Below are 57,671 nucleotides of genomic sequence, written 5' to 3' on the forward strand. Positions count from 1 at the left end.
CGCCATGCTCGGCGCACAATGAAAGAAGCTGGCAAACTGCCAGCTTCTTTTTTGTCTTCATCTAGATGATTTAGGCTTATAGAGATTAAGCAGACTCAGTCGATAACACTTTACCATCCACTTTAGTTGGCCATCCTAGCGCTTTATACTCAGCTGCTAGTAAATGGGCACAGCCGCTAGAAATTCTGGTCAGAACCAGCTTTAGCTAAGTAACCTTGAACAAGCTCTCGATATTGCTGCTTCAATGGCGCTTCAATAAAGCTCGCGTCTATCGCATTCAAACTAAACTGCGCTAACTCCTGATGCGTCATCTCATGAGCTTGGCTCACCGCATTAAAGTTATCCGATATGTAACCACCAAAATAAGCAGGGTCATCCGAGTTAATCGTTACAGCCACACCCTTTCTGAGCAGTTCGACAATGTTGTGGTCTTCCATCACATCGAATACACGCAATTTAATATTCGACAGTGGGCACACCGTCAGTGGCATTTTGGTTTCAATCAGCTCTTCGATTAGAGCTTCGTCTGTCATGCACTGGACACCATGATCCACTCGACTCACGCTGAGCATTTCAATCGCATCGACAATGTTTTGAGCCGGCCCTTCTTCTCCTGCATGCGCCACCGTCAAGAAGCCCGCTTGTTTTGCTTGTTGGAATACACGCTTGAACTTCTCTGGTGGGTGTCCTAATTCAGAAGAGTCCAGTCCAACCCCGACGATCTTATCTTGATGCTTCAATACCTCTGCGAACGTTTGAATGGCGCTCTCTTCAGATAAATGGCGCAGAAAACATGCGATGATTTGAGAGGTAATGCCCAACTCTTTATGACCCTGTTCAAGCGCACGATGAATGCCGTTAATAGCGGTGTCGAATGCAATGCCACGATCGGTATGTGTCTGAGGATCAAAGAAAATCTCAGTATGGATAACATTGTCGGCTTTACAGCGTTCTAGATAAGCCCATGTTAAGTCGTAGAAATCCTGTTCTGTGCGCAGTGCATCAGCACCTTGATAATAGATATCCAGAAATGACTGTAAATCATCAAATTCGTATGCGCGTCTTAGTTGCTCTGGGGATGAATAAGGCAGCTCAATGCCATTGCGTTGAGCAAGCTGGAAAAGTAACTCAGGTTCGAGCGAACCTTCAATGTGTAAATGCAACTCTACTTTTGGGAGCCCTTGAATAAATGCGTTCATATTTCACCTACTATGGATTTTAGGTGTGCACTTACTCTGAATAATAGACAGGAGGTTTTCTTGAACGCCATTACAAAGAGTAAGAACACAATTGTGATCTAAACCCTTCGTAATCAGCACTTTGCGGGAGCTGGTAGAGACCCCCAAACCATATCATTGGGGTTATACGAAGCAAACGGTTGCTACTATACAGAGTTTAATGGGAATTTCACTAATCAATTGCTCATTAACCGATTTCTAAAGCAGGAACCTGTTTGGTTCGATCTCAACGGTAATCTGGTCGTATTCTCGACATCAGCAACATATCGATGTACTTACCCGCTTTGAACGTACTGAGTCTTTTTGTGCCTTCTAACTGAAAGCCTACACGTTCATACAAAGCAATAGCGGCGTGGTTATCGGCATGAACCTCTAACTCAAGACGCACGAGATTAAGCCAGTTATCCGCCTGATTGATCGCTTCTTGCATTAACGCCTTACCGACCCCTTTACCATGCATATCTGGGTGAATAGCAATACCAAGACCAGCGCAGTGCCTGTCTCTTACCTTGGTGGTCATGAATAAAGTAATGTGACCCACTACTTTGCCGGAGACTTCCGCAACCAGAGTGAAATGGTCTGAATGACCAAACAGTCGCTCCACTTGTTCAGAACTAAGATAAGGCTTTTGTGAGGTGTTTTCTGAAACTGAAGGGCGGCGATAAATATCGAAAATATCTTGGCTATCCGTTGCTTCTAAATGTCTAATTTGTATTTCCAAAGCGCTTCCTTATCCTATTATTTCTATCCATAAGCTAATTTTCATATTACGGATAGCAACGGGAACCTACAACCTTTAAAGGTGTAAGTGCCCGAAATAATTAAACAAATAGTAAGACTGAACTTAAACTTCTGCTTTGATGAGTATTTTTAAAATAGTGTGAATATCAGAATTTATAATCCACACCCACACTCGCTAATACTTGCTCGGAGTTATAGAAATCGATATTAGAATCTATGCTTCTTAAACCCAGTAAAGTAATGAACGCCCAATCTTTATAGCCCACCAAACTCATAAGCTAAGAATGCACCGAATTCATTCTCTTCACGTACTTGCCCGTAAATTGGATTCGACTCATCATATTCACGATCACTTGCATCTAGGGTGACAACAAAACCATGACGACCGATTCTCTTCGCGTAGTTTAATTCAATACCATAACTATCGAAGCTGAGTGCTCCTCCTTCTGCGTCTGAGTGGAAATACACCATTGAAGGAACAAATAGACCTGCGTGGTTTGGTAAGATAAAGCGGTATCCTGCTTTGGCGTACACATAGGTTCTTTCCCTATCCAGCAGCACAGTATCTTCCGGAGATAAGCCTTGGCTACCAGATAGCTCTTCATCAACATCTGATTGCCCAAATGCGAGATCCGTTCGAAAACCAGTTCCACCGATATTAGTGAGCTGCAGTCGTCCTACATTACCTTTCACATCCGTTTCATTTCGATTAACGCCAACAGCATACGGATCCGTCCAAGCCTTACCCGAGATAAGCGTAGGAATAACAGAAAAATCCAATATGGTGCCACCAGAAAGTTGATATCGATAACCGATCTCAAACGCAATGGTACCTGTTGCAATATCCTCTCGTGTCGTACCCGCATACACTTGGTGAGTCAGCGATTCGCCAAAAGTATATTGAACAGTACCCAAAAAGCCGAGTAGCCCTTGGTTTTCACTCTCCCCTTCCTGGGTGTTGGTGGCTTGATTCGAATCTTGTTCAGTACTCAAATTACTATTGTCAGAGTAGAAACCGGCCAATACACTGAAGTTACCGCTGAAGCCTTCACTTGGAGCAAGGCCACTGTATGCAGGCATTGAAGCCAATGCAGAAAAGACTACTGGTAAAACAAACCTCATATTCACATCCATTACTTGAATAATCACCAAATAACTATAAGCATCAAATAACTATAAGCATCAAAATGAAATCATAACAATCATTTAACAATATAAATTTATTCGCTTGGCGCAGTCGATATCGTTAACCATTCACTCAAAGACACAACAAATTGATCTATCACGATTGGGCTTTCGTAATACCTCTCGAAAATAACGGACAAAACTCAAAGGAAGACAATATGTTTAATAAATTAATCAAAACCATGTCAGTGCTAGTTGCGACGCTTCTTTTTACGGCTTTTGCTCACGCTGATCACCACGGAATGAAGAAAGACATCGTTGACGTGGCGGCTGGAAACGGCTCTTTCAACACCTTGGTAGCAGCAGTAAAAGCGGCAGGCTTAGTTGAAACATTGAAAGGTGATGGCCCGTTCACTGTGTTTGCGCCAACGGATGAAGCGTTCGCTGCACTACCAGAAGGAACGGTTGATATGCTGTTGAAGCCAGAAAACAAAGACAAGCTAATCGCAGTACTGACCTATCATGTGGTGCCAGGAAAAATAATGGCGTCCGAAGTGATGAAACTTGATAGTGCCGTAACAGTGCAAGGTGAAGCGGTAATGGTAGGAATTGATCACGGCAATGTGATGATCAACAAAGCGCAGGTCGTGATGGCAGATGTTGAAGCAAGCAATGGTGTTATCCATGTGATTGATGCTGTATTACTGCCTAAATAGTAAAGATGAACACAAATCAAAGGTTCTTAGAGGGTGTGATAGGTTCACACCCTTTTCATGTTTAAGTACCATGTAAAGATAGGTATCAAACTAGCCGAACCTGCCTTTATATAAGCAAGAACCCGGATTACATAAACAAGCGCCCGAATATCAGAAAGACCGCCATCGACACCACCTTCGTGAAGACCACCACCCAGATGCAATCACCAATACTAGAGTGCGTTGCTTTCCCGAGAAGGAACACAAACAGAATCAACCCCAGCACCCAACCCACTGTCGGAATCAATGACACCAAAGCAACGATTACAGCAATAGTAAGAAGGGATTTAAAGTCTGCGACCACGAAAGACATTTTGGAGGCGATATACATACAACATGCGGTGATTAATGCGTCCATCACAAACGCTAAAGCTTCAATACCCACTTTACTTCCTTCACTGATATTAGTTGAAGTGAATATTATCTCTAAAGAGATGATTTTTCTTGAATAAGAGAACAAAAAGCAGGTGAAAACTGTGTCAAAAATGAGATTACCGTTCGTCTGAAGGAATAGGTTTATTTGTTCGAGTCTTCTAAGCCTTTGACCAGTGCTCGCGACCGAGTCTGATTTGCTTTTTGATAGGCATCAAAGCCATCTTCGCGTTTACCTCCGAACAAACAAAGAAACGAGTTGATGACAAATGAAAAGAATGAGATGACGACAACAAAGAGAGGAAATAGCCCCGACACCCCAGCATCTAAGGCAAGAACGCCAACAGCGAAGGACAACATCGACACCAATGTATATAGTTTAGATCTACTCACATGACTCATGAACAACACTCCTTGTATTCATTCAATGTTTAGGTTAGACAAATTATCTTGCACACAATTTGAACTCATCGACAATATCAATAGATCAGGAAAAGTTATCCTTAAAAAGGTTTTTTAATATTTCAAACTCGGTTTCTGTATCCCTAAGAACACGAGTCCGCCTATTCAGCTGCCTTGTCCATCTTCAACTATCTTTTCCATCACGTAATTGGTCAGCTTTACGCCACGCATTTCGACTTCCTGTTCATTTACTACCTTAAAGCCAAGGTGCTCATAAAAAGGCCTTGCGGTAATACTTACTTCAGAGAAATATCTCGATACGCCACGAACTCGACCCACAGTGAAAACATGTTCCATCAACGCTTTCCCGACACCCTTCCCTTGATATTCGTGGTGACAGAAAAAGTGATCAATCAAGCCGTTGGGTTGCAGGTCAGTATAGCCAACAACGCAGCCATCGAGCTCAGCCACAAAGGGTTGTAACCCATTCATACGCTTTTGCCATAACGCAAAGTCAAAGCTACTGGGTGCCCAAGCTTCGACTTGCTGTTGAGAATAATCTCGAACATTCACGTTACGTACGGTATGAAAGAAGATCTCCCACAGTGCTTTGTCATCATTCGCTTGATAGTTTCGAATTCTAATCACAACATACTCCTTTTTGTCTTAAGTCCTTTCTGAGGTGAAAATAAACAGCTGAATCAGCAAGCTTTATAACCTAACAGCCTCAGCTTTAGAGCAAGATATCAACGATAAAACACAGCGAGCCAGATCGTCACCGCATCTTTATCCGCCCTCAGCACCTTGTGTTTTTCACCTGCGGAAATATTGAGATAATCTCCTTTAGACAAGGTAACAATGCGACCATCTTCAAACTCAATCACCCCTTGCCCATCGATCACCATCACCCATTCATTCTCATCTTGATCATACTAACCCTCGTCTGGTGAACTGTGTCCATGCGACAATATTCTTTCGATTCGAACACTGTCGTTGGCAATCAGGTCATTGAATATCTCATTAGGTAGTGATGAAGGAACATCATTGTAAATGTTTGGCATCAAGCTCTCCTAGCTAGTATTGAATTGAATTGAATTGATTAATAATTTGGGCCTTAACTTCAGTTGTAAACCTAAGCAGCGGCACTCTTTCTGAAATAAAAACGGTAATAACCCACCAAGTTACTGCAGATAAACAGCGCCTCCATAACAACCGCTGTTGGCGAGCCAACTAAGTAATTGTGAACCAACCAAAAGCTGGTTCCGATGATCATCAATTCTCTTAATCGACGGTCATCTTTATTGAAGGCAGCAAAGGTTTGAAATACGGAGGCAAAGCAACTCAATATGCTAGTCAGCCCTGAGTAAGTCACTGCGGTTGCGACCACCGACATCGAACAGAACAAATATTTGAATTTGGATGCGGTAGAAAATACGCTCGTCAAATAGCGAATCGTAGCAATCGTCATTAAGCTCGCCGCTGTCCATTGTTCAAGCAGGATAAAGTGACTCGAAATAAGAACGCCAGCAAAGAACAGACAAGTGACGATTTTCTTCCTTTCCTTGAATTGGAATGACAGAAGATCAAAACAAATGGCTATCGCGACTAATACTTGAGAAAGGTAAAAGGCAGACACGGTGATTCCTTCAATAATACATTACGCCCTAGCCGCCTCTTTTAACTGTGAACAGTCGAATAAAACGTACTAGGCGGTTCCAACGATACAGGTCAAACAGCGCTCTAAAGCTTCTATAGAGATCTAAAGCTTCAACACGCCACTAATCACAGTGGTCGCAGAACCGATTAACTTTGTTCGCCCATTAGCTAAGAGCTCTGTCGACATATAACCACCACGACGAGACGCCTGATAAGCACTGAAACTGCTTTTGTTGAGCTTTTCTGCCCAGTGCTGCGTCAATGCGCAATGCGCCGAACCAGTCACAGGATCTTCATTAACCCCAACCCAGGGTGCAAAGTAACGAGAAACAAAATCAAGTTCCGTATTTGCTGCCAATGCTGTGACCACAACACCGCGACCTTGAATGCCTTTTAACGCATCAAAGTTTGGTGAAAGCTCCAATAACACTTGTTCGTTGGAAACTTCGATTAACTGCTTAGAGTCAAATTCTCTGAATGAAACTACTTGATGCGGATCTATACCTAGGTGTTCAAGCAGCGTGAGGTTGGGTTCAGAACGCAATGATAGCTGTGTACTAGGAAAATCAAGCTCGATAGACGATTCACAAACGGCGGCAGATAATTCCCCAGATAAGGTGTTAAACACGACCTTATCACCTGTCTCAAGCAGTCCTTGTTCTTTCATCACATGAACCGTTGCCAGTGTGCCATGTCCACACAGCTTCACTTCGACTTCGGGAGTGAACCATTTAAGCGTCATAGTGTTAAGCGCGAGAAAAGCCGTTTCAGATACCGCCATCTCTTCAGCGATTGAAAACATTAACGACTCATCCAACGACTCTTTGGAGATACAGACCCCGGCAGGGTTCCCTTTAAACGCTTGAGTTGTAAACGAATCTACTTGATATATCTCTAAATCCACAATGGCTCCTAAATGCACAACATTTCCCAAACCGGCAATCATGGCTCGTTGGGACATAACCTAGATATTGCTGCCCACAATAAGCACAATCACCTTGTGCTACAAGTCTTTAGCAACAACTTTATCGATACTTATTGAGAAACGAAACAAATGATAAACAAAACGTTATAGAAGTGTTTTTAGGGATAAAAGAACATTGAACATAAGAGTAAATCGCGATGGCAAAACAAAGGAATAACGACGATTAATGCGAGCGAAAACCCGAAAAAGGTAATCACCGCATCATTATTTAATGCTTAATATTTGCATAATAACTTGTAAGAATGGATATTATGATGAATATTAATTTAAATAATCCATTCACGGACAATAAACTGGAATACGTACTTGTGTTGAATACGATACGACGGAGTCATCCTTGCCTCACACGATAAAGGTTCGGTATCAAGTAGGAGTAGCAAGTTGCTATTTGCATGAAATGCATGAAGTTGAAGTTAAATTAAGTGCCTAAATTTGAATCATGTCGCAAATTTTGGGCTACGATTTAGTTATCACGTACGAAAGGGAATCCGTCAGTGAAAGCGTTTTGCGTATCAATACTTGCGTCAACATCCTTTTTGGCTAGCCCTGTATTTGGCCAGCAGCATGATATTTATCTCTACAATTGGGATGAATTTTTATCTGACAGCGTCGTTACCCAGTTGAGTGATACCTACGGCATCTCACTAAAGCAGCAATATTTTTCTGACGAGTCCATTCGTGATGAAGTGCTATTGAGTGAACGACGAGGTGCGTTTGAATTGGTTGTCATTGAAAGTATGAAACTGAAAGCGCTGGCTAAACAGAACTTATTCCACAACCTGAGCGACTTGCAGCAATCCCTTTCAAGCAACTTTGACTCAAGATGGGTGGATGGGTGTGGCGAATATGGAATCCCCTACGCTTGGGGGACATCCGGCATCTTATACCGAAGCGGAAAAGTTGAGACTCCCAAGTCTTGGGGCGCTCTTCTAGACCCTGAAACCAAAACCAGCGGCCGAATCAGCATGTATTATGAGCCTACGGATTTGGTGAGTGCTGCGCTTCTGATGAATCAATTTGAGCCGTTTACCAACAACGAACAAGAACTTCGAGTCGCTTACAAAACGCTACAAGCACAGAAGCCTCACCTTGAAAGTAATGAATACGTTGTCGATTATATTCGTCATCCCGAACACTTAGCCAACATCGACCTCGCCTACGGATACTCAGGTGACAGCTATGTGCTTAATGATGCCGAACCTGAGGCATCTTGGGCCTACACAGTGCCTCTAGAAGGAACAACCTTATGGTTAGAGTGTATGGCTGCAATTAACAACGGAGAGCGATCTCCACAGGCAACCACGATTCTCTCCTTCTTATCGCAACCCGAAATCGCCGCTCAAAACGCAATGGATTCATGGTTTGCAACGCCAAGTTCAAAAGCAAAAGCACTCACTTCTCAGGAGTATCAAAACGATCCCGAGCTTTTCCCGAATAAAGAAGTATTAGATCGCAGCTACCTTTATCAGCCGTTAGAACCGAGTAGCATTCAAATTCGCAATCGTATTGTCGACAGTTTGAGATAACTCATGCCAGTATTGAAGAAGCTCTATTTTGTACTTTTACCAACGCTGACATTTGTGCTCCTGATAGCAGGAATCGTGATGTACAACTTCGCATCAAATCATGCTAAGCACATGTATTTGGACAAGGTGCAATCTGATGTGAACACCGCTTTAGTCGCGGCGGAATACGAGCAGCTCGGCTTGTCCTTACTAGTTAAAGATATCGGTTCTTCGTTGCAGTTCCTCCGCTACATTCAAAATCCTGGCGACTCCACGACTCTATCGCTATTGGAAAAACGAGTACTCCGAGTATTAAGCCAGAATCACGTCAATCAATTTGGGCAACGCAATGTTTATATCGTGGACCCTAAGTTCAAATTAACGCTTTCGACTCTCAGAGCCGATCCTTTCGAGGGGCTAAAGATCCCTGACAAGATTTACGAAAGAGTCTTCGATATATACACCTCGTTAATAAGCAAAAATGAACTCTCCTACGAAGGCTTCTCTTATGTCTCGATTAGTGGCGAGCTCAGATATTCGTATGTTGCGGCAATTGACCCTTACCTCCTTCCTCAAGATAAACGTGCAAGTAGCAGTTTAAATCGCTACATTTTGATTGCTGACGGACCTCTGATACAACTCTCTAGCTTATTAATCAAATACAATGACGATGACAATATTCAGTTCTTAATCGAGCCATCCTCAGACGCTGCCAACATTGAAAATACCCAATTCGTTATCAAATCAATTGAGCAAACCCAAGATAATATCAATGTGCAGATGACCAGCCGACATCTCATCGCGCAAGTAAATATTCGAGAACAAAAGTTCAACCATGAGAAAGCCATCATCGCTAAACAAACCTTGTTAGGTGGCTTTGGTACTCTCTTTACGATCATGTTGATCGTACATTTAGTGGTACGTTACCAACTCGTGCGACCGCTTAAAGACTTACTTCAAGAGATATCGATCGGCGGGCTCAAACTTAGATACTTCAAACGCTCATCAGGGCAAAGTGAAATTGATGGTTTAAAGAACGCGTACATAGACTCATTAACAGAGTTGAAGTTCGAAGCCGAATTCGACCAACTCACCAAGCTAGCTAACCGACGCTCTTTCATCAGACACCTTGATGTACGACTAAAAAGCTCGATGAGCCCACACTGCTATGTGGTTTGTTGGGACATCATCGATTTTCGTAAAATTAACGATCTCTACGGGGCAAAAGTTGGTGATAATGTACTGATAAGCTTAGCTAAAGCACTGAAAGAGACACTACAAAACCAACAAGCCTCTTTGGGCTTTAGTTGCAGTGATTACTCTTTAGCCAGACTGGGAGGGAATCAGTTTATCGCGATCTTGGAGATGGGTAAGAACCAAGTGATAAACGAAGAAATTGAGAACATCAACAATACGCTGACCGGCACCACCTTCCTTGACTACTATGGGTTTCGATTATCACTCGCAACAGGTGTTTTACCGCTCGACACGCCAAAGTTCGATGAGATTTGGCACCGATGCATCGATGAAATGTTAGCTAATGCGAAGTCTCATAGTGATGGCGAAAGTCGTATTGTTTATGGCGAAGAGTTGTTACATACCTTGGAACGCCATGACGTTGTAGAGAAAAGACTCTTAGAGTGCTGCGAAAGTGACAACTTTGAACTTCGCTTTATGCCTATTTTTAACGCCAAGACACTTCAGATAGATGGCGCGGAGTGCCTGATTCGTTGCCCAGCCTTATTCGATATCGATGCGGGACCAGAAGAATTTATCCCAGTTGCAGAAAAGAGTAACCTTATTGCCAGGCTCGACATGTGGGTCATTGGCACCGCGATCAAAAGCTATAAAGAGCTTTCAGAACTTCATAAATACAAGGGTACTCTGTCAATTAATATCTCGGCGATGGAGCTCTACAACCGTAATTTTGCCGACAACATCCGTAAAGTACTCGAACGTTATCAAGTGCCACCTGGCAACATTATTATAGAGATTACCGAGACCAGTTACGTGAAAAGTACCAAGCTTACGGTGCAGACTATCGAGAGCCTCAGAAGCTTAGGTTTAAAGGTCTCCCTTGACGATTTTGGTACGGGCTACACAGCGTTTAACCAACTTCTCCACTACCCTGTGGATGAGCTCAAAATTGATAAGAGCTTTATCGATAACATGGTAGACGACAAGGCCGACCGCAAGATGGTCGAATCTATGGTTAACTTAGGCCACTCTTGTGACACGCTAGTCGTCGGAGAAGGTGTTGAGTCGATAGAACAGTATCATTACCTCAGAAAAGCCAACTGTAACCTAATACAAGGCTACTTCTTCAGTCAGCCACTCACTTATCTGGAATTCATCGAGTTTGTTCGAAACCATAACCCGCAAGCAATTTTAAACCCGCAGTCTGTTAGCAGTTCGAGATCTAACGAGCGAATCGTTGCACTCACTCAAAAGCAGTAACCTTAAACCTAAACCTAAACCTCAAAGCCTCTCTTCCTATTCAAGCGCGGAAAGCCACTATAGCTATAACTAGTAGTAGAACTATCTTCATCAGAGCAGGAGCTCTCTATTGGCTGCACATTGAATGAGGAGGCAAATAAAGAATGGCAAAAGCCATGATAGTGAAGCGGGAGAATGGTGAGCGTACAGTCAACAAAACCTAATGATCTAACTTATCGCTGATGCGGGGATTAACTCTGCATTGTCGTTAGTAGCTCCATCATATCTTTAGAGCTGATGTTCTTCTTATGCCTGACTACAGCGTCAATCATCAATTCTAAATTCCCCGCAGAGATATAATCCTTAAGCACGTCATTGAATTTTTCCTGTATCTCATCACTTGTGTACAATTGCTCAGGAATGAAGAATAGAAACTGACTGCCACTACTACGAAACGAGATAGTACTTTCCGGTACCTTTGCCGTCAGGGACTTAGCAGCTGAACTCACCACCAAGTCTCCATATTCAAGTCCATACTTTTGGTTTATCTCACTAAGGTTTCTGATTCTTACAAAGTAAAGGTCGAAATCACCGTTTGTTGGATAGCTGTTCTTAACAAACTGCATGAGCGAGACTCGATTGCGAAAGCCAGTAATGAAGTCGGTAGAATGAAGTTTTCGTTTGATTGCAAAGTCGACGTAAAAAATCGCTCCTGTCACAAGCAGTAGCAACACCAGAAATACGCTGCTTATCTGATGCATCATCACCAACTTGTCGACCATTGTGGTGTTTTCTTCAATAACCGGGCTTTGAAGTCGAAACTTTTCGTTAATAAATTCGACCAGCGTGTTGTAACAAATATCAATTTTCTTCTGCAGTGATTCCTTAGGCAAAGCGCCTTGATTCACCAACTTAATTGAGGATTCTAGCGACTTAAATTTCTCAAACTCTCCGGTGAAATAAGGTTTGAAGTTGGCAGATTTAATGAAGTTAGAAGATTCGGTACTGTTGATCAGAATATCAAAGCGGCTCCACGTAATATCATAGGCTAACCACAAATCGTCGTAATTGAGATTATCCGAACGGCTCACCATCAAGAAATTCGCGTATTCCTTTACCAATTGGAAAACAAACCATGTTGCCTCATTTTGGCGATTAGAAAAGCTCTTGTTGATGTCATTAATTCGAGTAACGCTGTAGATATTGACGGATAGAACAACCACGGCCAAAGACAAAACAACGACTTTGATTGCGGCCATAGACAACAGCTTCTTCATAATTAGCCTCTACAGGTGAATATCACGAATCTGCCAAATCATCTTGGCATGGAAATCAGGGGTATTAGTCTCAGGATTCGCAGAGAGTGGGTAAATCAACCAAAACGGGCCTTTCTCTCTCACAGACATAAACTCCCCATTCTTTTTAATCGCAATGATGGGTTCATAGGTATCAAAATCTTCTTTGGGCACCGCAATTTTATAGTCATTCAATGCTACGAAAGTGACTTGTGATGATATCGGTAGATCCATATTTTCAAGCACCGTTTGTAACGTCACACCACTATAAACGGTCAGACCCTCGACCCAAGGCAAGGTGGTAGTAATTTCTGTCTGAGGAAGTGACAGGAGTTGCTCTCTACTAAAACCATGCTTTTGCCCAGAGTGGTCGAAAACCGTTAACTCTGAGGCTGCAAAAATCGAAAACGAGCAAAGCCAAAGCATCAACAAGAATACAGTTCTCATTCTAAACTCCATTTAAAAGGTCACTAAATTGAGTCTAGTATAAATTGACCATTTAACTTGTACCGATACCACTCAGATTGATTGGTATCACTTTATTCCGAATGCTCCTACACCTCGCTGTTTTTCAATAACTTCGCCGTTTCTCTGTCTCTTCCATCACCGCTCTCGTTCAGCACTCCCTACCCGCTTGACGTATTCCTTCTCAACCGTCTAGTAACAAAAACTCGTATTTTACTCTGCGTAAGTAAACCAATAAGCCCTATGAATACGTATGAAACAACAAAATTAACAATAAATATGAGTAAGTCAGTAGCGAGAATGCTGGTTGCTGCATAACCTTTAATCGAACGTAAGCAGCTTTAAGAGACTTAATAACGAGTTCCAGTCGTTTCTACTTCACCAGTTGATCTCGTGTATTGATCTTAGAAAGCTTACTCATTTCATAATCAAGGGAATCGAGAATGAGTTTGAATATAAAAAAATTTAACCCCATGGCGACACTTTCTACCCTAGTAATGACGCTGGTCATGTTTCCTGTTTCTGCTGAAGTTAATCAAGAACAATTCGAATTAGGTAAACAAAAAGCTAAAGTGTGTATGACCTGTCATGGCGCTGATGGCATCTCAACACAAGATCCCTACCCGAACCTTCGCGGTCAAAAAGTGGGTTATCTCATCTCTTCATTGAAAGATTACCAGACTCGAGAAAGAACCAGTGGCTTAGCGATTCTCATGCAACAACAAGCCGACACGCTCTCAGACCAAGACATCCGTGACATTTCCTATTTCTATTCTGTGCTCGGCAACGAAGCAGGCTCGCTCAGCGATTCAAATTAAGTCAGCGATTCAAAACCTCTAGGCAAGGAGCCTTGTTATGGAACAAGTGACAACGCAATACAGCATTAAGGTCGTGAAGTACTTCATCATTGCATCCTTAGTGTGGGCGATTGTAGGTATGATCATCGGCGTGATTCTCGCCGCGCAATTATATTGGCCAGTCTTAAACTTTGATTCTCAGTATTTCCAATTTGGTCGACTGCGTCCGCTACATACCTCTGGAGTAATTTACGGCTTCGTCGTGAATATCTTGATGGGGACGTCTTTGTACATTGCCCAGCGAACAGGCCATTGTGACTTGTTCAACAAAAGCCTTTCATGGATGGTATTTTGGGGCTGGCAATTCATCCTGTTACTTGCGGTCATTTCCTTACCCGCAGGCCACACTACCTCAAAAGAGTATGCGGAGCTTGAATGGCCAATCGACTTGATGATTGTGTTGGTTTGGGTGCTGTACGCGGTGTTGTTCTTTGGCACCCTTGCTAAACGAAAGGTCAGCCATATCTTTGTGGCTAACTGGTTCTTTGCTGCATTCATTATCGTCGTTGCAATGATTTTCATCGTGAACAACCTCGCGATGCCTGTGTTGGCGATGAAGTCCTACTCTGTGTTTGCAGGCGCTCAAGATGCGATTGTTCAATGGTGGTGGGGACATAATGCCGTCGGTTTCTTGCTGACCGCTGGTGTGATTGGTATGAACTACTATTTCATACCCAAAGCGGCGGATCGACCTATCTACTCTTACCGTTTGTCTGTGATCCATTTCTGGGGCTTGGTCGGCTTTTACACGTGGGCCGGAACGCACCATTTGGTTTATTCTTCTGTTCCCATCTGGATTCAGAACATCGGCATCGTTATGTCTTTGATCCTGTGGCTCCCTTCTTGGGCAGGCGCGTTCAATAGCGCAATGACCCTCCTACAAAATAAAGAAAAGCTGAAGTCCGACTACATTCTTTTATTCTTTTTCTCAGCGATTCTTTACTACTGCTTGGCAACATTCGAAGGTCCGCTACTCGCTATTCGCTGGTTCAACATGGTGGCACACAACACCGAATGGATCATCGGGCACGTACATTCCGCGGCTCTCGGATGGGTTGGGATGTCAGGGATAGCGGTTTTTTACTACTTCATTCCACGCTTATGGGGCCAAACCGATCTATGGTCACGACGACTGATTAAATGGCACTTTTGGCTTGCTCATGCTGGCGTCGCCATCTATGCAATAGCACTTTGGATCGCAGGCATCGGCGAGGGATATATGTGGCTCGCTCAAAATGAAAATGGCGAACTGATTTACAGTTTTGTAGAAGCTATGGACTTTAAAGCACCTTGGCTATTCATGCGTTTCTTTGGTGGCGCGCTGTTTGTACTTGGATTGTTCTTAATGGCTTTCAACTTGTACAAAACGGTTCGTATGCCCGTAACAAATGATGCTAAACACACTGTTAATGAAGGAGCTTAAATGATGAGTAAAGACTTTACACATTCAATCGTCATTTTAATTTTGACCACTGTTGTCGTGGCCTCCTTCTCTTTATTGGTCTGGGTAGTGCCAAGCATTGTCCGTGGCGATGATATTGCCAAAGGCAGCTTAGCGATGCCTCTCACACCGATTGAGTTAGCAGGCCGAGACATATACATCAGTGAAGGCTGCCATGTTTGTCACACACAAATGGTTCGCCCTCTAGAGCCAGAAGTGAAGCGTAATGGTCGCCCGAACCAAGAAGCAGACGATATCTATGAGTTTCCTAACTTGTGGGGCTCTAAACGTACTGGTCCTGACCTCACTAACTTAGGTAGAAAGTATTCTGACCAATGGCATGCTATTCACTTAATTGACCCTCGAAAAGTCGTACCGACCTCGATCATGCCCTCTTACCCGTGGCTATTTGAGCAGACTCTGACTGGCGATGATATTAGCGCCAAAATGGAAGTGTTACGTACCTTAGGTGTGCCTTATACCGATCAAGAAATTGGTGATGCCCGTTTGCAAGTAAGAGGCAAAACCAAAGGTGAAGCTCTGATTCGCTATTTACAAAGCCTGGGTAAAGATACGTCACAGGAGGTATCACAATGAGCACATTCTGGAATCTATGGGCGGTACTCTTAACCTTAATATTCTTTGTTCTGATGGTGTCTGTTGTCGTTAAATACTGGCGTAGCAATCACAAGGCCGATCACGACCACACCATTGGCATCTTTGATGGTATTGAAGAGAAAGATGCGCCTCCACCTAAGCTGTTATTTATCAGTTATGCAGTGGCATTTCTTTTGTCTGCGGGTTATTTGGTGCTCTACCCCGGGCTTGGAGAATGGGAAGGCTTAGTCGATTGGGAACAAAGCGACGATAAGCTCAGTTCACCATCCACCACTCTCAATGAGCAATTTGCACAAACCAGCGAAACCACGTTAGAGGGATTAGCTGCTGTCCCAGAGATCGTGAACAGCGGTAGGATTCTATTCCAAACTCACTGTGCCGCTTGTCACCGAGATAATGCACAAGGTCAGAAACACTTCCCTAATCTTATCGACCAAGAATGGTTATACGGCGGCAGTGATGAAGCTGTGATCCATTCGATTGCCAAAGGGCGAAATGGAGCGATGCCGGGTTGGAGTGAAATCATGCGCCCAGACGAGGTGGCAAAAGTCTCCTACTATCTAGCCTCCCTCAACCAACGTCATACCGATGTGCCGGAGATTAAAGTCGAGCTCGGTAAAACCTTGTTCGTCCAATACTGTTCGTCTTGTCATGCCGATGGTGCTGTCGCTAACCCAGCGATTGGCGTACCTGATTTTTCCGATGATATCTGGCTTCACGGAGGGAGTATTGAAGAGATTCAGCACACCATCAATTACGGTTTGAACAACCTAATGCCTGCGTTTGATGAGCAGCTCAGTGAGAACGAGATACTCGCGCTTGGGGCTTATATCCGACACGCTGGTGACCTAGAGCAACAACGGCTCGCGAGTTTGAAAGCATCATCTGTTGAGCGCGGAGAATATCTCGCTTATGCCGGTGACTGTGTGGCTTGTCATAGTGCAGAAGGTGGCGAACCCTTTGCTGGCGGCCTACCCTTTGTCACCCCCTTCGGCACCGTGTATTCAACCAACATAACGCCACACACTACCGAAGGTATTGGGACTTATGACTTCGATGATTTCCGAGCGGCGTTAGTCGCAGGTAAAGGCAAGAATGGTTACCTGTACCCTGCAATGCCTTACACCTCCTATCAATACCTCACCGACCAAGACATGGTGGATTTATGGGAATACATGCAGTCAATCACCGCCGTGCCGCGACGCAATGATGACAACAGCATGATGTTTCCATCCAATATTCGCTTAGGTTTGCTTGGCTGGAACATCGTATTCATGGATACCGACCCTATTGATTATGAAGTGCCAGAGGAACTCAAAGGAGAAATTGAGAATGTCGATAAGTGGCAACAAGGCAAATATTGGGTCGCAGGACTTGGTCACTGTTCGGAGTGCCATACACCTCGAAATATTGCCCAAGCACTGATACCAGAACGTATTTTCCAAGGTAACTTGATCGACGGTTGGAACGCGCCTGATATTACAGCCAATGAGCTCTATATCGATGGTTGGGATGAAGCAACACTCACAGACTTTTTACACACAGGACATTCAGACAAAGGCACCGCTTTTGCGGGTATGGCTGATGTAGTGAAAAACAGCCTAAGCTTGATGACGCGTGAAGATATTGAGTCGATGTCCTATTACCTACTCAGTGGGGACATCAACAACACCATTGCCAGTGATGCCGTTCAGTTACAGCCTAAAGGGTTTGATGAAGCTGCGTATGCCAGTGAAATCTACACCACGTATCGTCAAACCTGTGGGGCCTGTCATGGTGACGATGGTAAAGGTCGCGATCCAATTGCCCCTACTCTGTTGAACAACGGTATTATCATGCACAGCGACCCATTCAATACCATTGCGGTAACGGTGCGCGGCTTGCAACCCACCTATCTCGACAAAGACAGAAATTTCATGCCAATGGCAAGTTTTGAGGATGTACTGTCGGATCAACGCTTAGCTGAGTTAATCACGTTTGTGCGTTTAAACCTTGGCGACAGAAATGAACCGGTCACGGCTGAGCATGTTCGAGAGGTAAGAGAAACACTTGAAGCAGCAGGCTATGCAGGTGGATTACACACCACACCTGAAATGTACGAAAATCGAGATAAGAACATTAACATACGATAGGCGCTGTAGCTGTGCGTAGCCGATTGGCCCAACAAGCAGCGAACAGCACGTAACTTTTATGTTTGCCTAACAAGCCAAAAGGAGACCACTGTGTCTCCTTTTCTTTTGCCCAAACCCAAGTTTTCGATACTTTGCCGTACAACACAATTGTAACTAACTGATTACACAATTAAGCAGAGCTGAACATAATGCGATCAATCTCGCAGAACAAAGATGACACCAAGTGCATAATATGCAAAATTTTCTAAAGATGTACTAAGGACAGTTATGGATACAACTACACTCATCTACGATACGTTGGAAGGCCTGTCGAGCGCAAAGCCTCAGCAACACGCTCAAATCCGCCAAAATCTATATAACCAATTAGATTTATCATTTGAGAAGCAGTTGGCTTTGTATTCATCAGTTCTTGGTCCAGCAAGTGCTGGTAGATTGACCGATTTGGATAGTGCAGTGATGTCTGCACGCAAGATTGTTGGCTTAGAAAACAGCTAAGCAATCTTCAACCTATCTCAACTTTAACGCTGCATCCGTGCAGCGTTTTTTTATAGATGCCATTTACGATAAGTACCGTTGGTTACGATAAATGCAGTTAGGTACGATAAATACTGTTAGTTAAGATCAGTTCAATAAGGTCAGTTTTTCAAGTTACACGCATTCTCATTTGGTTAATCTTATGTTCCATTTTTAACAGGTGTGTAACCACAATAATGGCGCTAATGTTAGTAGCACGTTAACCACACATCGGATGGAAGAATCATGAGAGTACTTATTGAATATACACAAACAGGCAAATACCGTGATCATGCGTGGGAAGCATTAACGATTCGTTCAAAAGGCGAAATTCAAGCTGTAACTCCCTCTTATGCGGCTCAGCTTATCGAACAGAACCGCGCCAGCTTATCGACCACTGAAAATCAAGATATCGTCATCCAACCTTAATGGCTTCAAGGGCTACCCCTCCTAGTTCCTTAAATCGAATAGTTCGATGACATAAAAAAACGCTGCATGGGTGCAGCGTTTTCTTGTTTCTGGCGTATCGTATTTCTAACGTAGATAGTTTCTAAAGTAGAAAGCTTCTAACGCATCTTGTTTCTAGTGCAAATAGCTTGATTACTTTGGCAGATTTTCTAACGCTTCAACCATCGTCATCAATTTATCGACAATCCTTTCGCCGTCTACTCGCAAGCCATTGTGTTCATATTCATTGGTGATCCACGCTTTCGAGTTAGGAATGTTCGCCAATGTTTCACGGCTGTAATCCAACTCAACGTACATGTCATCGGCGTAAACGGCACACGCCATTGGCACTGTATTCTTGCTCAACTGCTCTGCGTTGTACAAAGTGCCCCAGTCCGACTTTTCAGCCAACATGTTCGCGGCTTCACGCAGTGGCTTCAGCGTTTCAAGTTGGTCGAACATCCATGGGTACACCATTTCACCAGTAAACCAGAACTCACTGCCCGATTGGTAGTTGAAGTGTGGGTACTGCTCACGAACACGATGTGCAGACCAGTTAGACGCTGTACCTTGACAGTAAATCGATTCATGCAAGATTGCGTAAATTGGGTTAGTTAAGTAACCCTGCTCTTGCTGCATTTGATTTAGGAAGCTGTAGCTCAGCTGTCTGTTACCGTTCACTTCAACAAACGCACTCTCCAGTGTGAAATACATTGGAAGGTTTGCTTCGCCGCCACCAAGATTAATACCTATTAGCTGGAACTGTTCAACTGTGAACACCTGACCGTTTGGCAGTCTCACATCGTTGTTGAGCAGGTAATCAGAGATCTCGCGACACATAGCTTGTGCTTGTGGGAACTGAGCAAAGAAAGCTCTGTTTTTGTCTTCTACACGCTTGTAAGTCGCACGATAAACATCGTCAGCTTCTCGTTCAATAGAAGGAATGCCGCCCGTCACATAACAACGCTGCAAGCTCTGTGGGAACAGTGACAAATAGCTCAGTGTACAGAAGCCACCAAAGCTTTGACCAATCGTCGACCATTGCTTAATACCAAACTGTTCACGAATCGCTTCAGCGTCACGAACGATGTTATCCGCTCTGAAATGCGTTAAGTATTCGACTTGTTGTTCTGGAGACAAATGCGCCAAAGTTTCATGGCTGATAACCGTGCTGTTGCCAGTACCACGTTGGTCTAGAAGCAGAACACGGTAGTTTTGTAATGCACGCTTTAGCCAACCCGATTGACCACTCACCCGTGGAGAAGGAAAACCTGGGCCGCCTTGAAAGTAGATCAACCACGGCAGCTCTTGCTCATCTTTAGCGAGATCAACCAGCTCACGTGCGAAGACTTGGATCTGTTGTCCATCTTTGGCTTGATAATCAAGTGGCAACTCGAAAGAGTGCTGACGGTACAGGGTGGTTCCATCAATAAAGTTAGCTTGCACGCTTCATTCCTTTTTATCTGATTCTAAAGTCATTGGTACGAATAAAAATGGCACCCTTTGGCACCGTAGTTAGCAAGATACGCATACTAGCTTGTAAATGAAACCGTTTGTTGAACCTGAATGTGAAGGTACTTCATTAAATCGCCAAATTAGCTTTATACGCGTAACAACTTGTGTCAAAACAGAGAGTTTAAGATGTGATCTATTGAGAAGAAGAACAAAAGTGGGACACAAATAAAAAGAGCTTAACGAGGTGAGGATACGTTAAGCTCTTTGGTTTTATCTGTTATAGCGTGTGTTATCAATAATGCTATCGATTCACTAAGCACCAAGCACCAAATTATGAAGTCGTTAGCTCCCCTGCACCTTGAATCGAACGCTGGCTACTTTCAACAAGAATGGCCGTCGCCGTTTCTTTCAACGCGCCCCACTCTCCATCGTCAACTTCAATGCCCTCGTTCCACGCCTTCTCTTGAGTTTTAAAAAGCGCTTCCGATTCAATGTGTGTTTGGTAGCCATCTGACAAACGTTCGATATCGAAATCCTGGACGGAAAGCTCGATGGTCATATTGTGGATATGATCGTCCGATGCCAGAGGCAAATCTGATAAAAACAGTTCTGGTGCAACGCAACCACGGTTAAGCACATACAAGGTGCTCTTAGGATTTGAGCCATTATCCCAACGTGCGGTACATGCGATGCCTTTCGCTGCCAGTTTTACAAGCTCACTGTACGCTAACCAACGGTTATGGCAGTTGTTTAGCTCGATTTTCAGCGTCTTTTTACCGACCATTTTTTCAATGGCGTAATCCATCACCACAGGAAGATGACACGCTAAGCTCGCCTTGTGCAGGTCCACTTCAACTGTGTTGTCGCTTGTCACTTGGATGTCTACAGGGCAATCGTCTTCTAGCCCCATAAAGTTGCTCGCATTGTTAAAATGACGAACACCATCCAAGCCAACCATTTGTAAATCTGCCACCATGTTCGCTATCACATCGGCTTCACCACATGTACGACGCATACCCAGAAAGGCTTTATTAACGGCCGCTACCAGTTCATTGTGAGAAACGATCATAACGATTTACCTCCATGTTGAGCGTTGATATGTGTAGGAACTTTATTTGAGTCAGCGATCTCCGCTTCACTTGGTAAGATTGGGAACACCCATTCGTCCTGATGAATTTCATCAAGCAACGGTGCACCTTGGAAAAACGTCACTCGTACCCAACGGTCTGAGCGAGGATCAAACTTAGTCGCTCCAAACATCGCTAGCTTACAACGCAGCAAATGCATTGGTGGCGAGTGTTGGTGCAGCACGTTCATTTGAATGTCGCCCATCGCCTTGTTACCTAACGTCCACACACGGCGCGCAATGGCACGATGCTGCGGTTGTTTAACAAGGAATTCAGCCAATGAAAGCTCTGGCGCGAATTGCAATAAAGCATGGTACAGACGGTAAGCTTGACGGCCGATATCCAACGGCAGTTCGCGCTCTTCGCCGAGTTCCTCGCCTCGAACACCGAGCCTTGGCTCTTCTTTGTCCTGAGAGCGATACCAGAACCAGTAGTTATTTTCTGCTTTCGTAAAGTCAGTCGTGATCGCCCAACGGTACTTTTCTTCTAACACAACCAATAGGTCTTGGATCTTTTTGCCACTAGGAAGCGAGAGTGTTTCGCTACAATTCATTTGCTCTTGATGGGCGTCCACTAATTCTGGGTACAATTCCATCAAGCATGAGATAAGGATTTCTTGGGCTTCCATACTCATGTGCTTAGATTGTTCAACTAACTGCGCCCATGTATCGCAATGGTTTACAGAAGCTTCTAGTGACTGTTCTGCGTGTTTTAACTCATCAACAGCGGTTTTGTTCAACTCTTGCTGGTTTTCATTGATGGTAACAACTTGTTCTAAATGACAAATCGCTTTTTTAACGTATCTACGTAGTGGCTCGATCAACGCCGTATCGGTCTGACTAGCCAACACGTCCGCCAATGCATGTTCACGTGTTGTCATCCATTGATCGACAATACTTGGGTGGTTAATAAGGTATGGCGCCATGCCTAAACCAGTCGCATTACCAACACCAAGGTAACGCTGTAATCCTCTATGCAAGGTAATCGCTTGTTCACCGCCCTGTTGCTCAGCTAGGTAATGAACCCAATCTAGGCTGAACTCACGCAGCATATAAACCGCACACATTTGAGCACTGAACGATTGATTAAAATCTGGATTCTTTTCCAAGATTTTAAAGTCAGCAATACCAAACTTACCATTACCATAAACCGCTGTGGTTCGTAGGATGTAGCCAACTTCCGCTAGCTCTTTTGGCGTTGGTTGAACACCTTTAGCCAAGTGACTAACAATATGTTCAAACACTCGTACACTTTTGTTGGCACGCGCTAAAACAAGCACATTGTTGGGGTTACGGCCTGCTTCTTGTAGCGGTACATTCGCACGAAGTCTCTCAAGTAGGGTGACATCAACATCACCAAGAACCAGAGCAAACGTTACGTCCCACTTTTCAGCAATTACACGGTCATTTCGTTCGTCGTCTGCAATCTCATCGCAGAAAACAACCAAATGATAAACATGATTTGGCGTCTCTAGCTTATAGATAACATGACCAAAACCTCGAGCGTCTAGTTGCCATTCATGTTTGGTCACTTTCCATTCTTGCTGCGCCATTTTACGAATCAGAGTTCTAACGAAGCTGATACGTGTTTGGTGCATTGCACCTAGCCTTTCCGGTGCCATGACGACAGTCGCGTCACGTAGTGCTGATTCAGTGTAGGTAGAACGATGTGCATCCATTTTGCTCACCACCTTATAGTTATAGGATTTTGCTAGCCATTCAGAACCGATCGTTGCTGTCTTTTGAAGCATATATAGCGACAGTATGTTGGTTAGCTTTCACGTTTTTAATCGTTATTGATATTATCGAGGCAAGCGAGCTCACCCCTTATTATTTGTCCTGACTAGATCGATTGACCTAGATACGTGCCGCCCGATGTATCTTCACCAGTACGGTTTTTCTGTTCCTTTCGGAATCTTGTATCAGCCTTCTTTCAAAGGCTCACACCTTGTTTATCTTCAGTTTTTAGAGAGCTTTATCTCTACATTTTCTTCTTTATACCGGCATTGATGTTTTATAAGCCTTGATCTTTCGCCATCTTGATTGCGATTTGAGGCGCATTCCAAAGTGATGGCAACAAGATTAAGGACACCGGTACCGCGGTGATAACAATGAAGGATTGCAGCGCTGAAATACCGCCAGAGCCTAGGGAAATCAGAATCAATGCTGTTACCCCCATCATCACACCCCAGAAAGTACGAATAATTGCGTTAGGCTCTGTCTCACCGCTGACTACCACACTGATGGTGTAAGTCATTGAGTCACCTGTCGTTACGATGAAGATCGTCGTCAAGATCAAGAACAGAATAGAGATAAGCATTGGCATTGGTAGTTGCTGAGTTACTGCCAGTAGCGCGCCAGGTAAATTAAAGCCTTCGAACGCTTTACTTACGCTGCCTGGGTCTGCAATTTCAAACGCAAGGCCAGAACCGCCAACAATGGTGAACCAGAAACATGTTACGAACGGTGCAATAAGACTGATGGTTGATACCAATTGGCGAATACTACGACCGCGTGAAATACGTGCGATGAAGATTGCCATCATTGGGCCGTAACCTAAGAACCAACCCCAGAAGAATACTGTCCACCAGCTCAACCAACCTTCGTCACCACGGTATGTTGCCATTGGGATGAAGTTGTCTATCATGCTGCCTACACCTTGGATGTAGCCATTGAAAATGAAGTTTGTTGGGCCGAAGATCAGAATGTAGACCATCAATGACATTGCTAAAATTACGTTGTAACGGCTTAGCATTTGCATTCCGCGGTTAAGACCACTTAATGCCGACAATGTGTATAGAACGATAGCGAACAGGATGATGATAAGCTGCGTCGTGAAGCCATCAGGAATATCAAACAGTGCGTTCAGTGCGTAGCTCACTTGCAAGCCTAAGAAGCCGATAGGACCAATGGTGCCCGCCGCTACTGCGACAATACAACATGCATCAATCAATGCGCCGGTGTGACCTTTCAATGCTCGCTCGCCTAAAACTGGGTAAAGCAAAATACGAGGTTTAAGCGGTAAGCCTTTGTCGTAGTGAAGGTGCATCACCACAATAGACGTTAAGCTACCGACAATGGCCCATGCTAGAAAACCCCAGTGCATGAAGGATTGCGATAAAGCATTCACCGCGCCTTGCTGTGCGTTTTCTTGTGCGCCGTACAATGGTGGTGGGCTAACGTAGTGAGCGATAGGCTCTGCTGCTGCCCAAAATACACCGCCACCTGCCAGTAGCGTACAGAAGATGATCGCCATCCAACGGAAGCCGTCCATTTCAGGTTTAGCGATGCCGCCTAGGATAACCTTGCCTGTTCGCCCTGCCGCCAGGCCAAGACCAATAAGAAAAGTCAGAAGAAGAAGCATTTGCCAGTAAGGACCGAATACTTTTACAGACCATGCAAAGCCCGTATTTACTAGGCTTGATAACAGCTCGCCATCAAATAGAGCAAGTGCCACGAACAGAGCGATAAAACCGCCGCTGTACCAAAGTGCTGGGTTGGATAGGCCTAATTTGTCTGACGTAGACTCAGACTCGTTTGTGTTGCTTTTTGCATTAATTGTTGTGTGTGCTTGACCCGCATTTAAGCTTGAAGATTTCACGCTATTGGTTAAATCAGACATACTCTGACTCCAGAGGTTTCTTTGCAGCTGTCATTTGAATGATGACTACAAGGGTGTATTTAACACCTGCCCTATTGTTTTTTGTGTTGGGCAGGCTAATCCATGTTTGGGTTACCGCGTTGCGAAATAGACCGTTGTTCCTTTTGAATAGTGAAATTGGTTTAAGCAGCACTTGCTTATTGAACGTTTGTTAGAAGGCTGCTAATTCGATGATGGCTCGCGAGAAACCGTTAACCCTTGGTTTGAGGCTCTAGGCCATCTTTCAAGAAGTTAAACCAGTTTTCTCCCAAGACTTGCCCAGCTTCAGACTCGCTGAAACCATGACGCATCAATCCGTTATATATGTTTTCCATACCCGCACTACCACAGAACCAAGGCAACGCATCTGGCCAACCTGAGTTGTTCGCAGAGCCTTCGCCGTAGTCCATTGCTTTAGACCAACGACCATTTCTCATCCATTCAAGAACGGCTTGAGGTTGGTTTAAGCATAGGTCACTGCCAATACCGAGGTGCTCTACGCCGACCATGTCAGCCGTAGTCGCAACCATCTGGCAGAAATCTTCCAAGGTACATTGGCTGCCGTTTGGTAGGTGGAATGGGTACAAGCTGAATCCGATTAAGCCGCCGCGTGCGGTTAGAGCTTTAATTACATCGTTTGATTTATTTCGTAGTGCATCATGAGCAAACGTCGGGTTCGCATGGCTGATACAAATAGGACGAGAAGACAAGTCGATAGCTTCAAGTGTTGAGCGCTCTGCACTGTGAGACATATCTATGATCATGCCCACTCGGTTCATCTCTTCGATGGCTTGTTTACCAAAGCGAGTAATACCTGTGTCGTTCTTCTCGTAGCAACCCGTCGCCAATAAGCTCTGGTTGTTGTACGTCAGTTGCATGATCAAAAGACCTTGCTTACGCATCACTTCGATAAGACCGATCTCATCGTCGATTGGAGAACAGTTTTGAGCACCAAGGAAAATGCCGACTTTGCCAGTCGCTTTTGCAGTCTCGACATCAGCCATTGAGTGAATCGGCATGATAAGGTCTGCGTTCTGCTCGAATCTTAAATTCCATTCTGCAAAGCGAGATAAGGTTTCACGAGCCGTCTCGTGGTAAACCGCGGTAGCGTGAACTGCTGTAATGCCGCTCGCCTTTAGTGTTTGGAAATATTCTCTGTTCCAATTGCAGTATTGCAATCCATCTATAACAATCCGTTGCTGGTACATAACCACTCCTATTGAAAGCTCAGTGTTCTAGCTCGGTTTTGAAAACACGCTCAAATAACATGTTTTCAAAAATGGGTTAAATCACTTGTCTAAGTTCGTTTGCTGCTTTGGTTTGAATGTTGGCCTGACTCTGTGAATCAGGCCAATTCGATAGCTGGATAGCTAGGAAGTTAATTCAGCTATCCAATTCTTATTTAGAAAGTGGATTAGTAAGGACGTTGGTAAGCCGTCTTAACCACTGTGTAGAACTCTTTCGCGTATTGACCTTGCTCACGAGGACCGAAGCTAGACTCTTTACGACCACCAAACGGTACGTGGTAATCCGTGCCTGCTGTTGGTAGGTTGACCATCACACAACCGGTCTGCGCTTGTTGCTTGAACATTGCGCTAGTACGTAGGCTCTGAGTAATGATGCCGCCTGTTAGACCGAAGCGAGTGTCGTTGGTTGTCGCAATCGCTTCTTCTTGGTCAGCGACACGAATCACACTTGCCATTGGTGCGAACACTTCTTCTTGGTTCACTTCCCAATCGTTCTTAGTGTTCAAGAACAGCGTTGGAGACATATAGAAACCTTCGTGCTTCATACTCAAGCGTTCGCCACCAAATGCCAGCTCACCGCCGCTTTGACGTGCTTTCTCAACCCAACCTAGGTTTGCTTCAAGTTGGTTGCCATCAACGACAGGGCCCATGAACACCCCCTCTTCCAGTGCGTGACCCACTTTCAGCTCGCTCATACGTTTAATCAGTGCTTCAACGTATTGGTCGTGAATGCTATCCATAACCACAAGGCGAGAAGACGCGGTACATTTTTGGCCTGCGCCAGAGAAAGAACCTGCAATCGTTGCATCAACCGCAGTTTGGATATCAGCATCGTCAGCAATAACAAGTGCGTTCTTACTGCCCATTTCTAGTTGGCATCGAACGAAGTTTGGCGCTGTAGCCGCTGCCACTTTACGACCCGTATCAACAGAACCGGTAAAGCTCACACCGTTCACTTCTTTAGAGTTGATCAGTGCATCACCTACTGTTGAACCGCTACCCAGTACAAGGTTAAACGTACCTGCAGGGATACCTTGGCGGTGGATGATCTCTGTAAGCGCGACCGCACTTGCTGGTGTTAGGTTTGCTGGTTTCCAAATAACGCTGTTACCGAAAGCCAATGCTGGAGCAATTTTCCAAGCTGCTGTTGCTGTCGGGAAGTTCCAAGGAGAGATAATGCCGATAACGCCCACCGCTTCGCGAGTCACTTCAACAGAAACACCCGGGCGTACAGAATCTGCGTTGTCACCAATTTGGCGAAGCACTTCAGCCGCAAAGTATTGGAAGAACTGACCTGCACGGTAAATCTCACCGCGACCTTCAGCAAAAGGCTTACCTTCTTCACGAGATAGCAAAGTGCCCAGCTCATCACAACGGGCAATCAGCTCATCACCAATCGCTTGAAGCACCGTTTGCTTGCGTTCAATCGGCGTTTTTTCCCACTCTGGTTGAGCGTGTTTCGCCGCTGAAATCGCTTGTTGAACTTGTTCAGCACTTGCTTGTGCAAAGTTGCCAATATTTTCAGAAATATCTGATGGGTTAATGTTCGCTACGGTGCTTACACCCGCTTGCCATTCGCCGCCAATGTAAAGTGCGTTTTCTGCTTGAACATTCTGTAAGTGAGTCATCATTCTGTCCTTGTAACGTTAGGTTGCGGTTGAGTCTGGCAACCATCGGATTAATTAATAAATTGTTAATTCATATAGAGAATAAGTATTAATTTTGTATCTAGACGTAAAACTATTCGCTTGTATTAGTAAAGATCTGCGTAGACAAACAGCTTTGATTGGCAAATTGCCTCAGTTCACAGTCCATTTATTCAGGTTGAGACGCCGATGCATAAACCACGAACTCAACCAACATCTCTTCTCTAGCTAGCCCTGCAACAACGACTGCTGCACGATTTGGATAAGGTGCGTTGAAGTATTCTCCGTATACGCTGTTTACCGTTTTCAGGTATTCACGGTCAGTCACGTAAATCAGAACCTGCAGCACAGAATCCATCGATTCACCTGCACACTCTAAGGTATGAACAAGGTTGTTAAAAGTCTGACGCGTTTGCGCTTCAATACCGCCTTCTACTACTGCGCCCGTTTCATCGATTGGAATCTGCGCAGTGTATAGAGTGCCGTTATTAACGATTGCCCACTCTAGTGGTGCTTTTGAAGCGAAAAGAGCGGTTTTTACTGGGTGTTTTTTAGTTTGTGCGTTCACGATTCCATCCAACTTTGTAACAACTATGTTTCAAGATGGTTAAATACTGCACCTTGACGCCTGATAAATCTAACGGTAAATTTTGTGCATTTGATAAATAAAATCTATCACCTTTCAAAAAGTAAGGTATAGCAAGGGCTAGAGAAGGATCGGAGTCATGAGTATTAAGCTACAACAGTTAAAACATTTTGTTTTAGTGGTCGAAGAAGGTGGATTTCGTGCCGCCTCTCACCGAGCAAATCGATCTCAAGCGGCACTGTCTACTTCAATAAAAGAGCTTGAGAAAATACTTGGTCAGCCACTGTTTGAAACAGGCAACAAATCTACGCTTACACCTTTTGGTGAAATATGCCTACCGAAAATCATTCAATTCTTGAATGTTTACAAAGCATTAGACAACGACTTACGTGCAGCGGCGGCTGGGCAACAAGGAAGAGTTCGAATAGCGAGCGTGCCTTCGGTGGCAGCCAAATTGATCCCTAGCGTGTTAGGGGCGTTTTGTGAGCAATACCCGAATGTAGAAGTGAGTTTGATTGATGATAATGCGGCAGGTGTAGAAGCACGATTACTCTCTGGAGAAGTAGATGTCGCCCTAGGCAACACCTCCCATTTAGAAGAAGAGAGTATCGACTTCACCCCACTTCTTTCCGATCCTATCGGTGTGGTCTGCTTAAAGGACAACCCTATCGCCGCTCAACCTGAAGGGATCGAATGGCAAACTCTGTTAAAACAGCCCTTCATTCGTAACGGTACTTGCACCCTACTCGATCCAACACCTGCACGTATGCTCAGCGAACAAGCCCTATATTCCGTAGAAAACATTACTTCTCTGTTTTCTGTATTGGAATTAGGCATTGGGGTAACCACGCTGCCTAAGCTTGCTTTTCCAACCAATGAAACGCGTTTAGTGTGGATTCCTTTGATCGACCCGCCGTTACAGAGACAAATTGGAATATTCCGACTGTCTGACCGTACTATCTCACCCCAAGCGCAAGCTTTTCATGACTTGTGTATTCAATATCTGAGCTATGAAGCTTCATAAACAAGGTTTAGCAAATGGCAGTGCTGCACTGCCATTTGTTGCTTTAAAATACGCTTTATCTGGCCGCATCAACCACTATCAACAAGCTCTTAAGTGGAGTTTGAACTTCATAAAAACGGCTTTAACACTCTCAATTCTTCTTCTCACCTTCCAATATAACCGGCCATAAATACCTCGATGAGTAACAAAAATGCGGATAACCATTGATGTGACACAGTTTTTCCACGCTTCATGAGTAATAGATAAAAAATATATATTCCCGCGTTAATAAACGCACGCTGCTCGCTATAAATAACCAAATAGTGATGAATTAACACATCTAGAGTCCGACTCTAACTCTGATGAAAAGTTAATTTAAGTGCCTGAAAAATATAAATTGATTGCCGTCAAAACACTTGGCTTGACCCTGATTTATTCGAGCAGTTATCAATACTTCAAGTTATCAGTAAATCATCTGAAATATTCATGATTATAGTGACAGAATTATTACTTTCATAAATGGAAAACACCCATTTCAAAAATGGAATTATTGATGTCGATATTTGTCGTTTTGATCACATAATTTTAGGCGTAGTTTATATTTTGTCGAAACGAGAGCGAATTAGTTTATATCGTTCTATTTCGTCAGGAGATATAAAACCAGCAAGATTATCTCTTTGTTAACAAGCAAAGTTTTATTAACAAGTAAATGCGAGTAGCAAGACATATTCAAACTGTGTTTTATATGAGCTTACACTGTTAAATATAAGGTTTTATTATGAGGCTTAATGGGATAAGTGGTGACATTCTTGTTGCTGCTAAAAGAGTTGTTCTCTGCCAAGTAGTATTAGCCGTCGGTGTAGTTTTATATGAAGTGTTTTTTGGTAATAAAGTAGATATGGAATCGTCGGCTTTGGGTATCGTTATTGCGATGCTACCTCCGCTGTTTGGTTTTATATATGCAAGCCTAAAGGTGCACAAGAATCCTAATTATAGTTTACGTGACTTAATGCAAATGAGTCGTGTCGTGAAAATAACTTATACGTTCTTAATGTTTATCTTGGCGTTCCAGTTTTTCAAATTGGATAACCCAGTAATATTGTACGCATATATTCTCACTATGGTTGGGTACTTCTTAACACCATTTATTACTGCCTCTACAAGATCGGAGTACGTGTAGTATGGATCAAGTAACTACCGCTCACGAATACATAGAGCATCACTTAACCTTCTTAACTACAGGTGATGGTTTCTGGGCGTTCAACATCGACTCGATGTTGGTATCTTGGATTACGGGTTTACTGTTTATTGGAGCGTTTCGATACGTAGTGACCAAAGGCACCAGCGGTGTTCCAGGTCGATTTCAATGTTTTATCGAACTGATATTTGATTTTGTAAACAACCTAGTAAAAGAGATTTTTCAAGCGGAGGATAAATTAATAGGGCCACTGGCATTAACCACTTTTGTTTGGGTGTTGTTAATGAACGCGGTCGATTTATTACCAATAGATTTCATACCAGCATTAAGTCGTGCAATGGGTCTAGAACACTTTAGAGATCTACCAACGGCGGACGTAAATATACCAATGTCGATGGCACTCGGTGTATTTATCTTACTGTTGACTTATACATTTAAAAATAAAGGATTGAAAGGCTTTATCAAAGAGCTTACTACGCAGCCATTTGATAACCCTCTTTTATACCCTGTTAACTTAGTTCTTGAATTAATAACATTAATTTCAAAACCTATATCACTAGGCTTACGATTATTTGGAAACATGTATGCAGGTGAGATGATATTTATTCTGATCGCATTAATGCCATGGTGGATGCAATGGGCACTGAGTGTTCCTTGGGCACTATTCCACATATTAATCGTATTCTTGCAAGCATTTATATTTATGGTACTGACCGTTGTTTATTTAGGTATGGCAACAGAAGAACACCACTAATTAATAACTAAAAAATTTAACTAACAAATTATTTATCGGAGATACAAATGGATATCGTAAGCGCAGTTTTATATGTAGCAGGTGCATTACTGATCGGTTTAGGTGCAGCAGGTGCAGCATCTGGTATTGGTAACTTAGCAGGTAAATACCTTGAAGGTGTTGCGCGTCAACCAGACCTTACTCCAATGCTTCGTACTCAATTCTTCATCATGATGGGTCTTGTGGATGCAGTACCGATGATCGGTGTTGGTATCGGTCTATACATCATCTTCGCCGTGGCTTAATCAAACCGCTTTGAAAGATCGATTTGTAAATAATCAAGATTTAGTGAGGAAGGTATGAACTTAAATGCAAGCATGTTTGGACAAGCAATCTCATTCGTGATTTTTGTTTGGCTCTGCATGAAATATGTATGGCCCCCTCTCACCGCGATGTTAGACGAGCGCCAAAAAGAAATCGCTGATGGTTTACGCCACTCAGAGAACGCTGCGAAAGAGCTAGAACTAGCAAAATCAAATGGCGCGCAACTCATCGAAGATGCAAGAAAAGATGTGACTGAACTGGTTGAACAGGGCCGAAAACGCCGCAATGAAATCATCAGCTTAGCGCAACAAGAAGCCGAGCAAGAAAAGGCACGCATCTTAGAACAAGGTAGAGCTGAGCTAGAAGGCGAACGCCAAAAGATACGCCGTGAACTTCAGGCAGATATGGCAGACGCAGTAATTCAAAGTGCACAGAAACTGATTAGCAAAAACCTAGATTCCGCAACGAACCGAGCGCTAGTTGACCAAATGATTAGCGAACTCTAAGGAGAGGCAATATGTCAGATTACACCAATATTGCTCATCCCTACGCCAAAGCATCGTTTGAATTTGCTTTAGGTGAAAACCAGTTACAAGAGTGGCACTCAATGCTGTCCATTCTTGTGGCTGTCGCGGAAGAAGAAACGATCGCTAGTCAGATTTCTTCAGCAGAAGGTGCTTCTACACACCAAACAGAAGAGCTGGCAAACCTCATCATTCATATTTGCCAAGGACTCGTTGATGACCACGTCATTAATCTTATTCGAGTCTTGGCCGAGAACGGCCGCCTTTCTGTTGTAAGAGACCTGTTTGAATTGTACTGCGAGCTAAAGGACGAACATGAACGTGTAGTGCCTGTCACTGTCACCAGTTCAGAAATGCTGACACAAGATCAAGTTACGTCACTAACAGCTGCACTTGAGAAGAAATTAGAGCGTCAGGTTGAAATGAAGCAGGTTATTGATGACACGTTAGTAGGTGGAATGGTCATCAAGGCGGGTGAAACCGTTATCGATGGTTCTTTAAACACATCAATTGACCGATTGGCTCATCAACTTCACGCGAGATAGGTAACAATTATGCAATTAAATTCAAATGAAATCAGCGATCTAATCAAAGAACGCATCTCGAAATTTAATGTGAGCACCGAGGCTCGCAATGAAGGCACTATCGTATCGGTTCGTGATGGCATCATCACAATCAATGGCCTTGCTGATGTTATGCAAGGCGAGATGATTGAGCTACCAGGTGGCAAATACGCACTCGCACTTAACCTCGATACGCACTCAGTAGGTGCGGTGGTTATGGGCCCCTACACTGACCTATCTGAAGGTATGAAAGTGAAAGGTACAGGTCGTATCTTGGAAGTCCCCGTCGGTAACGGTCTTCTTGGCCGTGTTGTGAACACATTAGGCGAGCCAATCGATGGCAAAGGCCCAGTAAGTTGTGACCGACTCGACCCTGTAGAAGTGATTGCACCCGGTGTAATCGAACGTAAGTCTGTTGATCAGCCAATTCAAACTGGCTATAAAGCGGTTGATACCATGGTGCCAATCGGTCGTGGTCAACGTGAACTTATCATCGGTGACCGTCAGACGGGTAAAACAGCGTTAGCTATCGATGCGATCATCAATCAGAAAGATTCTGGCATCAAATGTGTGTATGTAGCGATTGGCCAAAAAGCCTCCACTATCGCTAACGTGGTTCGTAAACTCGAAGACCACGATGCGCTTAAAAACACCATCGTAGTCGTGGCATCAGCATCAGAGTCTGCAGCGCTTCAATACCTAGCCCCTTATGCGGGTTGCACCATGGGTGAATACTTCCGTGACCGCGGTGAAGATGCACTGATCATCTATGATGACCTATCAAAACAAGCCGTTGCTTACCGTCAAATCTCGTTGCTATTGAAACGCCCACCGGGTCGTGAAGCCTTCCCTGGCGACGTATTCTACCTTCACTCACGCCTTCTAGAACGTGCAGCACGAGTGAATGCAGAGTATGTAGAGAAGTTCACTAACGGTGAAGTGAAAGGTCAAACTGGCTCATTAACGGCGCTTCCGATCATTGAAACTCAAGCGGGTGACGTATCAGCGTTTGTACCAACCAACGTAATCTCAATCACCGATGGTCAGGTTTTCCTTCAAACCCAATTGTTTAACTCAGGCTTACGTCCTGCAGTAGACCCAGGTATCTCGGTATCTCGTGTGGGTGGTGCGGCGCAATGCAAGATCATCAAGAAACTGTCTGGTGGTATCCGTACTTCATTAGCTCAATATCGCGAGCTGGCGGCCTTTGCTCAGTTCTCTTCTGACTTAGATGAGATGACGCGCAAACAGCTAGACCATGGTGAGCGTGTTACCGAATTAATGAAGCAAAAACAATACTCTCCAATGTCAGTCGCTGAGCAAGCAACGGTTATCTACGCAGCAGAGAAAGGCTACTTGGTCGGTGTTGAGCTAAACAACATTGCCCGTTTTGAAGAAGAGCTGATTGCTTATGCCAAAGGTCAGAACCCTGCGTTGTTCGAAAAAATCAACGCGACAGGCGATTACAATGACGAAATCGACGGTGCTCTTAAAGAGATCCTAGAAGGTTTTGTTGGGATGAAAGCTTGGTAAGTGCTCCGGTTTGTTAGCTGGAAATCAAAACAAATAGGAGCAGATTATGGCAAGTACTAAAGAAATTCGCACCAAGATAGCCAGTGTTAGTAACACTCAGAAAATCACTAGCGCAATGGAAATGGTTGCAGCAAGTAAGATGCGCAAGGTTCAAGACAACATGACGCTAACTCGGCCCTACGCCGAGAACATGCGCAAAGTTATCTCTCATGTTGCATCGGGTTCCCTGGAGTACCAGCACCCTTACCTGCAACAGCGTGAACCTAAGCGTGTCGCTTACATCATTATCTCGTCCGATCGCGGCTTGTGTGGTGGCTTGAACTCAAACTTGTTCAAGAAAGTGTTAGAAGAAATGGAGCAATGGCGCACCAAGGGAGTCGAGGTAGAAACAACCTTAGTGGGATCTAAGGCTATCTCGTTCTTCCAACGCGGCGGCAACGTTATTGCACAAACGTCAGGTCTTGGCGATACACCTAAGTTAGAAGACATCTTAGGTACGGTGAATGCGATGCTCGGGCATTACGACGAAGGTAAAATCGATAGCTTGTATCTCGTTTACAACCAGTTCGTCAACACCATGGTTCAAGCGCCAACGACCTTGCAGTTGCTCCCCCACCCTTCGGATTCTGAGGAAGGTGGTGAGCCTAAAAAAGCGCGTCGTTGGGACTACATCTATGAGCAAGCACCCAAAGACATACTCTCAGAACTGTTACATCGATACATCGAATCGCAAGTGTATCAAGGCATTGTTGAGAGCATTGCCTGTGAGCAAGCAGCCCGAATGGTCGCTATGAAAGCGGCGACTGATAACGCAGGCCAACTCATTGATGACTTGCAGTTGGTCTACAACAAGGCGCGTCAGGCTGCCATTACCCAAGAGCTGAGTGAAATAGTCTCAGGTGCCCAAGCTGTCTAGGGCTAGAAAAGACTGGGTCAAGAACAGAATTTGAGGATTTAAGAATGAGTGTTGGAAAAATAGTTAAAGTAATCGGCGCGGTGGTTGACGTCGAGTTCAGCGGCGGCAACAGCCCACGCGTTTATGATGCATTGAAAGTGACTAGCGACGAAGCAAGCTCGTTAGTATTGGAAGTACAACAACAACTGGGTAGCAATATCGTTCGTTGTATTGCAATGGGTACGTCAGATGGCTTACGTCGTGGCCTAACGGTTGAAAACACAGGCTCTCCAATCACGGTTCCTGTCGGCGAAGAAACGCTAGGCCGTATCATGAACGTGCTTGGTCAACCTATCGATGAGTGTGGTGAAATCGGTCAGAAAGAAAACTACGAGATTCACCGTGAAGCCCCTTCTTATGAAGAACAAGCAAACAGCACTGAGCTTCTAGAAACAGGCGTTAAGGTTATCGACCTTATCTGTCCATTCGCTAAGGGTGGTAAAATTGGTCTGTTCGGTGGTGCTGGTGTAGGTAAAACCGTCAACATGATGGAGCTTATCAACAACATCGCCAAAGCCCACTCAGGTCTTTCTGTGTTTACCGGTGTAGGTGAGCGTACTCGTGAAGGTAACGACTTCTACTACGAGATGAAAGAAGCAGGTGTACTAGACAAAGTAGCCATGGTTTACGGTCAAATGAACGAGCCACCGGGAAACCGTCTACGTGTAGCACTTACAGGCCTAACTATGGCTGAGCGCTTCCGTGATGAAGGTCGTGACGTACTGTTGTTCATTGATAACATTTACCGTTACACGCTTGCGGGAACAGAAGTATCAGCTCTGCTAGGTCGTATGCCTTCAGCAGTAGGTTACCAACCAACACTGGCTGAAGAGATGGGCGTACTTCAAGAGCGTATCACGTCAACAAAACAAGGCTCTATCACCTCTATCCAAGCAGTATACGTACCTGCGGATGACTTGACTGACCCATCGCCAGCAACAACCTTTGCTCACTTAGATGCGACCGTTGTACTGTCTCGTAACATCGCGGCACTGGGTCTATACCCTGCGATTGACCCGTTAGATTCAACGTCACGTCAGTTAGATCCGCTGATCGTAGGCCAAGAGCACTACGACATTGCACAAAAAGTACAAACAACGCTGCAACGCTACAAAGAGCTAAAAGACATCATCGCGATTCTTGGTATGGATGAGCTGTCTACTGAAGACAAACAGACCGTATCTCGCGCTCGTAAGATTGAACGTTTCTTAACGCAGCCTTACCACGTAGCCGAAGTGTTTACCGGTCAGAAAGGTGTCTTTGTACCGCTAAGCGAAACACTAAGAGGCTTTAAAGGTCTATTGAGCGGTGAATATGACGATATCCCAGAGCAAGCGTTCTTGTACTGTGGCTCTATCGACGAAGTGCTTAACAAAGCAAAATCACTCTAAGAGGCAGGTGCACCATGGCTATCGGAATTACAGATAATACATTTCAACTTAATATTGTAAGTGCGGAAGGTACGCTGTTTTCAGGTCCAGCGTATGCCCTAGCCGTTTCTGGCGCTGACGGTGAACTGGGGATCCGCCCCGGTCACTCCCCGCTTCTCAGTAAGATCAAACCGGGCGTAACCGTGTTTGTTACAGACCCTAAATCAGAAGGCCAAGTGCTGTATGTCTCTGGTGGGATGCTGGAAGTTCAGCCGGATGTGGTTACGTTATTAGCCGACACGGCCTTGCATGGTAAAGACATTGACCGCGCTCGCGCAGAAGAAGCGAAATATGCCGCTCTAGAGAACATCAACAAGGGCAACATAGACATTAACTTTGCACAAGCTCAGCTAGAACTAGCGAAAGCCGTTGCTCAGTTACGTGCATCAGAGCTAACTTCTTCTCACACAAGACACTGAGAATAAGCGTTATTGGCCGTTAGCTGTGCTAGCAAACAAATACAAAAAAGGCTCACTAACTAGTGAGCCTTTTGATATCTGCGTAACGTAAAACCTAGGTCTAACGTTGCTTGATGTTCAAACGAATAGTTTTAAAAGATTCGTTTTAGAAAAGCAGTTTAGAGCAGTCGTTTAGAACTGTAGTTTAAAAGAACTCAATCGAATTACGGCCGCTTTTGTCATCACGTGTTGGCTTTGGCGTATCCGCTTTCTTTTTCGGTTTCTTCTCTTTTTTCTCTTTCTTTGGTTCAGCCTTTGCGCTTAGCATTTCTGCTTTGCTTTTCTTAGATTCCTTCTTCTTAGAATCCTTTTTAGACTGACCTTTCTTCGCCTTGTTCTCTTTTTTAGGCGTTTCTTTCTTTTTCGGCTTTTCTGATTCTTCTTGTACTGGCTGATCACACACCACTACATAGTATTCTTGGTTGAATTCAAAGAAGTCGCCATCGTACATTTTACGACGCTTACGGGTTTCTAGCTCACCATTTACCGCTACGTAGCCTTCAGAGATGATGTGTTTAGCTTCACCGCCACCACTCACTAGGTTAGCAATTTTAAACACTTTGTAGAGCTCGATTGGCTGTGATGAAACATCAATACCAATTGCTTCAATTTCAATCTCTTCGCCTTCTTCGCCCAGCTCTTGGCCTTCGTAATCAGCGTCTTCGTAATGTTCTTGGTCCATGGTGACCTCTACCTAAGTATGTACTTCTGAAATATTGGGCGCAGTGTAATCTTAAAACAACGAAATGACCATGTTGAATTCAACCAGAGCCCATTTGTTTTAAACAAACCCTCTGCGTTATAAAACACCACCAACATTCGAAAGACTCACCAACTGCTTAGTATATTCATGCTGCGGATTACCAAACAAAGTCTCAGTGTCGCCCTTCTCTATTACCTCGCCAGCTTTCATGACGATGGTGTAATGACACAAGGATTTCACGACATTCAGATCATGACTGATAAACAAATAGGTCAGGCCATACTTTTCTTGAAGTGACTTCAGCAAATCCAATACTTGAGCTTGAACGGTTCTGTCCAATGACGATGTTGGTTCATCGAGCAGGATAAACTCTGGCTTTAAAATCAAAGCACGAGCAATCGCAATACGCTGCCTTTGACCGCCAGAAAACTCATTTGGGTAACGGTGACGCGTTTCAGGATCGAGGTCAACCTCTTTCATTACGTCACAGATGCGTTGGTCGAGTTCGTGCTCATCCAATTGTTGATGCACTAACAAACCTTCGCCAATCACCTGAGCGACCGACATTCTCGGGTTTAGCGCAGAAAACGGGTCTTGAAAGACTACTTGCATACGGCTTCTAAACGGAAGCATCTGTTTTCGATCTAAACCTTGAAGCTGTTCACTCGAGTAGGTGATTGACCCTTCACTATCTACCAGCTTAAGTATCGCCATACCGGTCGTCGATTTACCAGAACCACTTTCGCCAACCAAACCGATTGAGTGCCCTTTCTTCAAAGTGAACTCCATGTCGGTCACAGCTTTAACATGAGAAATGGTGCGCTTGAATAAACCGCCCGTGATCGGGAACCAAACACGAAGTTGATTTACATCGAGTAGCGGTTTGCTTTCGGGTGACACAGGAACGGGCAAACCTTTCGGATCAGAGTTAATAAGTTTTTGAGTGTAAGGGTGAGCAGGCGCGTTAAACAGGGTATGACAGTCGTTACTTTCGACCAAGCGACCATCTTTCATTACTGCTACTCTGTCGGCAATCTTACGAACGATACTTAAGTCATGAGTGATAAAAAGCATCGCCATACCGAGCTCTTGTTGCAGGTCTTTTAGAAGGTCGAGGATCTGCGCTTGTACCGATACATCCAATGCGGTTGTCGGTTCATCAGCGATAAGCAGCTCAGGTTCGTTGATCAATGCCATTGCGATCATCACGCGTTGGCGTTCTCCACCAGATAGCTCGTGCGGATAGGCTGATATCTTTTGTTCTGGGTAACGAATCCCCACCTTGGATAGCCACTCTATCGCTAAGGCTTGCGCTTTGTTGGTTCTCATACCTCGGTGAATCGCGAGGGTTTCAACAAGCTGTTTTCCGACTCTATGAAGCGGATTCAGCGACACCATGGGCTCTTGAAAGATCATGCCGATGCGACCACCACGAATCCCACGTAGCTGTCTTTCAGAACAACTCAGAATATCGGTGCCAGAGAAATTGATCTTACCGTTTAAGTAATGAGACGAGCCTTTTGGTAACAGCTTTAAAATCGAGTTAGCCGTGACCGATTTTCCGGAACCACTCTCACCCACCAGCGCTAATGTCTCACCTTTGTATATTTCTAAAGAGACATCTTGTGTCACTTGCTCTATCGAGTTTTTTCGCCCGAAACCGACAGACAGTTTATCTATGGTCAAAACCGGAGAAGCAGGCGTTGTATTTGAAGTCATAACCTATCCTTACTTCTGTTGATGCGGGTCGAAAGCATCACGCACCGCTTCACCAACGAAGACCAGTAACGTAAGCATCAGTGAAAGCACGACGAAGGCAGAAATGCCAAGCCAAGGCGCTTGTAAGTTAGCTTTACCTTGCGCCAACAACTCGCCTAACGAAGGCGAACCCGCAGGAAGACCAAAGCCCAAGAAGTCTAACGAAGTCAGTGTGGTCACCGAGCCTGAAAGAATAAACGGCATCATGGTTAACGATGCAACCATCGCGTTAGGTAACATGTGACGAAGCATAATACGTTTGTCATCAACACCCATGGCTTGCGCGGCTCGCACATAATCGAAGTTTCGGCAGCGTAAAAATTCCGCTCGCACGATGCCGACTAAACTCATCCAACTAAACAGCACCATAATCCCGAGCAACCACCAGAAATTCGGCTCAATAAAACTCGACAAAATAATCAGCAAGAACAAGGTCGGCATTCCGGACCACACCTCGATGAAACGTTGCCCAAACAGGTCAACCCAACCGCCGTAATAACCTTGTGTAGCACCAACGACCACACCAATTACACTTGAAACAATCGTCAGAACAAAACCAAAGAGTACCGAGATACGAAAGCCGTAAATAATTCTCGCCAATACATCTCGCCCTTTATCATCGGTTCCTAGCCAGTTCACTGAATCAGGCTCCGACGGCACCGCGCCTGAAATATCAAAGTTTATCGTGTCGTAGCTAAACGGAATGATTGGCCACACGATGTAACCGCTGTCTTCAATGAGTTCGATAACATACGGGTCTTTGTAATCCGCTTCGGTTTCAAACTCGCCGCCAAATTCGGTCTCTGCATACTCATTAATGACGGGTACAAACCACTGATTATCATAAGAAACCAAGAGTGGCTTATCGTTAGCAATGATCTCAGCGAACAGGCTCAATCCAAACAGAATGGTAAATATCCACAGGGAGATAAAACCACGCTTGTTTGCTTTAAAACGTAACCAACGAGCTTCAGCTAAAGGGTTGTTAAACATTTATTATCAATACCTTTTTATTCATTCGCCATTAACGCGCTTCAAAATCAATTCGAGGATCAACCCAGGTATACGTCAGGTCGGAGATAATGCTCAGCACCAAGCCGAGCAAGGTCATGATATAGAGAGAGCTGAACACCACCGGGTAATCTCGCTGAATGGTCGACTCAAAGCCAAGCAGACCGATGCCTTCGAGTGAAAACATCACTTCAATCAACATAGAACCCGTGAAGAAAATACTAATAAATGCGCTCGGGAAACCGGCAATAATGATCAACATGGCATTACGGAAAACGTGCTTGTAAAGAATGCTGCTCTCGTCCAAGCCTTTCGCTCTCGCAGTCACTACATATTGCTTATTGATTTCATCAAGGAAGGAGTTTTTGGTCAGCATGCTGAGCGTGGCGAATCCACCGATAACCATGGCGAAAATGGGCAACGCCAAGTGCCAGAAGTAGTCGCCAATTTGCTGATACCAGTTGAGCTGGTCGAAGTTACTCGACACAAGCCCTCGCAATGGGAACCAACTGAAGTAGTTACCGCTTGCAAACAAGATAATCAGAATAATCGCAAACAAGAAGCCCGGCACCGCGTAGCCGACAATCACCACCGCGCTCGACCAAATATCAAAGCGAGAGCCGTGATGTATCGCCTTCATGATGCCTAAAGGTATCGAAATCACATAGATGATTAACGTACTCCACAACCCTAAGGAAATGGAGACAGGTAAACGCTCGATGATTAAATCAATCACGTTACCACCCTTAAACAGGCTTTCACCAAAGTTAAAGGTCGCGTAGTTTTTCAACATATCGAAGTAGCGAACGTGAATCGGTTTATCAAACCCAAACTGCTTTTTGATCTCTTCAACTACTTCAGGATCAAGCCCGCGTGAGCCTTTATAGCCACTCGCAGATGCTTGGTCACTTTCGCTCAAATCAACTTCTTGTCCACCACCAGAAAAACGCTCCATAATGCCAGAGTTATGCCCTTCTAATTGAGCAACAGCTTGCTCTACCGGGCCTCCAGGCGCTATCTGGATGATGAAAAAGTTGATGGTGATGATCGCCCACAGCGTGGGGATCACCAACAATAAACGTCGAAATATATACGCGGCCATGCTAACTAACTCCTAGCGACGTTTTTCAGGAAGCAAAGCCGCCTTCTCTTCTGAAATCCACCATGTATCGATACCTAAATCGTATTTAGGCAATACATCTGGACGCTCAAACTTGTCCCACATTGCTACGCGATACTCGCCAACGTGCCATTGCGGGATGTTGTAGAAATTCCACTGCAATACTCGGTCTAGTGAACGACCTAGTGTAAGAAGCTTTTCAGGGTGCTGTTGGTTACGCGCAATTTCTTCTGTTAACGCGTCAACCACTGGATCGATAACACCTGCAGTATTGTAAGTAGAATCAATGTAGTTAGAGTTCCAAACGATCATTAAGTTCGGGCTAGGATAAGGGTTTGCGGAAAATGACGACGAAACCATGTCGAAATCACGATCACGCAAGCGCTTGATGTATTGAGTGGTATCGATGGTACGGATCTTCATCTCAATACCCATGCGCTTAAGGTTCTTTTGAACCGGCGTTGCGATACGTTCCGTGGTTGGGCTGTAAATCAACAACTCAAATGACATCGGCTTGCCAGTCTTTTCGTTGGTCATGACTTTGTCTTTCAGCACCCAACCCGCTTCTTTCAACAATTTGAAAGCGGTACGCATTTGGCTACGAATACGACCGCTACCATCGGTGACGGGTGGTTGGAATTCTTCGGTGAAAACTCGCGGTGGAATCTGATCTTTGTATTGAGACAACAACTCGACTTCAGCTTCGCTTGGTAAGCCTTTCGCTTCGTAGTCGGTATTTTGGAAGTAGCTACGAGTACGCTTGTACTGACCATAGAACATGTTCTTGTTCATCCACTCAAAGTCCATCGCATAGGTTAACGCTTCACGCACTTTAGGATCCGAGAACACAGGTGATTGAATGTTGAAGACGAAACCTTGAGTCGTTTCAGGCTTCTCGTGGTTGATCTCTTCTTTAATGATGTAGCCTTTATCGAAGTTCGCGCCCGTATAAGAGTTAGCCCAGAACTTAGCCGAATTCTCGGTTCGAAGATCGAACTCCCCTGCTTTGAACGCTTCCAACATTACCGTGTCGTCACGGTAGTAATCGTATTGCACCTGCTTGAAGTTATTGCGGCCAACGTTAACTGGTAGGTCTGCTGCCCAGTAGTTTTCATCTAGACCATAGGTAACACTTTGGCCTGATTTGTAGCTGATGATCTTATAAGGACCACTACCGACTGGTGGCTCACTTAGAGGCTCAGACAGCTTTCTGTCTTTCCAGAAATGTTTCGGCAATACACGAGTGCTTTGCGCGAAGCTAAACAGTTTTTCGCGGTTTGGACTGTTCATTTCAATACGAACAACCAAATCAGAGACCGCTTTTACTGACTTAATCTCTTTGTAATACACACGATACTGAGGCACGCCCTCGGTTGAGAACTTGTCAAAAGTAAAGGCAACATCATGCGCAGTGATAGGCTCGCCATCTTGGAATTTAGCATTTGGGTTGATGTCGATTTCCATCCAAGTGAAATCACTGGAGTAGCGAACCTTTGAAGCGATCAATGGATAGTACGCATCAATCTCGTCACTCGGAGAAAACATCAAGGTATCGTAAATCTCTCCGGTATAACTTGCAGCAACGCCGCGGGAACCGAATCGATTAAAGCTATCGTACGTACCTATGCTGCCATAGGTCACTTTGCCCTGCTTTGGCGCATCAGGATTAACGTAATCGAAGTGAGTGAAATCGGCTGGATATTTTGCTTCACCAAAACCAACCAGTTGTGTGGTTTCAATAACGGTGACAGCAGGAGTTGATTGGGTTTCAGAAGCGTAAGTAACGGAGGGTTGTAAAGCAATAAGCGGCAACATGATTGCACATGACTTCAAATTAAACCTGAAAAACTGAGTGCGTTGCGAGGCTTTGCGTCGAAAAACTGTTCCCATTTGACTCTCCCTTCAAATGTCATGAATTCTATATTCAAGTTGATTTATCGGCTTTGAATGCATGCCGTTAAATCAAGTATAGGTTCAAATCTAACATCATGTAATAACTAATAAAACCATCAGCACTCTATCTCTGACGGTTTATTTACAAATTACTCGTCACCACTCGAAGTTATTGGATGCAGTGAGCTTTGATTGCTTAGCCTGAATGACACAAGCCTCCACAGCTTAGATTTCCTTTGATTCGCTTCTAAATTGAAGTTTAGGTTCTAAATAATCAACAAACTATACTTTTACTGGAGTATCCTTGCTGCCTAGGTCTAAATGGAATGACACTTTGAACAAACCAAACCAAATAACATTCGCAACGTTCAACCTTCTGAACTATCTCGAGCCACCGAATGCTTATTATGATTTTGAGAACATCTACAGCTTCGAAGAATGGCAGAAGAAGCAACATTGGATGGCTGAAGCGATTCGCTCATTAGATTGCGATGTGATTGGCTTCCAAGAGATATTTAGCCCGCAATCTTTAGAGCTATTGATGAACGAGCTAGGTTATCCATACTTTGCAGTGGTCGATAGCGCCAACGTTGAAGATGATTACCTATACACCTCACCAGTCGTTGGGATCGCTTCCCGTTACCCGATTGAAAACGTGCAGCCTGTTACGCCAGATTCGAAGTTACTGAAAGCATTCAACCTTGACGACAAATTCTCATTCAATAGAACGCCTGTTCACGCGACGATTACGTTACCCCATTTAGGTTCAACCGACTGTTATGTGGTGCACTTCAAATCACAACGTCCGACAGAGCCAAAAGCAGAATCTGTCGATGCGGACAACACTCAGCAAGGTGCAAAACCACAAAGTGACACGCTCACTCGTTTTCACCAAGAACAGCTTGGCTCTTGGCTATCAAGTGTCCAACGCGGTCTAGAAGCTCAGATGCTGCATCAATACATCACCAACCAACGCTACCAAACCGAGCAACCTGTTGTGCTGATGGGTGACTTTAATAAGCCACTGTTTAATGATGAGTTTAAAGGGCTGTTGAATTACTCAATCAACCGAGACGAAAACAGCAAGCATTGGCTATCCCACTTTCGCTTGAAAGACAGCTGGGATCTTTACCATCAACTGCATGAAGAAGACTTGCTTGAACAGCGAAAGCCAACCCATTACTACGGCGCTTCTGGATCTGTACTGGACTACATTTTGATGTCGAACGAGTTTGATTGTCAGAACTCTTCAAGCTTAATGGAGATCTCTAGCTACACAGTGTTAGACCATCACCTGATTAATCCTAGTTTTGAACACGACCAATTCAGTACCGACCATGCCATCGTGTCTGTCACCGCTCATATTCGTGAAGCCTAGAGTTAAACATAAAAAAGCCGCAGTCAAAAACTGCGGCCTTCCACTTTAGTTAAACGGGTTGAGCCAACCGACGCCCCATTTAGAAACCGATTTACCGTTTAGCAAAGTGTGAAACTTAGAATGTGTACATTGCGCCTAAGTAGAAAGAGTCCAGAACAACAGTATCTTCTGTCTTGTGTCCGTTTTCGTAATCTTCGATATCAAAAGCATCGGCTTCGTATGCTAAGCGAAAGCTCAACGAAGACATTGTAGGTGGCGTGTATTCAACACCAACACCCATACGGATGCCATCTCCCGAATCATCAAAACCATCTCCTGACGGGCGAGAGCCATCAGCAAGCTTCATGTCTAGATCAATAGTCGACAGACCGATAGTGCCAAATGGACGAATGCCATTATCAAACGTGTAACCGAGGTTCGCCGTTACCGAAAAGATTTGAGGTGTCCAAGTGAAAACCTTATTACCAGATTTCGTTTTCAGGGCTATATCACCAAAATCTGTGTATTGAGCTTCAACCGAAACAATGCGGTTAAATTTGTAACCAGCAATTAATCGGTAAGTATTGTCTTCGGCTTTAAAAGTAATAGGTTCTTTGATCGTGTCAGTTAACCCGCCCACTTCGACCATTAGCACACTTAAATAATTACCCGCTCCAACAGCAGGCCAATTTGCTCAATCTCCACAATTTAGAATAAGACGAACAGAAAACACGATGAACCACACAATAGACTTCAACGGCTTAATCATTGATATCGACGCTCGAACGATTACCAACCAGCAAGGAAACAAAATCACTTTGCGCCCTCGCCTATTAGCAGTGCTCTGCTTGTTATTGGAAAATGTGGGAAGACCGATTTCAAGAGAGCATATTGTTGATGTGTGTTGGGACGGACAACTCTCGTCACCACATGTTCTTGCAAACGTAGTCTATAACCTACGCAATGTGTTCGCGCGATTAAGAGCATCCAACGTCCAGATCATTACCATTAGTAAGTTCGGATATGCGCTATCGATTGAACCCACGTAAAAGGATTTATGCAATCAATGGCGGTGACTAAGATCACCAAAAAACGCCCCATCGAAACGTTTCGATGATCATTATCACACTCTAAAACAATCAAACGTGCAAATGATAAATCAGACACTATTATCACTATCGAAACGTTTCGATGGCTTTTCTTGAGTTGTTCTCAACCCATCAAGCGTTATTTTTCGATAGGTCGTGATATGAAAAAAAGTACTCTAATAAACTCTGAACTCTCTTACCTAGTGGCGACTCTTGGCCACACAGATGAAATCACGATTTGTGACGCGGGCTTACCAATTCCAGACCACGTAACTCGTATTGATCTTGCTTTGACTCACGGTGTCCCAAGCTTTCAGCAAACGGTAAAAACCATGCTGGATGAATCTCAAATCGAAGGCGTTGTGATTGCAGAAGAGTTTGCGAAAGTAAGCCCAGAGCACCACGCAGCGCTGATTGATTTAATCAAGACAGAAGAAGCACGTTGTGGCAAATCGCTTTCTATTACTTACATCACTCATGAAGAATTCAAACAGCGAACGCATGAAAGCCGTGCAGTGATTCGCACCGGTGAATGCACACCATACGCAAATGTTATTTTCCAAGCTGGCGTAACCTTTTAGCTCAAGCAAAACGCAACGACAGCTCAGTGACATCACTGAACCAAAACAATACATAGACAGAATAATCAAATACAACTGGCCCCGAGTAAAGGAACCGACATGACTCAAGCCATTTTAGAACTTAACTCAATTGAGAAAGCCTTCCCTGGTGTTAAAGCACTGGATAAGGCAAGCCTCAACGTTTATCCAGGACGCGTAATGGCGTTAATGGGTGAAAACGGTGCAGGTAAATCAACGCTCATGAAAGTGCTGACAGGTATTTATCACTTGGACGGCGGCACTATCGCCTACCAAGGAAAACCTGCTGCATTTAAAGGGCCACGTGATTCTCAACAAGCAGGCATTAGCATAATTCACCAAGAACTGAATCTAATTCCTGAGTTGACCATCGCCGAGAACATCTTCTTAGGTCGTGAAATCACTGGCACCATGGGTCGTATCTTGTGGAACGAGATGTACCAAGAAGCAGACAAGCTACTTAAACGCCTTAACGTGAAACACAGCTCGAAAACGCCTCTAGGTCAGTTGAGCCTTGGTGAGCAGCAAATGGTAGAGATTGCGAAAGCCCTATCGTTTGAATCTAAAGTCATCATCATGGATGAACCAACCGATGCGCTAACCGATACCGAAACTGAATCTCTGTTTAAGGTGATTAACGAATTGCGCGATGAAGGCTGTGGCATTGTTTACATCTCTCACCGTTTGAAAGAGATCTTCGAGATTTGTGATGACATCACCGTGCTGCGTGACGGTAAGTTCATTGGTCAGTGTGAAGTAAAAGACACCGACGAAGATGGCCTAATCGAAATGATGGTTGGTCGTAAGTTAGACGAACAATATCCACGTATCGGCCAGAGCCATGGTGAAACTTGTCTTGAAGTGATTGGCCTGACGGGTTCTGGTGTTCACGATGTGAGCTTTACGCTAAAACGCGGTGAAATCCTGGGTGTATCTGGCCTAATGGGTGCTGGCCGAACTGAACTGATGAAAGTGATTTACGGTGCCCTTCCAAGTGAACGCGGCGTCATCAACCTAGAAAATAAAACCATCAACCCTGTAAGCCCGAAAGACGGCTTGGCCAATGGCATTGCTTACATCTCTGAAGACCGTAAAGGCGATGGCTTAGTTCTAGGGCTTTCTGTTAAAGAAAACATGTCGTTATGTTCACTTGACCTACTAACAAAGAGCGGTCAAATCCAACATAAAGACGAAGTGATTGCAGTAGATGACTTCATCAAGCTATTCAACATCAAAACCCCGACGCGCGAACAGATTATTGGCAACCTTTCTGGTGGTAACCAACAGAAAGTGGCTATCGCTAAGGGCTTGATGACCAAACCAAAAGTACTGATTCTCGACGAGCCAACGCGCGGTGTCGATGTCGGTGCTAAGAAAGAGATTTACCAACTCATTAATAAATTTAAAGCCGACGGCATGAGCATCATTTTAGTCTCATCTGAAATGCCAGAAGTGTTAGGAATGAGTGACCGCATCATGGTGATGCATGAAGGCCGTGTAAGCGGTGAATTTGATGCTAAAGAAGCAAACCAAGAATTATTACTGGCGTGTGCGGTCGGTAAAAAGATCAACGAGGACGCAGCATGAGTACTAAAACCATGAGCAAAACAACTGAAGCTCCAAAGAAAAAACCGTTAATCAGCAAAGAGTGGCTGATTGATCAAAAGTCATTGATTGCTTTGCTCTTCCTGATTGTTGTCGTTTCTTTCTTAAACCCGAACTTCTTTACTGTCGACAACATCCTAAACATTCTGCGCCAAACCTCGGTTAACGCAATTATCGCTGTAGGTATGACGCTGGTTATCTTAACCGCGGGTATCGACTTGAGTGTTGGTTCTGTACTGGCGCTTTGTGGTGCGTTCGCAGCCAGCATGATTGGCATGGAAATCCCTGTGATGATCGCAGTACCAACCGCTCTTGTAGCAGGTGCAGCATTAGGTGCGATTAGTGGTGTGATTATCGCTAAGGGTAAGGTTCAAGCCTTCATCGCAACGCTTGTCACCATGACACTACTTCGCGGCGTAACCATGGTTTACACAGATGGTCGTCCTATTTCAACAGGCTTCACAGACACAGCAGACGCATTCGCTTGGTTCGGTACTGGCTACGCAATGGGTGTACCGGTTCCAGTATGGATCATGGTCGTGGTATTCGCAGCAGTATGGTACCTACTTAACCACACACGCTTTGGTCGCTACGTTTACGCACTGGGTGGCAACGAATCAGCAACTCGCCTATCAGGCATCGACGTAGACAAAGTAAAAATCGGTGTTTACGCAATCTGTGGTCTGCTAGCTGCAGTGGCAGGCATCATCGTGGCATCGCGTTTGTCATCAGCTCAACCAACCGCAGGTATGGGTTATGAGCTAGACGCTATCGCAGCCGTGGTTCTTGGCGGCACAAGCTTAGCTGGCGGTCGTGGTCGTATCATGGGCACATTGATTGGTGCACTGATTATCGGCTTCCTAAACAACGCCCTAAACCTACTAGACGTATCTTCTTACTACCAGATGATTGCAAAAGCAGTGGTTATTCTTCTGGCAGTATTGGTCGACAACAAAAACAAATAAAACCTATTCACACTCTAGGTTAATACAAGTAACACTCTAGTTTAATAAAAGTAACAGTTTGTTTTACCTTAAAATATTAGAATCTATAAATAATGTAACTACGAGCTAGGACTCACCTCCTAGCTCACCCTACACAAAGGACTTACACCATGAAAAAATTAGCGACTCTTATTTCTGCTGCTCTTCTTTCTACAACGGTATCTGTGTCTGCACAGGCGCAAGATACAATGGCAATCGTTCTGTCTACATTGAACAACCCATTCTTCGTAACCATGAAAGATGGCGCAGAAGCGAAAGCGGAAGAGCTAGGCTACAAGCTTATCGTTCTTGATTCTCAAAACGACCCAAGCAAAGAGCTTTCGAACATTGAAGATCTAACCATTCGTGGTGTTAAAGCAATCCTGATTAACCCAACGGATTCAGACGCTGTATCTAACGCTATTCGCATTGCTAACCGTTCAAACATCCCTGTACTAACGCTAGACCGTGGTGCAAGCCGTGGTGACGTAGTGAGCCACATCGCTTCTGATAACGTAATCGGTGGTGAAATGGCGGGTCACTTCATTATGGAAAAAGTGGGCGAAAAAGCGAAAGTAATCCAACTTGAAGGTATCGCTGGTACTTCTGCTGCTCGTGAACGTGGTGAAGGCTTCATGAACGCAGTAAACGGCAGCGACCTTGAACTTCTTGCAAGCCAACCTGCTGATTTCGACCGTACTAAAGGTCTGAACGTAATGGAAAACTTACTTGCTGCTAACCCAGATGTACAAGCAGTATTCGCTCAGAACGATGAAATGGCACTAGGTGCACTTCGCGCAGTTCAAGCTTCAGGCAAAGAAGTGATGATCGTTGGCTTTGATGGCACAGACGACGGCATCGCTGCTGTTAACCGTGGCCTACTTGGCGCAACGGTTGCACAACAGCCTGACCTAATCGGTTCTCTAGGTATCGAAATGGCAGACAAAGTACTGAAAGGCGAAACTGTAGACGAGTACGTACCAGTACCTCTAAAAATCATCGCTAAGTAATCGTTACTAAGTAACGCGATATAAAGCAGGGGTCCCCTATCCCCTGCTTTGCTTAGCTCATTAGCTCACTGACTCAAAACAAAAAGCAAAACCCGACAGTGCATCGCTGTTTCTCATAAGCCGCTAACAAGGCGAACAATTAACATCATGAGAAAGACCCATGCATTTTCAAATACGATATATCATAAGGCTCGTATCATGACTCAACTGATTGTTTTAGGTAGCGTTAACGCTGACCACGTACTACAAGTTCCTTCGTTCCCTCGTCCGGGTGAAACCTTGATTGGCGGTAACTATCAGGTCATTCCTGGCGGCAAAGGCGCAAACCAAGCCGTAGCGGCAGCAAGATTAAACGCAGATATCGGCTTCATCGCCTGTGTTGGTGACGACCCATTTGGCATCAATATTCGTCAAGATTTTGCTAAAGATGGTATAAACATCGACGGTGTGATCGTTGCAGACAGCACGCCTACTGGCATCGCGATGATCCAAGTATCCGCAACAGGCGAAAACAGTATTTGTCTTTCTGCGGAAGCCAACGACAAGCTGACTTGCGATCAAATCGAGCCGCACTTAGAAAAGATTCGCGGCGCTAAATACCTGCTGACTCAGCTTGAAACGCCAATTGAAGGCATTGAATACGCTGCGAAAGTAGCAAAAGAGAGTGGCACGCAAGTCATTCTAAACCCTGCCCCTGCTCGTCCATTGTCGGATTCGCTGCTTGCTTGTGTTGACGTGATTACACCAAACGAAACCGAAGCTGAAGTACTGACAGGCATTACCGTGACAGACAACGCAACTGCTCATCAGGCTGCGTTGGCTCTCCATGCTAAAGGCATCGAAACGGTAATGATCACGCTAGGCGCGAAAGGCGTGTGGGTGAGTCATCGCGGTCAAGGAAATGAAGCCAGCGAAGGTGAATTAATCGCAGGTTTCCGTGTTGAAGCAACAGATACAACTGCCGCAGGTGATACCTTTAACGGCGCGTTGGTGACAGGCTTGCTTGAAGATATGCCACTAGAGCGTGCGATTAAATTTGCCCACGCTGCTGCTGCTATCTCTGTGACCCGCTTTGGCGCTCAAACGTCGATTCCAACCCGTGCTGAAACCGATGCGTTTTTGGCAGAGCAACTGCCTGCTTAGCTTGATACCTATTTGAAGGGTTAACTCCTGAGCTAAACCGTAGTTAACGGATGTTAGCCTTCAAATTCGGTAACAACAAATAACAAGCATAAGCCCCTGTTTTCAGGCAGAATATCGCCCAACGTGGAAGGTTATTCCCACAAGGATTTTTTATGGCAACAATGAAAGACATCGCACGGCTCGCAAAGGTTTCGACTTCTACCGTGAGCCACGTGATCAACAAATCACGCTTTGTCAGTGAAGAGATTGCTGAGCGTGTTAACAGTGCGGCTAAAGAACTCAACTATGCGCCTTCTGCATTGGCTCGCAGCTTGAAAATGAAGCAAACCAAAACCTTGGGAATGCTAGTGACCACATCCACCAATCCATTCTTTGGCGAAGTGGTGAAAGGTGTTGAACGTCGTTGCTACGAAAAAGGCTACAACCTTATCTTGTGTAACACCGAAGGTGACAGCGAACGCATGAAATCCTCTATCGATACCTTGCTGCAAAAGCGTGTCGATGGCTTGATGCTGATGTGTTCTACCCTTGAAGGCGAACATATCGATGTATTTGATCGCTACCCAGAACTGCCTGTTGTGGTAATGGACTGGGGCCCTATGCTGTTTGCGAGCGATAAGATCCAAGATAACTCGCACCAAGGTGGCTACATGGCAACTAAGCACCTGATTGATAACGGCCATTCTCAAATTGGTTGTATCACAGGGCCACTGCACCGCAATCAAGCTTCGTCTCGTTATCAAGGCTTCAAGCAAGCAATGGAAGAAGCCAATTTAGAGATCAACCCTAAGTGGATTGTTGAATCCAACTTTGAATGTGACGGTGGTTTTGACTCTTATCAGACATTGAAAACTCGTGGCGAAATGCCGTCTGCCTTGTTCGTCAGTAACGATATGATGGCGATGGGCGTGATTCACGCTGCGGCGCAAGATGGCACATCGATTCCGAATGATCTGTCTATCATTGGCTACGATGACATCCACCTGTCGAAGTACATGACCCCCGCGTTAAGCACTGTCCACCAGCCAAAACATCGTTTAGGTAAAGCCGCAGTCGATACCTTACTAAGCAGATTACAAACTCCAGATGCTTATCCGCAAGTCGTTGAACTTGAACCTACTCTTGTTGAACGAAGCAGTGTAAAAGCGATTTAGTACTCACCACACTCATCACACCATTGAAAGCTAGCTTATTGAGCTAGCTTTTTTGTCTTTGGAACATAATAACGCCACTTACTCGCCCCTAAAATGCCGTTAATATTCAAAACTTACACGCTAAAATATGCATTTGCGCACTCAGCAACTATTCACGCAATTAACGACTAATTCATCTACACTAATATTAAATAACAACGGCATGGAGAGCGTAGTTGTATGATCGCGGGTTGGTTTGACAATATATCCCTACAGAAAAAGCTATTAGTCAGCTTTTTGATTCCTATCGCTTTGATGCTTATCGTGGCTTTTTCTGTCCATGAAAACACCCGAACGGTTGTAAAAGACAATAATTGGGTTGTACACACACATAAAGCCATCGCTCGGGCTCAAGAACTTCTCAGCTTAACAGTCGACATAGAAACGGCTGAACGTGGTTACTTGATCACGGGTGATCCTGTTTTTTTAGAACCCTACCATTTAGCTCTTGATGTATGGCCTCAAAAACTCCAAACCCTTGCGAATCAAGTGAGTGATAACCCACCTCAAGTAGAACGCCTATATAGAATCGATGATATTCATAAAACATGGCTGAAACAGTCTGGAGAGAAAGAGATCAATCAACGCAGCCTTGTCAATAAAGGCGAAGCTGAAATACAAAGTGTCATCGACCTCACTCAGCAGCAAACCGGAAAAAAATTGATTGATGAGATTCGCCAAGAGATTGCTCAATTCATTGAAATTGAACAACAACTTATTATTACCAGGGTCGAAAAATCGGAGAACTCAGCCAATCAAACCAGCTACATATTAATCCTCGGAACACTGTTTTCCGTGTTCATATCACTCCTTGTTGCTGCGTGGGCGTCAAAGCGTATTAATCGAAGATTACACACCCTACTTGAGGCCACTAACCAAGTTGCCGCTGGCCATTTGGATCAAGGTGCTGCAACTCTGGAATTGAGTTCGAATATAAACACCCAAGACGAAATCGCTCATCTCAAACAAAGCTTTCAAAAAATGACAGACAATTTGATCAGTAATGACAGTGAAATGAGAGCGAAAACTCGGGAGCTAATCGCCGAACGAACCAAAGCTGAAGCCGCAGTAAAAGCTAAGGGCGATTTTCTGTCTACCATGAGCCACGAGATCAGAACGCCAATGAACGGCGTTCTTGGAATATCTCAAATCATTGCAAGCCAGACCCAAGAACCCGAAACAAAAGAGAACATCAACATCATTCTCGATTCTGGTCACCACTTGATGACAATACTCAACGACGTTCTCGACTTCTCAAAAGTCGAAGAAAACAAGCTTGAGCTAGATGTGGCACCCTTTAATTTTGTTCAAGTCATGCAGCCTGTATGCAGCGCTCTAAAACCCTTAGCCGATGAAAAAGGCATTCGCCTGTTGATCGAAAATAACATACCGAAAAACATCCAACTCGTCGGAGACTGTGCAAGGCTACGTCAAATCATGTTCAACTTGGGCGGCAATGCGACCAAATTCACCAAAGAGGGTCATGTGTCCATTCAAGCTGACCTCAATCGCCCCAACAATCAACTGATTCTGACCGTGACAGACACCGGAGTTGGTATCCCGAAAGATAAGCACGAACAGGTATTCAATTCGTTCGAACAAGCAGACACTTCCACAACAAGGAAGTTTGGCGGAACAGGGCTTGGCCTCGCAATCGTCAAGAACCTAGTCAACCTCATGAATGGAGAAATCACATTAACCAGTGCTGTTGGGCTTGGCACAAAATTCCAAGTCTCTCTGCCTATCACATGGCAAGAAAGCAAAGCGAAAGACATCGCAACCCATACAGTCGATGCAGAAACTCTCAGTTATGACTCGTTAAGTATCCTGTTGGTGGAAGATAACCGTATTAATGCCATTGTTGCACAGGGCTTTTGTGAAAAGCTCGGCCATCATGTCGATCATGCAGAGAACGGAAAACTAGCAATTGAACGCCTCAAAACCACTCAATATGACCTTATCTTGATGGACAATCATATGCCTGAAATGAACGGGGTCGAGACAACAAATTACATCCGCGAAAAGCTGAAACTCGATACCTTGATATTCGCTTATACGGCCGATGTATTCCGTGAGGCGCATGACAACTTCATTCAAGCCGGTGTCGACCATATTCTGACCAAGCCTCTGCAGCAAGAGAGTTTCTTCGACGCCCTACAACAGTTCTCAAGTCGATTACCGAAACAAACCGCAGCCGAAGGTTCGAGTGAGAATGAAAATATTGTCGAGCTTCATCGTAAGCCTATTGAAACGCTGAGGTTAACGGAAGAAGAGATCAGCCACTCAGAAGTGATACACATACTGAAAGACGACACGGAAGGGTTCAGCTTACTCATCGACTCAACCATTATTGAGTTCGAACAGTCGGTTGACCGTGTCATCGAATACTATTTAGCGAAGGAGTTGGAGCCACTTTGTCGCACCCTGCACTCCATTAAAGGCATGTCACTAAACTTAGGCCTTAACATGCTTTCTAAGCAGGCATTGGAACTAGAAGTCGAAGCCAAAAATCAACAATTGCCGGATATTGAACGACTGCAAAAGCTGCTCAATCGCCTTATGGTCAATATCCATCAAGCTCAGCGGATGAAAAACGCCCATTCAGTCGAGCATCTGAATCAAATGAACGATCAAGCTTAAGAACGCTTCGCTCCCAAGCTAAAACGCAAGGCTTAATCACCTTGCGTTTTTCGATCTTATACCGCGCTAGTCTCTGTTCTAGCGATTTAACGGTCTATCGGTTTAGCGGTTTAACAGATCGGTGATTTGCTGCATCTCATCTTCAACATCAACGCCATTGTATTGCGGCGCAATCGAGAGATCTTGAATACTCACGGTTTCTACCGATTGCTTGTCGTTAAGTTTAGTCACTAACTCCCCTTTGGGTGAGTAGGCTCGGCTTCCACCACAATAAGTCGCGGTAAACGCATTAACCACATCTTGCCCGAGGCGATTACAAGTAACCATGTGACACCCTTCCTCCAAGGCTCTCGCTTGAGCAATGGCAAAACTATGATGCCCACCGAAGTTGGCAGGGTGAAGAATAACGTCGACCGACTGATAGGTTCTCATGATCTCCGGGAACCAAATATCAAAGCAAATCGCGACACCAAACTTTAAGCCTTTGTGCTCAAACGTGAGGCGCTCGTCCCCTCTCGAGAAATACTGCTTATCGAATTTAGTTTGACTGATTTTTCTGTATTTGTGTCGTAAACCAGAAGCATCCACAACCACCACACTGTTGTAATATTGGTCGCTATCTTTCTCGGCAATGCCTGCAACAATCAAGGTGTGATGCCTCGCTGCAAGCTGCGTTAATGAATCAATAGTACTGCTGTCGGCGAAGTCTTCAGCCAATTCATGAATTTCTTCAGCCTCATTAAAAATATACCCAGTAGTGAACAGTTCAGGCAGTAAAGTAATATCGCCAACTGACGGCTCCGCTTGCAAAAGATCAGAGACCGAATCTATATTCTTTTGTTTGTTTTTGTATTCAACTTCAAGCTGAATAAGCGTGATACTGACATTATTCAAAATCGATTCCTTACTAGGTAATACTTAAAGCTGTAATGCTTCAAGCTGGAGACTAAGAACTAAGAACGACAGAGTAGGCCAATCCCCTATCGCTTTCTTATTCGCCCGCCAAAGGTTGAAGCAGGTGCACAGTCCTGTACGTATTTTAAACCTGCCTACGGCGCTAATTAAGGCTCTGGTAAAACGGGAGGCGTGCTGTCCATATAGGTTAAGAAATTCACCCACACCTCATGCGTGCGCTGCTTGGTTAACGTCATCTTGCAGGAAAGCGCCATAACCCCTCGAATAGAACCTTCACGCCATTGGGTGTACACAGAATCACAATGTGCTGTCATGTACGCCTGCCAGCTCTCCTGAGCCTTCTTAATTGACGCCACCAGCTCAGCATCATAAGCATTGTGCTCAAAGCTGGCTGCAAGGTATTTATCCAGTTCCGCTTGTGCAGATTCCAACTCAATTGCCGCACAGTGATTGATCTCGATGGTATTCATCGCATTCTCGCAATCAACAACACCTTCGTAGGCCAACGCAGAGAATGAGAAGCACACCGCTATGAGTGCCGATATCAGTTTTGTCATAATCATCCTTTATGCTGCCACCACCAAAACGAATCGTGTCGTGACTTTATTTATTTAAACGTGGCTCAATATTTAGCTCATTCAGCCAGAGCAAATAACAATAAAATTTATCAGGATATAAGCATTTGTTATCCGCATAAATCATCAAAAATGACGCCTCGCCAACTCAAATAAATGAGATAACGCTCAGATTTTGCTGGTAAAACTAGAAAACATATTATTTATATCAATAATTCGTACCTACATTCACAATATTAATTATTTATATTGCCACCTAAACGTTAACTTTATAAATTAAATTGAATGCTCACATAAATCGGTAACGCTTCTCCAACTATGGATATCAAGTACCAAAACATTGCCAAGACTTCATTTTACTTTGCCATCTCTTTCTTTTTTTCCATGGCAATGCTCATTCCTTTTACACCGTATCACTACCAAACATTAACCGAAGACACATCAAGGTTAGTCGAAACCAGGTTAGAAGGGATCCAATCAAGGTTCGACCGTTTTTTATCTGAAGTTAGACCTGAACAATCTTGCGACGCGATCGTTAGACAGCTTCGACAAAACGTTTTTGAAGCCGATTGGGTAAAAGAAGCAGCGGTATTCAATAAACAGAACCGATTTTACTGTTCAACCACCGATGGTGACGTTTCATTTCGCCTATACAGCACCATCAGGCAGCGACT

At 44.5% G+C, this 57,671-nt stretch carries 53 protein-coding genes, 2 pseudogenes and 1 riboswitch (1 of these 56 running past the window's edge); of the genes and pseudogenes, 29 read left to right on the plus strand and 26 right to left on the minus strand.

From position 1 onward, the window contains the following. Positions 1 to 176: 176 nt before the first annotated feature. The 3 genes and pseudogenes from AB4371_RS03000 to AB4371_RS03010 form a co-directional block, all read right to left on the minus strand. Positions 177 to 1,199: an adenosine deaminase gene (locus AB4371_RS03000; protein WP_372148873.1), complete on the minus strand. Its 1,023-nt coding sequence runs from the start codon at positions 1,197 to 1,199 to the stop codon at positions 177 to 179. Positions 1,200 to 1,289: 90 nt separating this feature from the next. After that, a riboswitch (purine riboswitch) is annotated at positions 1,290 to 1,389 on the minus strand. Positions 1,390 to 1,464: 75 nt separating this feature from the next. Continuing rightward, on the minus strand, positions 1,465 to 1,959 hold the full coding sequence (locus AB4371_RS03005) for a GNAT family N-acetyltransferase (protein WP_017060016.1): 495 nt from the start codon (positions 1,957 to 1,959) through the stop codon (positions 1,465 to 1,467). Between the two features lie 166 nt (positions 1,960 to 2,125). Beyond that, positions 2,126 to 3,101: pseudogene (locus AB4371_RS03010) on the minus strand (DUF2860 family protein). Between the two features lie 221 nt (positions 3,102 to 3,322). Here AB4371_RS03010 and AB4371_RS03015 point away from each other — a divergent pair. Beyond that, positions 3,323 to 3,820, plus strand: a complete 498-nt coding sequence (locus AB4371_RS03015; protein ID WP_372148875.1) for a fasciclin domain-containing protein — start codon at positions 3,323 to 3,325, stop codon at positions 3,818 to 3,820. A gap of 127 nt (positions 3,821 to 3,947) precedes the next feature. On the opposite strand, the gene AB4371_RS03020 is transcribed toward AB4371_RS03015, so the two are convergent. From AB4371_RS03020 to AB4371_RS03045, 6 genes and pseudogenes are all read right to left on the minus strand, one after another. After that, the gene (locus AB4371_RS03020) at positions 3,948 to 4,244 is read right to left on the minus strand and encodes a hypothetical protein (protein ID WP_372135851.1); all 297 of its coding nucleotides are present in this window, start codon (positions 4,242 to 4,244) and stop codon (positions 3,948 to 3,950) included. Between the two features lie 131 nt (positions 4,245 to 4,375). Next, the gene (locus AB4371_RS03025) at positions 4,376 to 4,633 is read right to left on the minus strand and encodes a hypothetical protein (protein WP_017060020.1); all 258 of its coding nucleotides are present in this window, start codon (positions 4,631 to 4,633) and stop codon (positions 4,376 to 4,378) included. A 165-nt stretch (positions 4,634 to 4,798) separates the two neighbouring features. Beyond that, the gene (locus AB4371_RS03030) at positions 4,799 to 5,281 is read right to left on the minus strand and encodes a GNAT family N-acetyltransferase (RefSeq protein WP_372148879.1); all 483 of its coding nucleotides are present in this window, start codon (positions 5,279 to 5,281) and stop codon (positions 4,799 to 4,801) included. A gap of 98 nt (positions 5,282 to 5,379) precedes the next feature. Further along, positions 5,380 to 5,694, minus strand: a pseudogene (locus AB4371_RS03035) (cupin domain-containing protein). Between the two features lie 71 nt (positions 5,695 to 5,765). Then, complete coding sequence (locus tag AB4371_RS03040; RefSeq protein WP_333912547.1) at positions 5,766 to 6,269, minus strand: YgjV family protein; 504 nt, start codon at positions 6,267 to 6,269, stop codon at positions 5,766 to 5,768. Between the two features lie 123 nt (positions 6,270 to 6,392). After that, complete coding sequence (locus AB4371_RS03045) at positions 6,393 to 7,193, minus strand: PhzF family phenazine biosynthesis protein (protein WP_372148882.1); 801 nt, start codon at positions 7,191 to 7,193, stop codon at positions 6,393 to 6,395. A 575-nt stretch (positions 7,194 to 7,768) separates the two neighbouring features. Between AB4371_RS03045 and AB4371_RS03050 the strand changes: the two genes are divergently transcribed. Both AB4371_RS03050 and AB4371_RS03055 read left to right on the plus strand, forming a co-directional pair. Further along, complete coding sequence (locus AB4371_RS03050; RefSeq protein ID WP_017060025.1) at positions 7,769 to 8,800, plus strand: PotD/PotF family extracellular solute-binding protein; 1,032 nt, start codon at positions 7,769 to 7,771, stop codon at positions 8,798 to 8,800. 3 nt (positions 8,801 to 8,803) lie between these two features. Continuing rightward, complete coding sequence (locus tag AB4371_RS03055) at positions 8,804 to 11,236, plus strand: putative bifunctional diguanylate cyclase/phosphodiesterase (protein WP_372148885.1); 2,433 nt, start codon at positions 8,804 to 8,806, stop codon at positions 11,234 to 11,236. A 230-nt stretch (positions 11,237 to 11,466) separates the two neighbouring features. On the opposite strand, the gene AB4371_RS03060 is transcribed toward AB4371_RS03055, so the two are convergent. Both AB4371_RS03060 and AB4371_RS03065 read right to left on the minus strand, forming a co-directional pair. Further along, the gene (locus AB4371_RS03060) at positions 11,467 to 12,492 is read right to left on the minus strand and encodes a GGDEF domain-containing protein (RefSeq protein WP_372127159.1); all 1,026 of its coding nucleotides are present in this window, start codon (positions 12,490 to 12,492) and stop codon (positions 11,467 to 11,469) included. A gap of 9 nt (positions 12,493 to 12,501) precedes the next feature. Continuing rightward, positions 12,502 to 12,957: a hypothetical protein gene (locus AB4371_RS03065; RefSeq protein WP_372058255.1), complete on the minus strand. Its 456-nt coding sequence runs from the start codon at positions 12,955 to 12,957 to the stop codon at positions 12,502 to 12,504. A gap of 461 nt (positions 12,958 to 13,418) precedes the next feature. Here AB4371_RS03065 and AB4371_RS03070 point away from each other — a divergent pair, with 461 nt between their 5' ends. The 6 genes from AB4371_RS03070 (at position 13,419) to AB4371_RS03095 (ending at position 18,965) form a co-directional block, all read left to right on the plus strand. Next, the gene (locus AB4371_RS03070; protein WP_029235248.1) at positions 13,419 to 13,793 is read left to right on the plus strand and encodes a cytochrome c; all 375 of its coding nucleotides are present in this window, start codon (positions 13,419 to 13,421) and stop codon (positions 13,791 to 13,793) included. Between the two features lie 37 nt (positions 13,794 to 13,830). Further along, positions 13,831 to 15,255 carry a cytochrome-c oxidase, cbb3-type subunit I gene (gene ccoN / locus AB4371_RS03075; RefSeq protein WP_017069846.1) on the plus strand — a complete coding sequence of 475 codons (1,425 nt, stop codon included), beginning with the start codon at positions 13,831 to 13,833 and terminating at the stop codon, positions 15,253 to 15,255. After that, a complete protein-coding gene (locus tag AB4371_RS03080) occupies positions 15,256 to 15,870 on the plus strand; it encodes a cbb3-type cytochrome c oxidase subunit II (RefSeq protein ID WP_017064719.1) in 615 nt (204 codons plus the stop codon). After that, the gene (locus tag AB4371_RS03085; RefSeq protein ID WP_372148888.1) at positions 15,867 to 18,023 is read left to right on the plus strand and encodes a c-type cytochrome; all 2,157 of its coding nucleotides are present in this window, start codon (positions 15,867 to 15,869) and stop codon (positions 18,021 to 18,023) included. The genes AB4371_RS03080 and AB4371_RS03085 overlap by 4 nt, the downstream gene beginning before the upstream one ends. 267 nt (positions 18,024 to 18,290) lie before the next feature. Then, a complete protein-coding gene (locus AB4371_RS03090; protein ID WP_004730426.1) occupies positions 18,291 to 18,518 on the plus strand; it encodes a PAS factor family protein in 228 nt (75 codons plus the stop codon). Between the two features lie 264 nt (positions 18,519 to 18,782). Further along, positions 18,783 to 18,965: a hypothetical protein gene (locus tag AB4371_RS03095; protein ID WP_004730424.1), complete on the plus strand. Its 183-nt coding sequence runs from the start codon at positions 18,783 to 18,785 to the stop codon at positions 18,963 to 18,965. A gap of 171 nt (positions 18,966 to 19,136) precedes the next feature. Here the strand turns inward: AB4371_RS03095 and AB4371_RS03100 are convergent, their stop codons facing one another. From AB4371_RS03100 to AB4371_RS03130, 7 genes are all read right to left on the minus strand, one after another. Beyond that, complete coding sequence (locus AB4371_RS03100) at positions 19,137 to 20,429, minus strand: alpha/beta fold hydrolase (RefSeq protein WP_017064721.1); 1,293 nt, start codon at positions 20,427 to 20,429, stop codon at positions 19,137 to 19,139. 340 nt (positions 20,430 to 20,769) lie between these two features. Further along, positions 20,770 to 21,507: a DUF3726 domain-containing protein gene (locus AB4371_RS03105; protein ID WP_017069843.1), complete on the minus strand. Its 738-nt coding sequence runs from the start codon at positions 21,505 to 21,507 to the stop codon at positions 20,770 to 20,772. Continuing rightward, positions 21,504 to 23,315 carry a hypothetical protein gene (locus AB4371_RS03110; protein ID WP_372148891.1) on the minus strand — a complete coding sequence of 604 codons (1,812 nt, stop codon included), beginning with the start codon at positions 23,313 to 23,315 and terminating at the stop codon, positions 21,504 to 21,506. Before AB4371_RS03110 ends, AB4371_RS03105 begins: the two co-directional genes overlap by 4 nt. 263 nt (positions 23,316 to 23,578) lie before the next feature. Continuing rightward, the gene (locus tag AB4371_RS03115; protein ID WP_017066850.1) at positions 23,579 to 25,186 is read right to left on the minus strand and encodes a BCCT family transporter; all 1,608 of its coding nucleotides are present in this window, start codon (positions 25,184 to 25,186) and stop codon (positions 23,579 to 23,581) included. Between the two features lie 230 nt (positions 25,187 to 25,416). After that, positions 25,417 to 26,412, minus strand: coding sequence for a membrane dipeptidase (locus AB4371_RS03120; protein WP_017060833.1), 996 nt, complete (start codon positions 26,410 to 26,412; stop codon positions 25,417 to 25,419). A gap of 206 nt (positions 26,413 to 26,618) precedes the next feature. Beyond that, positions 26,619 to 28,079, minus strand: a complete 1,461-nt coding sequence (locus tag AB4371_RS03125) for an aldehyde dehydrogenase family protein (RefSeq protein WP_372148894.1) — start codon at positions 28,077 to 28,079, stop codon at positions 26,619 to 26,621. A 187-nt stretch (positions 28,080 to 28,266) separates the two neighbouring features. Further along, positions 28,267 to 28,665: a RidA family protein gene (locus AB4371_RS03130; RefSeq protein WP_004741170.1), complete on the minus strand. Its 399-nt coding sequence runs from the start codon at positions 28,663 to 28,665 to the stop codon at positions 28,267 to 28,269. 157 nt (positions 28,666 to 28,822) lie between these two features. On the opposite strand from AB4371_RS03130, the gene AB4371_RS03135 reads away from it, so the two are divergent. From AB4371_RS03135 to AB4371_RS03180, 10 genes are all read left to right on the plus strand, one after another. After that, positions 28,823 to 29,707, plus strand: coding sequence for a LysR family transcriptional regulator (locus AB4371_RS03135; RefSeq protein ID WP_105058091.1), 885 nt, complete (start codon positions 28,823 to 28,825; stop codon positions 29,705 to 29,707). 757 nt (positions 29,708 to 30,464) lie between these two features. Continuing rightward, positions 30,465 to 30,866 (plus strand): ATP synthase subunit I, encoded by a 402-nt coding sequence (locus tag AB4371_RS03140; RefSeq protein ID WP_372073222.1) that lies wholly within the window; start codon positions 30,465 to 30,467, stop codon positions 30,864 to 30,866. A 1-nt stretch (position 30,867) separates the two neighbouring features. Further along, entirely contained in the window at positions 30,868 to 31,638 is a 771-nt protein-coding gene (atpB, locus tag AB4371_RS03145; RefSeq protein WP_017060838.1) for a F0F1 ATP synthase subunit A, read from the plus strand. 47 nt (positions 31,639 to 31,685) lie between these two features. Continuing rightward, positions 31,686 to 31,922, plus strand: a complete 237-nt coding sequence (gene atpE, locus AB4371_RS03150) for a F0F1 ATP synthase subunit C (RefSeq protein ID WP_004730405.1) — start codon at positions 31,686 to 31,688, stop codon at positions 31,920 to 31,922. Between the two features lie 54 nt (positions 31,923 to 31,976). Further along, complete coding sequence (locus AB4371_RS03155) at positions 31,977 to 32,447, plus strand: F0F1 ATP synthase subunit B (protein WP_017060839.1); 471 nt, start codon at positions 31,977 to 31,979, stop codon at positions 32,445 to 32,447. A gap of 11 nt (positions 32,448 to 32,458) precedes the next feature. Beyond that, entirely contained in the window at positions 32,459 to 33,010 is a 552-nt protein-coding gene (locus tag AB4371_RS03160) for a F0F1 ATP synthase subunit delta (protein WP_017060840.1), read from the plus strand. Between the two features lie 9 nt (positions 33,011 to 33,019). Beyond that, positions 33,020 to 34,561 (plus strand): F0F1 ATP synthase subunit alpha, encoded by a 1,542-nt coding sequence (atpA, locus tag AB4371_RS03165; protein ID WP_017060841.1) that lies wholly within the window; start codon positions 33,020 to 33,022, stop codon positions 34,559 to 34,561. Positions 34,562 to 34,607: 46 nt separating this feature from the next. Further along, on the plus strand, positions 34,608 to 35,477 hold the full coding sequence (gene atpG, locus AB4371_RS03170; protein ID WP_017064727.1) for a F0F1 ATP synthase subunit gamma: 870 nt from the start codon (positions 34,608 to 34,610) through the stop codon (positions 35,475 to 35,477). 44 nt (positions 35,478 to 35,521) lie between these two features. Next, positions 35,522 to 36,907, plus strand: a complete 1,386-nt coding sequence (atpD, locus tag AB4371_RS03175) for a F0F1 ATP synthase subunit beta (protein WP_017060843.1) — start codon at positions 35,522 to 35,524, stop codon at positions 36,905 to 36,907. 14 nt (positions 36,908 to 36,921) lie between these two features. Next, positions 36,922 to 37,365: a F0F1 ATP synthase subunit epsilon gene (locus AB4371_RS03180; RefSeq protein ID WP_017060844.1), complete on the plus strand. Its 444-nt coding sequence runs from the start codon at positions 36,922 to 36,924 to the stop codon at positions 37,363 to 37,365. A 184-nt stretch (positions 37,366 to 37,549) separates the two neighbouring features. Here the strand turns inward: AB4371_RS03180 and AB4371_RS03185 are convergent, their stop codons facing one another. The 5 genes from AB4371_RS03185 to AB4371_RS03205 form a co-directional block, all read right to left on the minus strand. Then, a complete protein-coding gene (locus tag AB4371_RS03185; RefSeq protein ID WP_017064730.1) occupies positions 37,550 to 38,086 on the minus strand; it encodes an RNA-binding S4 domain-containing protein in 537 nt (178 codons plus the stop codon). Between the two features lie 117 nt (positions 38,087 to 38,203). Further along, positions 38,204 to 39,826: a microcin C ABC transporter ATP-binding protein YejF gene (gene yejF / locus AB4371_RS03190; protein ID WP_017060846.1), complete on the minus strand. Its 1,623-nt coding sequence runs from the start codon at positions 39,824 to 39,826 to the stop codon at positions 38,204 to 38,206. A gap of 9 nt (positions 39,827 to 39,835) precedes the next feature. Further along, entirely contained in the window at positions 39,836 to 40,858 is a 1,023-nt protein-coding gene (locus AB4371_RS03195; protein ID WP_372148896.1) for an ABC transporter permease, read from the minus strand. A 31-nt stretch (positions 40,859 to 40,889) separates the two neighbouring features. Further along, positions 40,890 to 41,978 (minus strand): microcin C ABC transporter permease YejB, encoded by a 1,089-nt coding sequence (locus AB4371_RS03200; protein WP_004730359.1) that lies wholly within the window; start codon positions 41,976 to 41,978, stop codon positions 40,890 to 40,892. 12 nt (positions 41,979 to 41,990) lie between these two features. Beyond that, positions 41,991 to 43,886 (minus strand): extracellular solute-binding protein, encoded by a 1,896-nt coding sequence (locus tag AB4371_RS03205; protein WP_017068488.1) that lies wholly within the window; start codon positions 43,884 to 43,886, stop codon positions 41,991 to 41,993. Between the two features lie 337 nt (positions 43,887 to 44,223). Between AB4371_RS03205 and AB4371_RS03210 the strand changes: the two genes are divergently transcribed. After that, a complete protein-coding gene (locus AB4371_RS03210; protein WP_372073216.1) occupies positions 44,224 to 45,267 on the plus strand; it encodes an endonuclease/exonuclease/phosphatase family protein in 1,044 nt (347 codons plus the stop codon). Positions 45,268 to 45,382: 115 nt separating this feature from the next. Here AB4371_RS03210 and AB4371_RS03215 read toward each other — a convergent pair whose 3' ends face one another. Next, positions 45,383 to 45,895 carry an outer membrane beta-barrel protein gene (locus AB4371_RS03215; protein ID WP_372126725.1) on the minus strand — a complete coding sequence of 171 codons (513 nt, stop codon included), beginning with the start codon at positions 45,893 to 45,895 and terminating at the stop codon, positions 45,383 to 45,385. Positions 45,896 to 45,980: 85 nt separating this feature from the next. On the opposite strand from AB4371_RS03215, the gene AB4371_RS03220 reads away from it, so the two are divergent. The 8 genes from AB4371_RS03220 (at position 45,981) to AB4371_RS03255 (ending at position 55,507) form a co-directional block, all read left to right on the plus strand. Beyond that, entirely contained in the window at positions 45,981 to 46,295 is a 315-nt protein-coding gene (locus tag AB4371_RS03220) for a winged helix-turn-helix domain-containing protein (protein ID WP_017060852.1), read from the plus strand. 200 nt (positions 46,296 to 46,495) lie between these two features. Further along, positions 46,496 to 46,915, plus strand: coding sequence for a D-ribose pyranase (gene rbsD / locus AB4371_RS03225; protein WP_017060853.1), 420 nt, complete (start codon positions 46,496 to 46,498; stop codon positions 46,913 to 46,915). Positions 46,916 to 47,014: 99 nt separating this feature from the next. Further along, positions 47,015 to 48,520 carry a ribose ABC transporter ATP-binding protein RbsA gene (gene rbsA / locus AB4371_RS03230; protein WP_017060854.1) on the plus strand — a complete coding sequence of 502 codons (1,506 nt, stop codon included), beginning with the start codon at positions 47,015 to 47,017 and terminating at the stop codon, positions 48,518 to 48,520. Next, a complete protein-coding gene (rbsC, locus tag AB4371_RS03235) occupies positions 48,517 to 49,503 on the plus strand; it encodes a ribose ABC transporter permease (RefSeq protein ID WP_017060855.1) in 987 nt (328 codons plus the stop codon). Before rbsA ends, rbsC begins: the two co-directional genes overlap by 4 nt. A gap of 149 nt (positions 49,504 to 49,652) precedes the next feature. Next, positions 49,653 to 50,531: a ribose ABC transporter substrate-binding protein RbsB gene (gene rbsB / locus AB4371_RS03240; RefSeq protein ID WP_372129959.1), complete on the plus strand. Its 879-nt coding sequence runs from the start codon at positions 49,653 to 49,655 to the stop codon at positions 50,529 to 50,531. Between the two features lie 198 nt (positions 50,532 to 50,729). After that, positions 50,730 to 51,674: a ribokinase gene (gene rbsK / locus AB4371_RS03245; RefSeq protein ID WP_136982135.1), complete on the plus strand. Its 945-nt coding sequence runs from the start codon at positions 50,730 to 50,732 to the stop codon at positions 51,672 to 51,674. A 152-nt stretch (positions 51,675 to 51,826) separates the two neighbouring features. Then, entirely contained in the window at positions 51,827 to 52,828 is a 1,002-nt protein-coding gene (locus tag AB4371_RS03250) for a substrate-binding domain-containing protein (RefSeq protein ID WP_081230698.1), read from the plus strand. Between the two features lie 219 nt (positions 52,829 to 53,047). Next, a complete protein-coding gene (locus tag AB4371_RS03255) occupies positions 53,048 to 55,507 on the plus strand; it encodes a CHASE3 domain-containing protein (protein ID WP_372133074.1) in 2,460 nt (819 codons plus the stop codon). A 102-nt stretch (positions 55,508 to 55,609) separates the two neighbouring features. Here AB4371_RS03255 and AB4371_RS03260 read toward each other — a convergent pair whose 3' ends face one another. Beyond that, entirely contained in the window at positions 55,610 to 56,401 is a 792-nt protein-coding gene (locus AB4371_RS03260; protein ID WP_372148900.1) for a carbon-nitrogen hydrolase family protein, read from the minus strand. A gap of 167 nt (positions 56,402 to 56,568) precedes the next feature. Next, positions 56,569 to 56,979, minus strand: coding sequence for a lysozyme inhibitor LprI family protein (locus AB4371_RS03265; RefSeq protein ID WP_017067713.1), 411 nt, complete (start codon positions 56,977 to 56,979; stop codon positions 56,569 to 56,571). A gap of 336 nt (positions 56,980 to 57,315) precedes the next feature. Here AB4371_RS03265 and AB4371_RS03270 point away from each other — a divergent pair, with 336 nt between their 5' ends. Continuing rightward, positions 57,316 to 57,671, plus strand: partial view of an EAL domain-containing protein gene (locus AB4371_RS03270; protein WP_372148903.1) — the start only. It continues 1,222 nt past the right edge of the window; the window shows 356 of its 1,578 coding nt (coding positions 1-356); the start codon lies at positions 57,316 to 57,318; the stop codon falls past the right edge of the window.

The organism is Vibrio sp. 10N.261.51.A3, assembly GCF_041471965.1.
Taxonomy (GTDB): domain Bacteria; phylum Pseudomonadota; class Gammaproteobacteria; order Enterobacterales; family Vibrionaceae; genus Vibrio; species Vibrio crassostreae_C.

Bases quoted from the DNA above. Each gene is read 5' to 3' on its own strand.
- AB4371_RS03000 (WP_372148873.1), bottom strand. From the start codon at position 1,199: ATGAACGCATTTATTCAAGGGCTCCCAAAAGTAGAGTTGCATTTACAC.
- AB4371_RS03015 (WP_372148875.1), top strand. From the start codon at position 3,323: ATGTTTAATAAATTAATCAAAACCATGTCAGTGCTAGTTGCGACGCTT.
- AB4371_RS03025 (WP_017060020.1), bottom strand. From the start codon at position 4,633: ATGAGTCATGTGAGTAGATCTAAACTATATACATTGGTGTCGATGTTG.
- AB4371_RS03055 (WP_372148885.1), top strand. From the start codon at position 8,804: ATGCCAGTATTGAAGAAGCTCTATTTTGTACTTTTACCAACGCTGACA.
- AB4371_RS03060 (WP_372127159.1), bottom strand. From the start codon at position 12,492: ATGAAGAAGCTGTTGTCTATGGCCGCAATCAAAGTCGTTGTTTTGTCT.
- AB4371_RS03065 (WP_372058255.1), bottom strand. From the start codon at position 12,957: ATGAGAACTGTATTCTTGTTGATGCTTTGGCTTTGCTCGTTTTCGATT.
- AB4371_RS03070 (WP_029235248.1), top strand. From the start codon at position 13,419: ATGAGTTTGAATATAAAAAAATTTAACCCCATGGCGACACTTTCTACC.
- ccoN (WP_017069846.1), top strand. From the start codon at position 13,831: ATGGAACAAGTGACAACGCAATACAGCATTAAGGTCGTGAAGTACTTC.
- AB4371_RS03080 (WP_017064719.1), top strand. From the start codon at position 15,256: ATGATGAGTAAAGACTTTACACATTCAATCGTCATTTTAATTTTGACC.
- AB4371_RS03085 (WP_372148888.1), top strand. From the start codon at position 15,867: ATGAGCACATTCTGGAATCTATGGGCGGTACTCTTAACCTTAATATTC.
- AB4371_RS03090 (WP_004730426.1), top strand. From the start codon at position 18,291: ATGGATACAACTACACTCATCTACGATACGTTGGAAGGCCTGTCGAGC.
- AB4371_RS03095 (WP_004730424.1), top strand. From the start codon at position 18,783: ATGAGAGTACTTATTGAATATACACAAACAGGCAAATACCGTGATCAT.
- AB4371_RS03105 (WP_017069843.1), bottom strand. From the start codon at position 21,507: ATGATCGTTTCTCACAATGAACTGGTAGCGGCCGTTAATAAAGCCTTT.
- AB4371_RS03110 (WP_372148891.1), bottom strand. From the start codon at position 23,315: ATGCTTCAAAAGACAGCAACGATCGGTTCTGAATGGCTAGCAAAATCC.
- AB4371_RS03115 (WP_017066850.1), bottom strand. From the start codon at position 25,186: ATGTCTGATTTAACCAATAGCGTGAAATCTTCAAGCTTAAATGCGGGT.
- AB4371_RS03120 (WP_017060833.1), bottom strand. From the start codon at position 26,412: ATGTACCAGCAACGGATTGTTATAGATGGATTGCAATACTGCAATTGG.
- AB4371_RS03125 (WP_372148894.1), bottom strand. From the start codon at position 28,079: ATGACTCACTTACAGAATGTTCAAGCAGAAAACGCACTTTACATTGGC.
- AB4371_RS03135 (WP_105058091.1), top strand. From the start codon at position 28,823: ATGAGTATTAAGCTACAACAGTTAAAACATTTTGTTTTAGTGGTCGAA.
- AB4371_RS03140 (WP_372073222.1), top strand. From the start codon at position 30,465: ATGAGGCTTAATGGGATAAGTGGTGACATTCTTGTTGCTGCTAAAAGA.
- atpB (WP_017060838.1), top strand. From the start codon at position 30,868: ATGGATCAAGTAACTACCGCTCACGAATACATAGAGCATCACTTAACC.
- atpE (WP_004730405.1), top strand. From the start codon at position 31,686: ATGGATATCGTAAGCGCAGTTTTATATGTAGCAGGTGCATTACTGATC.
- AB4371_RS03155 (WP_017060839.1), top strand. From the start codon at position 31,977: ATGAACTTAAATGCAAGCATGTTTGGACAAGCAATCTCATTCGTGATT.
- AB4371_RS03160 (WP_017060840.1), top strand. From the start codon at position 32,459: ATGTCAGATTACACCAATATTGCTCATCCCTACGCCAAAGCATCGTTT.
- atpA (WP_017060841.1), top strand. From the start codon at position 33,020: ATGCAATTAAATTCAAATGAAATCAGCGATCTAATCAAAGAACGCATC.
- atpG (WP_017064727.1), top strand. From the start codon at position 34,608: ATGGCAAGTACTAAAGAAATTCGCACCAAGATAGCCAGTGTTAGTAAC.
- atpD (WP_017060843.1), top strand. From the start codon at position 35,522: ATGAGTGTTGGAAAAATAGTTAAAGTAATCGGCGCGGTGGTTGACGTC.
- AB4371_RS03180 (WP_017060844.1), top strand. From the start codon at position 36,922: ATGGCTATCGGAATTACAGATAATACATTTCAACTTAATATTGTAAGT.
- AB4371_RS03185 (WP_017064730.1), bottom strand. From the start codon at position 38,086: ATGGACCAAGAACATTACGAAGACGCTGATTACGAAGGCCAAGAGCTG.
- yejF (WP_017060846.1), bottom strand. From the start codon at position 39,826: ATGACTTCAAATACAACGCCTGCTTCTCCGGTTTTGACCATAGATAAA.
- AB4371_RS03195 (WP_372148896.1), bottom strand. From the start codon at position 40,858: ATGTTTAACAACCCTTTAGCTGAAGCTCGTTGGTTACGTTTTAAAGCA.
- AB4371_RS03200 (WP_004730359.1), bottom strand. From the start codon at position 41,978: ATGGCCGCGTATATATTTCGACGTTTATTGTTGGTGATCCCCACGCTG.
- AB4371_RS03205 (WP_017068488.1), bottom strand. From the start codon at position 43,886: ATGGGAACAGTTTTTCGACGCAAAGCCTCGCAACGCACTCAGTTTTTC.
- AB4371_RS03215 (WP_372126725.1), bottom strand. From the start codon at position 45,895: ATGGTCGAAGTGGGCGGGTTAACTGACACGATCAAAGAACCTATTACT.
- AB4371_RS03220 (WP_017060852.1), top strand. From the start codon at position 45,981: ATGAACCACACAATAGACTTCAACGGCTTAATCATTGATATCGACGCT.
- rbsD (WP_017060853.1), top strand. From the start codon at position 46,496: ATGAAAAAAAGTACTCTAATAAACTCTGAACTCTCTTACCTAGTGGCG.
- rbsA (WP_017060854.1), top strand. From the start codon at position 47,015: ATGACTCAAGCCATTTTAGAACTTAACTCAATTGAGAAAGCCTTCCCT.
- rbsC (WP_017060855.1), top strand. From the start codon at position 48,517: ATGAGTACTAAAACCATGAGCAAAACAACTGAAGCTCCAAAGAAAAAA.
- rbsB (WP_372129959.1), top strand. From the start codon at position 49,653: ATGAAAAAATTAGCGACTCTTATTTCTGCTGCTCTTCTTTCTACAACG.
- rbsK (WP_136982135.1), top strand. From the start codon at position 50,730: ATGACTCAACTGATTGTTTTAGGTAGCGTTAACGCTGACCACGTACTA.
- AB4371_RS03250 (WP_081230698.1), top strand. From the start codon at position 51,827: ATGGCAACAATGAAAGACATCGCACGGCTCGCAAAGGTTTCGACTTCT.
- AB4371_RS03255 (WP_372133074.1), top strand. From the start codon at position 53,048: ATGATCGCGGGTTGGTTTGACAATATATCCCTACAGAAAAAGCTATTA.
- AB4371_RS03265 (WP_017067713.1), bottom strand. From the start codon at position 56,979: ATGACAAAACTGATATCGGCACTCATAGCGGTGTGCTTCTCATTCTCT.